This window comes from Shimia sediminis, from assembly GCF_003990645.1.
In the GTDB taxonomy this organism is placed as follows: Bacteria; Pseudomonadota; Alphaproteobacteria; order Rhodobacterales; family Rhodobacteraceae; genus Shimia; species Shimia sediminis.
Genome location: NZ_RYZK01000007.1, coordinates 56393 through 111711, shown reverse-complemented (window position 1 = coordinate 111711; position 55319 = coordinate 56393). Strand labels below are relative to the sequence as shown.

The 55319-nt window shown below is 61.3% G+C and carries 58 protein-coding genes and 1 tRNA gene (1 of these 59 cut by a window edge); 18 read left to right on the top strand and 41 right to left on the bottom strand.

What is annotated here, in order from left to right; genetic code table 11:
* The first annotated feature begins 64 nt into the window (after positions 1–64).
* Positions 65–1687, top strand: coding sequence for a thiamine pyrophosphate-binding protein (locus EK369_RS15135; RefSeq protein WP_127115111.1), 1623 nt, complete (start codon positions 65–67; stop codon positions 1685–1687).
* A 223-nt stretch (positions 1688–1910) separates the two neighbouring features.
* On the opposite strand, the gene EK369_RS15130 is transcribed toward EK369_RS15135, so the two are convergent.
* Complete coding sequence (locus tag EK369_RS15130; RefSeq protein ID WP_127115110.1) at positions 1911–2702, bottom strand: inositol monophosphatase family protein; 792 nt, start codon at positions 2700–2702, stop codon at positions 1911–1913.
* Positions 2703–2852: 150 nt separating this feature from the next.
* On the opposite strand from EK369_RS15130, the gene curA reads away from it, so the two are divergent.
* Positions 2853–3893, top strand: a complete 1041-nt coding sequence (gene curA / locus EK369_RS15125; protein ID WP_127115109.1) for an NADPH-dependent curcumin/dihydrocurcumin reductase — start codon at positions 2853–2855, stop codon at positions 3891–3893.
* Here the strand turns inward: curA and EK369_RS15120 are convergent.
* Positions 3890–4795 carry a LysR family transcriptional regulator gene (locus EK369_RS15120; protein ID WP_127115172.1) on the bottom strand — a complete coding sequence of 302 codons (906 nt, stop codon included), beginning with the start codon at positions 4793–4795 and terminating at the stop codon, positions 3890–3892. The two genes, curA and EK369_RS15120, sit on opposite strands and share 4 nt — an antisense overlap.
* 97 nt (positions 4796–4892) lie before the next feature.
* Here EK369_RS15120 and metF point away from each other — a divergent pair, with 97 nt between their 5' ends.
* Both metF and EK369_RS15110 read left to right on the top strand, forming a co-directional pair.
* The gene (metF, locus tag EK369_RS15115; protein WP_127115108.1) at positions 4893–5759 is read left to right on the top strand and encodes a methylenetetrahydrofolate reductase [NAD(P)H]; all 867 of its coding nucleotides are present in this window, start codon (positions 4893–4895) and stop codon (positions 5757–5759) included.
* Positions 5760–5832: 73 nt separating this feature from the next.
* Positions 5833–6330, top strand: a complete 498-nt coding sequence (locus tag EK369_RS15110) for a PaaI family thioesterase (protein ID WP_127115107.1) — start codon at positions 5833–5835, stop codon at positions 6328–6330.
* 124 nt (positions 6331–6454) lie between these two features.
* On the opposite strand, the gene EK369_RS15105 is transcribed toward EK369_RS15110, so the two are convergent.
* Positions 6455–6871, bottom strand: coding sequence for an Hsp20/alpha crystallin family protein (locus EK369_RS15105; protein ID WP_127115106.1), 417 nt, complete (start codon positions 6869–6871; stop codon positions 6455–6457).
* A 76-nt stretch (positions 6872–6947) separates the two neighbouring features.
* On the opposite strand from EK369_RS15105, the gene EK369_RS15100 reads away from it, so the two are divergent.
* The 3 genes from EK369_RS15100 (at position 6948) to EK369_RS15090 (ending at position 9497) form a co-directional block, all read left to right on the top strand.
* Positions 6948–7883, top strand: a complete 936-nt coding sequence (locus EK369_RS15100; RefSeq protein ID WP_235871437.1) for a carbohydrate kinase family protein — start codon at positions 6948–6950, stop codon at positions 7881–7883.
* Positions 7871–8308 carry a D-aminoacyl-tRNA deacylase gene (gene dtd, locus EK369_RS15095; RefSeq protein ID WP_127115105.1) on the top strand — a complete coding sequence of 146 codons (438 nt, stop codon included), beginning with the start codon at positions 7871–7873 and terminating at the stop codon, positions 8306–8308. Before EK369_RS15100 ends, dtd begins: the two co-directional genes overlap by 13 nt.
* Before the next feature lie 70 nt (positions 8309–8378).
* On the top strand, positions 8379–9497 hold the full coding sequence (locus EK369_RS15090) for a glycerate kinase type-2 family protein (RefSeq protein WP_127115104.1): 1119 nt from the start codon (positions 8379–8381) through the stop codon (positions 9495–9497).
* Here the strand turns inward: EK369_RS15090 and glpK are convergent.
* The 4 genes from glpK to lysM form a co-directional block, all read right to left on the bottom strand.
* Entirely contained in the window at positions 9494–10978 is a 1485-nt protein-coding gene (gene glpK, locus EK369_RS15085; protein ID WP_127115103.1) for a glycerol kinase GlpK, read from the bottom strand. The genes EK369_RS15090 and glpK overlap by 4 nt on opposite strands.
* Positions 10979–11030: 52 nt before the next feature.
* Positions 11031–12581: a glycerol-3-phosphate dehydrogenase gene (gene glpD, locus EK369_RS15080; protein WP_127115102.1), complete on the bottom strand. Its 1551-nt coding sequence runs from the start codon at positions 12579–12581 to the stop codon at positions 11031–11033.
* Positions 12582–12751: 170 nt separating this feature from the next.
* Positions 12752–14635: an acyl-CoA synthetase gene (locus EK369_RS15075; RefSeq protein WP_127115101.1), complete on the bottom strand. Its 1884-nt coding sequence runs from the start codon at positions 14633–14635 to the stop codon at positions 12752–12754.
* Between the two features lie 292 nt (positions 14636–14927).
* On the bottom strand, positions 14928–15341 hold the full coding sequence (gene lysM, locus EK369_RS15070; RefSeq protein WP_127115100.1) for a peptidoglycan-binding protein LysM: 414 nt from the start codon (positions 15339–15341) through the stop codon (positions 14928–14930).
* A gap of 223 nt (positions 15342–15564) precedes the next feature.
* Between lysM and EK369_RS15065 the strand changes: the two genes are divergently transcribed.
* Positions 15565–15882: an HPF/RaiA family ribosome-associated protein gene (locus EK369_RS15065; RefSeq protein WP_127115099.1), complete on the top strand. Its 318-nt coding sequence runs from the start codon at positions 15565–15567 to the stop codon at positions 15880–15882.
* Positions 15883–15979: 97 nt separating this feature from the next.
* Here the strand turns inward: EK369_RS15065 and EK369_RS15060 are convergent, their stop codons facing one another.
* Both EK369_RS15060 and EK369_RS15055 read right to left on the bottom strand, forming a co-directional pair.
* Entirely contained in the window at positions 15980–17779 is a 1800-nt protein-coding gene (locus EK369_RS15060) for an ABC transporter transmembrane domain-containing protein (protein ID WP_127115098.1), read from the bottom strand.
* A 206-nt stretch (positions 17780–17985) separates the two neighbouring features.
* Positions 17986–18059 (bottom strand) — tRNA-Gly (locus EK369_RS15055).
* Positions 18060–18279: 220 nt separating this feature from the next.
* Between EK369_RS15055 and EK369_RS15050 the strand changes: the two genes are divergently transcribed.
* Both EK369_RS15050 and EK369_RS15045 read left to right on the top strand, forming a co-directional pair.
* On the top strand, positions 18280–19551 hold the full coding sequence (locus EK369_RS15050; protein WP_127115097.1) for a D-arabinono-1,4-lactone oxidase: 1272 nt from the start codon (positions 18280–18282) through the stop codon (positions 19549–19551).
* Positions 19548–20678 carry an alanine racemase gene (locus tag EK369_RS15045; RefSeq protein WP_127115096.1) on the top strand — a complete coding sequence of 377 codons (1131 nt, stop codon included), beginning with the start codon at positions 19548–19550 and terminating at the stop codon, positions 20676–20678. Before EK369_RS15050 ends, EK369_RS15045 begins: the two co-directional genes overlap by 4 nt.
* A gap of 11 nt (positions 20679–20689) precedes the next feature.
* Here the strand turns inward: EK369_RS15045 and EK369_RS15040 are convergent, their stop codons facing one another.
* From EK369_RS15040 to EK369_RS15015, 6 genes are all read right to left on the bottom strand, one after another.
* Positions 20690–21538, bottom strand: a complete 849-nt coding sequence (locus tag EK369_RS15040) for an alpha/beta fold hydrolase (protein ID WP_127115095.1) — start codon at positions 21536–21538, stop codon at positions 20690–20692.
* Positions 21535–22608, bottom strand: a complete 1074-nt coding sequence (locus EK369_RS15035; RefSeq protein ID WP_127115094.1) for a branched-chain amino acid ABC transporter permease — start codon at positions 22606–22608, stop codon at positions 21535–21537. The genes EK369_RS15040 and EK369_RS15035 overlap by 4 nt, the downstream gene beginning before the upstream one ends.
* A gap of 10 nt (positions 22609–22618) precedes the next feature.
* A complete protein-coding gene (locus tag EK369_RS15030) occupies positions 22619–23611 on the bottom strand; it encodes a branched-chain amino acid ABC transporter permease (RefSeq protein ID WP_127115093.1) in 993 nt (330 codons plus the stop codon).
* 7 nt (positions 23612–23618) lie between these two features.
* The gene (locus EK369_RS15025; RefSeq protein WP_127115092.1) at positions 23619–24323 is read right to left on the bottom strand and encodes an ABC transporter ATP-binding protein; all 705 of its coding nucleotides are present in this window, start codon (positions 24321–24323) and stop codon (positions 23619–23621) included.
* Positions 24320–25084 carry an ABC transporter ATP-binding protein gene (locus EK369_RS15020; protein ID WP_127115091.1) on the bottom strand — a complete coding sequence of 255 codons (765 nt, stop codon included), beginning with the start codon at positions 25082–25084 and terminating at the stop codon, positions 24320–24322. The genes EK369_RS15025 and EK369_RS15020 overlap by 4 nt, the downstream gene beginning before the upstream one ends.
* A 63-nt stretch (positions 25085–25147) precedes the next feature.
* On the bottom strand, positions 25148–26344 hold the full coding sequence (locus EK369_RS15015; RefSeq protein ID WP_127115090.1) for a substrate-binding domain-containing protein: 1197 nt from the start codon (positions 26342–26344) through the stop codon (positions 25148–25150).
* Positions 26345–26454: 110 nt separating this feature from the next.
* Between EK369_RS15015 and EK369_RS15010 the strand changes: the two genes are divergently transcribed.
* Positions 26455–27057: a LuxR C-terminal-related transcriptional regulator gene (locus tag EK369_RS15010; protein ID WP_235871436.1), complete on the top strand. Its 603-nt coding sequence runs from the start codon at positions 26455–26457 to the stop codon at positions 27055–27057.
* A 27-nt stretch (positions 27058–27084) separates the two neighbouring features.
* Here EK369_RS15010 and EK369_RS15005 read toward each other — a convergent pair whose 3' ends face one another.
* The 6 genes from EK369_RS15005 to EK369_RS14980 form a co-directional block, all read right to left on the bottom strand.
* Positions 27085–28125: a GGDEF domain-containing protein gene (locus EK369_RS15005; RefSeq protein WP_127115088.1), complete on the bottom strand. Its 1041-nt coding sequence runs from the start codon at positions 28123–28125 to the stop codon at positions 27085–27087.
* Positions 28126–28129: 4 nt separating this feature from the next.
* Positions 28130–28717 carry a heme NO-binding domain-containing protein gene (locus EK369_RS15000; protein ID WP_127115087.1) on the bottom strand — a complete coding sequence of 196 codons (588 nt, stop codon included), beginning with the start codon at positions 28715–28717 and terminating at the stop codon, positions 28130–28132.
* Positions 28718–28779: 62 nt separating this feature from the next.
* Positions 28780–30543: a DUF4153 domain-containing protein gene (locus EK369_RS14995; RefSeq protein WP_127115086.1), complete on the bottom strand. Its 1764-nt coding sequence runs from the start codon at positions 30541–30543 to the stop codon at positions 28780–28782.
* A gap of 425 nt (positions 30544–30968) precedes the next feature.
* Positions 30969–32531, bottom strand: a complete 1563-nt coding sequence (locus tag EK369_RS14990; RefSeq protein WP_127115085.1) for a trimethylamine methyltransferase family protein — start codon at positions 32529–32531, stop codon at positions 30969–30971.
* 191 nt (positions 32532–32722) lie between these two features.
* Positions 32723–33412 carry an HAD family hydrolase gene (locus EK369_RS14985; RefSeq protein WP_206198102.1) on the bottom strand — a complete coding sequence of 230 codons (690 nt, stop codon included), beginning with the start codon at positions 33410–33412 and terminating at the stop codon, positions 32723–32725.
* Between the two features lie 86 nt (positions 33413–33498).
* Positions 33499–33783 (bottom strand): DUF3572 domain-containing protein, encoded by a 285-nt coding sequence (locus EK369_RS14980; protein WP_206198100.1) that lies wholly within the window; start codon positions 33781–33783, stop codon positions 33499–33501.
* Between the two features lie 79 nt (positions 33784–33862).
* On the opposite strand from EK369_RS14980, the gene EK369_RS14975 reads away from it, so the two are divergent.
* Positions 33863–35284 (top strand): diguanylate cyclase, encoded by a 1422-nt coding sequence (locus EK369_RS14975; protein ID WP_164727009.1) that lies wholly within the window; start codon positions 33863–33865, stop codon positions 35282–35284.
* Positions 35285–35300: 16 nt separating this feature from the next.
* Here EK369_RS14975 and EK369_RS14970 read toward each other — a convergent pair whose 3' ends face one another.
* The 4 genes from EK369_RS14970 to EK369_RS14955 all read right to left on the bottom strand — a co-directional run bounded on the left by EK369_RS14970 (position 35301) and on the right by EK369_RS14955 (position 37367).
* Positions 35301–35813, bottom strand: a complete 513-nt coding sequence (locus EK369_RS14970) for a periplasmic heavy metal sensor (RefSeq protein ID WP_127115083.1) — start codon at positions 35811–35813, stop codon at positions 35301–35303.
* A 3-nt stretch (positions 35814–35816) separates the two neighbouring features.
* Complete coding sequence (locus EK369_RS14965; protein ID WP_127115082.1) at positions 35817–36191, bottom strand: hypothetical protein; 375 nt, start codon at positions 36189–36191, stop codon at positions 35817–35819.
* The gene (locus tag EK369_RS14960) at positions 36184–36768 is read right to left on the bottom strand and encodes an RNA polymerase sigma factor (protein ID WP_127115081.1); all 585 of its coding nucleotides are present in this window, start codon (positions 36766–36768) and stop codon (positions 36184–36186) included. The genes EK369_RS14965 and EK369_RS14960 overlap by 8 nt, the downstream gene beginning before the upstream one ends.
* A gap of 95 nt (positions 36769–36863) precedes the next feature.
* Positions 36864–37367 carry an EF-hand domain-containing protein gene (locus EK369_RS14955; protein ID WP_127115080.1) on the bottom strand — a complete coding sequence of 168 codons (504 nt, stop codon included), beginning with the start codon at positions 37365–37367 and terminating at the stop codon, positions 36864–36866.
* A 215-nt stretch (positions 37368–37582) separates the two neighbouring features.
* On the opposite strand from EK369_RS14955, the gene EK369_RS14950 reads away from it, so the two are divergent.
* Together EK369_RS14950 and EK369_RS14945 are read left to right on the top strand one after the other, a co-directional pair.
* Entirely contained in the window at positions 37583–37984 is a 402-nt protein-coding gene (locus EK369_RS14950) for a DUF983 domain-containing protein (RefSeq protein ID WP_127115079.1), read from the top strand.
* 27 nt (positions 37985–38011) lie between these two features.
* Positions 38012–38716 (top strand): NUDIX hydrolase, encoded by a 705-nt coding sequence (locus tag EK369_RS14945; protein ID WP_127115078.1) that lies wholly within the window; start codon positions 38012–38014, stop codon positions 38714–38716.
* Between the two features lie 155 nt (positions 38717–38871).
* Here EK369_RS14945 and EK369_RS14940 read toward each other — a convergent pair whose 3' ends face one another.
* The 3 genes from EK369_RS14940 to EK369_RS14930 are packed head-to-tail and all read right to left on the bottom strand — an operon-like array spanning position 38872 to position 40896.
* Positions 38872–39771, bottom strand: coding sequence for an EamA family transporter (locus EK369_RS14940; protein WP_127115077.1), 900 nt, complete (start codon positions 39769–39771; stop codon positions 38872–38874).
* Positions 39772–39791: 20 nt separating this feature from the next.
* A complete protein-coding gene (locus tag EK369_RS14935) occupies positions 39792–40700 on the bottom strand; it encodes a fatty acid desaturase (RefSeq protein ID WP_127115076.1) in 909 nt (302 codons plus the stop codon).
* On the bottom strand, positions 40693–40896 hold the full coding sequence (locus EK369_RS14930; RefSeq protein WP_127115075.1) for a DUF2061 domain-containing protein: 204 nt from the start codon (positions 40894–40896) through the stop codon (positions 40693–40695). Before EK369_RS14930 ends, EK369_RS14935 begins: the two co-directional genes overlap by 8 nt.
* 107 nt (positions 40897–41003) lie before the next feature.
* Here EK369_RS14930 and EK369_RS14925 point away from each other — a divergent pair, with 107 nt between their 5' ends.
* A complete protein-coding gene (locus tag EK369_RS14925; protein WP_127115074.1) occupies positions 41004–41861 on the top strand; it encodes a helix-turn-helix domain-containing protein in 858 nt (285 codons plus the stop codon).
* Here the strand turns inward: EK369_RS14925 and EK369_RS14920 are convergent.
* The 3 genes from EK369_RS14920 to bcoG all read right to left on the bottom strand — a co-directional run bounded on the left by EK369_RS14920 (position 41858) and on the right by bcoG (position 45144).
* On the bottom strand, positions 41858–42619 hold the full coding sequence (locus tag EK369_RS14920; RefSeq protein WP_127115073.1) for an SDR family oxidoreductase: 762 nt from the start codon (positions 42617–42619) through the stop codon (positions 41858–41860). The two genes, EK369_RS14925 and EK369_RS14920, sit on opposite strands and share 4 nt — an antisense overlap.
* Entirely contained in the window at positions 42616–44091 is a 1476-nt protein-coding gene (locus tag EK369_RS14915; protein ID WP_127115072.1) for a carnitine 3-dehydrogenase, read from the bottom strand. Before EK369_RS14915 ends, EK369_RS14920 begins: the two co-directional genes overlap by 4 nt.
* Positions 44092–44229: 138 nt before the next feature.
* The gene (gene bcoG, locus EK369_RS14910; RefSeq protein WP_127115071.1) at positions 44230–45144 is read right to left on the bottom strand and encodes a 3-dehydrocarnitine:acetyl-CoA trimethylamine transferase BcoG; all 915 of its coding nucleotides are present in this window, start codon (positions 45142–45144) and stop codon (positions 44230–44232) included.
* A 78-nt stretch (positions 45145–45222) separates the two neighbouring features.
* On the opposite strand from bcoG, the gene EK369_RS14905 reads away from it, so the two are divergent.
* Together EK369_RS14905 and EK369_RS14900 are read left to right on the top strand one after the other, a co-directional pair.
* A complete protein-coding gene (locus EK369_RS14905; RefSeq protein ID WP_127115070.1) occupies positions 45223–46203 on the top strand; it encodes a GlxA family transcriptional regulator in 981 nt (326 codons plus the stop codon).
* Between the two features lie 129 nt (positions 46204–46332).
* Positions 46333–46857, top strand: a complete 525-nt coding sequence (locus EK369_RS14900) for a phage tail protein (protein ID WP_127115168.1) — start codon at positions 46333–46335, stop codon at positions 46855–46857.
* Between the two features lie 68 nt (positions 46858–46925).
* On the opposite strand, the gene scpA is transcribed toward EK369_RS14900, so the two are convergent.
* A complete protein-coding gene (gene scpA / locus EK369_RS14895) occupies positions 46926–49052 on the bottom strand; it encodes a methylmalonyl-CoA mutase (protein ID WP_127115069.1) in 2127 nt (708 codons plus the stop codon).
* A 104-nt stretch (positions 49053–49156) separates the two neighbouring features.
* Between scpA and EK369_RS14890 the strand changes: the two genes are divergently transcribed.
* Complete coding sequence (locus EK369_RS14890; protein ID WP_127115068.1) at positions 49157–49606, top strand: DUF4174 domain-containing protein; 450 nt, start codon at positions 49157–49159, stop codon at positions 49604–49606.
* 7 nt (positions 49607–49613) lie between these two features.
* On the opposite strand, the gene EK369_RS14885 is transcribed toward EK369_RS14890, so the two are convergent.
* From EK369_RS14885 to EK369_RS14850, 9 genes are all read right to left on the bottom strand, one after another.
* Positions 49614–50132 (bottom strand): hypothetical protein, encoded by a 519-nt coding sequence (locus EK369_RS14885; RefSeq protein ID WP_164727008.1) that lies wholly within the window; start codon positions 50130–50132, stop codon positions 49614–49616.
* A 5-nt stretch (positions 50133–50137) separates the two neighbouring features.
* Positions 50138–52186 carry an acetyl-CoA carboxylase biotin carboxylase subunit gene (locus EK369_RS14880; RefSeq protein ID WP_127115066.1) on the bottom strand — a complete coding sequence of 683 codons (2049 nt, stop codon included), beginning with the start codon at positions 52184–52186 and terminating at the stop codon, positions 50138–50140.
* 137 nt (positions 52187–52323) lie between these two features.
* Entirely contained in the window at positions 52324–52530 is a 207-nt protein-coding gene (locus EK369_RS14875; protein WP_127115065.1) for a hypothetical protein, read from the bottom strand.
* Positions 52531–52870: 340 nt separating this feature from the next.
* Entirely contained in the window at positions 52871–53230 is a 360-nt protein-coding gene (locus tag EK369_RS14870) for a hypothetical protein (protein WP_127115064.1), read from the bottom strand.
* A gap of 75 nt (positions 53231–53305) precedes the next feature.
* Positions 53306–53452 carry a hypothetical protein gene (locus tag EK369_RS21830; RefSeq protein WP_164727007.1) on the bottom strand — a complete coding sequence of 49 codons (147 nt, stop codon included), beginning with the start codon at positions 53450–53452 and terminating at the stop codon, positions 53306–53308.
* A 214-nt stretch (positions 53453–53666) separates the two neighbouring features.
* A complete protein-coding gene (locus EK369_RS14865; protein ID WP_127115063.1) occupies positions 53667–54017 on the bottom strand; it encodes a DUF6497 family protein in 351 nt (116 codons plus the stop codon).
* A gap of 127 nt (positions 54018–54144) precedes the next feature.
* Positions 54145–54501 carry a hypothetical protein gene (locus EK369_RS14860; RefSeq protein ID WP_127115062.1) on the bottom strand — a complete coding sequence of 119 codons (357 nt, stop codon included), beginning with the start codon at positions 54499–54501 and terminating at the stop codon, positions 54145–54147.
* Positions 54498–54899 carry a cupin domain-containing protein gene (locus EK369_RS14855; RefSeq protein ID WP_127115061.1) on the bottom strand — a complete coding sequence of 134 codons (402 nt, stop codon included), beginning with the start codon at positions 54897–54899 and terminating at the stop codon, positions 54498–54500. The genes EK369_RS14860 and EK369_RS14855 overlap by 4 nt, the downstream gene beginning before the upstream one ends.
* Before the next feature lie 85 nt (positions 54900–54984).
* A protein-coding gene (locus EK369_RS14850; protein WP_127115060.1) for an acyl-CoA carboxylase subunit beta crosses the window boundary here: on the bottom strand, positions 54985–55319 show its end. Its footprint extends 1198 nt past the window's final position; only the last 335 of its 1533 coding nucleotides appear in the window; its start codon lies beyond the right edge, outside the window; its stop codon occupies positions 54985–54987.

Below are 55319 nucleotides of genomic sequence, written 5' to 3'. Positions count from 1 at the left end.
TTCGCGCATTCTCCGCGTCAAGCCTCGGCTATCAGGAGGTCTGACCCCTTCTGGAGACACGCCCATGAGCACCGAAATGCACGTCTATCAATCCATCGCCCGCGCCACGGCAGATCACGGGGTCGAGACCCTGTTCGGTCTGATGGGGGACGCCAACCTGTTCATGGTCGACAGCTTTGTGCGCGAATGTGGCGGGCGGTTTGTGCCTGCGGCCCACGAGGGCAGCTCGGTCCTGATGGCGCTGGCCTATGCGCATGTGGCGGGCAAGGTGGGCGTGGCCACGGTGACTCACGGCCCGGCGCTGACAAACTGCATCACGGCCCTCACCGAAGGCGCGCGCGGCCATATCCCCATGGTGCTGCTGGCAGGGGATACGCCGGTGGCCAACCCGCGCCATTTGCAGGGCATTGATCAGCGCGAGCTGGTCAAGACCACGGGCGCCGGGTTCGTGCAACTGCGCACGCCTGAAACCGTCTGCACCGACATCGAGCGCGCCTTTTACCGGGCGCAGGTTGAACGGCGTCCGATCGTGGTGAACATGCCTTCGGATTTCATGTGGCAGACGACGCAGCACGAGGTTCAGGTGATGGACGTCTTCACCACCCCCGGCGGCGTGGCCGAGGGCGACACGCTGGACAATGCCATCGGCATGATTGCCTCGGCGCGGCGGCCGCTGATCCTGGCGGGCGGTGGCGCCGTGGCGGCACGTGACCAGATCATCAGGCTGGCGGACCGGTTGGAGGCACCACTGGCCACCACGTTGAAAGCAAAGGATCTTTTTGCAGGGCACCCCTATAACATCGGCATCTTCGGCACGCTTTCGACCCCTGCCGCCTACGAGTTGATCGCGCAGTCGGATTGCATCGTCTGCTTTGGCACCGGCCTGCAGGATTTCACCACGGACAAGGGCAAGCTGATGCAGGACAAGCGCATCGTGCAGGTGGATGTTTATCCGCGCGCAATCGGGCGCAGCCTGCATCCACATGCGGGGCTGATTGCGGACGCGGGCCTGACGGCGGAAACCATGCTGTACTGGCTTGACGAAGCGGAAATTCCGGCCAGCGGTTTCACGCGGGATCTGGATATCGAGACCCTGACCGCCCACCCGGTTGGGGCGGACAAGACGGCCGCGGGCTGCATCAACTATGTGGGCGCGCTTGAGCGGCTGGAAGAGGCGCTGCCCAGGGATCGCGTGCTGGTCACCGATGGGGGGCGCTTCATGACCGAGGTCTGGTGCCGGATCTCGGCCCCTGACCCGCAAAGCTTTGTGGTGACAGCAAATTTCGGATCCATCGGGCTGGGCATTCAAGAGGCGATTGGCGCTGGTCTCGCGGCGCCGGATCGCCCGGTCGTGGTGTTCTCGGGCGACGGCGGCTTCATGATGGGCGGCATCAACGAGTTCAACACGGCGGTGCGGCTGGGGCTGGACCTGATCGTGATTGTCGCCAATGACTCGGCCTATGGCGCGGAGCATATCCAGTTCCTGGACCGCAAGATGGACCCGAGCCTGACCGAATTCCACTGGCCATCCTTTGCCGAGGTCGCCACATCGCTGGGCGGCACCGGGTTTCAGGTCACCTCAGAGGCGGAACTGGACGCGGCCTTGGCCTCACTCGAAGGGCGCAAAGGTCCGGTTCTGATCGAGCTGCGTTTGGACCCGCATGACGTGCCGCGCATGCGGTTGTGATCGCAAGGGTTACGAGACTCTGAACCGGGCGGACGCGGTTCTGAACAAGGCCCGGGGCAACTCGTGCAGGTTTGCCTTGGGTTAAAGGCCAAAACCCACATCTGTAACGTGTCGGTATCACGTCGGTATTGCGTCGGTGTTCTGCACCGGCGGTGCGCCCCGTTAACGGACCGTGCGCCGCCATGTAGGTCGGACAAATTTGTCCGACCTACGAGGTCGTGGATCAGCTGTTGCGGATGACCTTGGCGAATTGGTCAAAGATCGGCTCGTTGGCACAGATCACTTCGCCGTCGTCCAGAATGTGGCCCTTGGGGTCCAGCGGTTGCACAAAGCCGCCTGCCTCTTTCACGATGATGATGCCTGCGGCCATATCCCAGGGGTTCAGCTTGCGTTCCCAGAAGCCCTCGTAACGGCCCGCGGCAACATAAGCCATGTCGAGCGCCGCAGAGCCCCAGCGGCGCACACCGGCAGTGGCGGGCAGAAGGCGCGCGAGGTCTTTCAGGGTCGCGGGCAGATCGGCACGGCCGCCAAAGGGCAGACCGGTTGCAAAGATCGATTCAATCATCCGATTGCGGTTTGACACCCGCAGGCGATTGCTGTCGTTCAGCCAGGCGCCCTCGCCTTTTTCGGCATAGAACATCTCTTCCTTGGCGGCGTCAAAAATCACCCCGGCCACGATTTCGCCTTTGTGCTCCAAGGCAATCGAGATCGCCCAATGGGGCAGCCCGTGCAGAAAGTTGGTGGTGCCGTCCAGCGGGTCGACGATCCAGCGGCGCGTCGGGTCTGTGCCCGCGATTTCGCCACCTTCCTCGGCCAGCCAGCCATAGTGGGGCCGTGCTTCGAGCAGGGCCTCTTTCAGGATTTCCTCGGCGCGGATGTCGGCGCGGCTGACGAAATCGCCTGCGGCCTTCATCGAGACCTGAAGGTTCTCGACCTCGCGGAAGTCCTTGACCAGCGACCGACCGGCTTTGCGGGCGGCCTTCATCATGATGTTGATATTTGCGCTGCCCGGCATGGCAAAGCTCCCACTGAATGTTCAAGCCGCGCGTATACGCCCCGCAACCCCTTTTGCCAAGGCCGAACAGGGGCCGTGACGTCACATTCCGCATGTTCTTGCCAAACCCGGGGCCGCGCCCCACCCTCTGGTGTCAGAGGAGACCACATCATGACCGAAGAAATGCAGAGAATCGTGCTTGCCAGCCGCCCGGACGGCGCCCCCGCAGCAGAGAATTTCCGGCTGGAAACCGCGCCGGTCCCCACGCCGAAAGAGGGCGAAATCCTGGTGCGCGTGCACTATATGTCGCTGGACCCTTACATGCGCGGTCGGATGGATGATGCCAAGTCTTATGCCGCACCGGTGCCCGTCGGGGGCACGATGGAAGGCGGCGCGGTTGGTGAGGTCATCGCCTCGGGCAGCGCGGCGTTCAAACCGGGCGATTTTGCCTTTGGGATGTTCGGTTGGGCCAGCCATGCGGTGGCCCCGGCCAATATGGTGCGCAAGCTGGACCCGCAACAGGCGCCTTTGACCGCCGCACTGGGCGTTCTGGGCATGCCCGGCTTTACCGGCTGGTTCGGCCTGAGCGAATACGGAAAGCCAAAGGCGGGTGAAACGCTTGTGGTGGCGGCGGCAACTGGCCCGGTGGGATCGATGGTCGGACAGATCGCTAAACTGCGGGGCCTGCGCGTGGTCGGGATCGCAGGTGGCTCTGAGAAATGCGCCATGGCCAAAGAGACATTCGGCTTTGACGAGTGCCTGGACCACCGCGCCCATGACAGCGCGTCGGACCTGCGCAAGGCGCTGGCCGGGGCCTGCCCGGACGGCATCGACATCTACTTTGAAAACGTCGGTGGCAAGGTGCTTGAAGCGGTGCTGCCGCTGATGAACCCGCACGGGCGCATCCCCGTGTGCGGCATGATCAGCTGGTATAACGCTGGCGGGTTGGGTGCCGGCGCGGCCTCGGATGGCCTGAGCGCCCCAGCCCTGTGGCGCAATATCCTGGTTAAGTTCCTGTCGGTGAACGGCTTTATCATCTCCAACCATTTCGACCGCTATCCGGAGTTCCTGAAAGAGGTCGCGCCGCGTGTTATCGGCGGTGATGTGGCCTATGTCGAGGACATCGCAGAAGGGCTGGAAAATGCCCCGGCTGCCTTTATGTCCATGCTAAGGGGCGGCAACAGGGGCAAGCAGATCGTCAAACTGATCTAGGTCTCTTGCAGGCGGCGGGCCTCTTCGCCCGCCATGCGGATCAGGTCCTGCATATACGGTTTTTCCAGGTCCTCGTTGCGGGTCGCGGCAAAGAGCTGCCGGGTGATGCCGGTTTCGGTAAGCGGACGGGTCACGTAGTCGGACGAATACTTGACCTCGCGCACCACCCAGTCGGGCAGCACGGAGATGCCGCGGTTGGAGGCAACCAGCAACAGGATCACCGCCGTCAGTTCTGCCTGGCGGATAGCGGCGGGTTCGACCTTGGCCGGGGTCAGGAGCTGGGAAAAGATGTCGAGCCGCGCGCGGTCCACCGGATAGGTGATCAGGGTCTCGCCGCGAAAATCCTGCGCCTCGATCCAGTCTTTCTGCGCCAGGGGATGTGCCGAGGCCGCGACAAAAACCGGATTGTAATCAAAGAGATGCGAGAAAGAGACGTTTGGCATCTCTTCGGGGTCAGAGGACACGACCAGGTCGACCTCTTCTTTTTGCAGGGCGGGCATGGCGTCAAAGGCGAGGCCCGGGCGGATGTCGACATCGACGTCGGGCCAGAGCTTGCGGAACTTTTCGAGCACAGGAAACAGCCATTCAAAACAGGCGTGGCATTCGATGGCGATGTGCAGGCGGCCCGAGCTGCCGTCCCGCAGCCCGTTGAATTCGTTTTCCAGCGCTTCGATCTCGGGCAGGATCTTGTTGGCCAGCCGCAAAAGACGCATCCCCGCCGCCGACAGTTTCATCGGCTTTGAGCGCCGCACAAAGAGTTCAACCCCGGCCTGCTCTTCCAACCCCTTGATTTGGTGAGACAAAGCGGACTGGGTGATATGCAGCTGCTCTGCCGCCCGCGCCAGCCCCCCGGCCTCGTGAATCGCCCGTACCGTGCGCAAGTGGCGGAATTCGATGTGCATCTTCATGTGAAACTCATGATGTTCTTTAGGATTATGAATTGGACTACATGTTTCATATCCGTATGTTGAGCGCAACCTCAAGTTAGGACCCGAGATTATGACTGCACCTGAAATTTCCCTGGAATTCTTCCCGCCGCAAAACCTCGAGGCATCGTTTCGCCTGTGGGATACCGTGCAGACGCTTGCGCCGCTTGATCCGCGGTTTGTCTCGGTCACCTATGGCGCGGGCGGCACAACCCGTGACCTGACGCGCGATGCGGTGGCCACCTTGCACAAGTCCAGCGGGCTGAATGTGGCCGCACACCTGACCTGTGTGAATGCCACCCGCGAAGAGACTCTGCGGATTGCCGATGAGTTTGCTGCAGCAGGCGTCCGCGAAATTGTTGCGCTGCGCGGCGATCCCCCCAAAGGCTGCGCCAATTTTGAGGCCCACCCCGAGGGGTTTGCCAATTCCGTCGAGTTGATCGAAGCCCTTGCAAACACAGGGAAATTCAACATTCGCGTGGGCGCCTATCCGGACAAGCACCCCGAAGCGGCAAACGCGCAGGCGGATATCGACTGGCTCAAGCGCAAGATCGATGCCGGGGCGTCCGAGGCGATCACTCAGTTTTTCTTTGAGGCCGAGACCTTTCTGCGGTTCCGGGACGCCTGTGCCAAGGCGGGCATCGACGCGCCGATCATTCCGGGCATCCTGCCGATCGAGAACTGGAAGGGCACGCGCAGCTTTGCCAAGCGCTGCGGCACCGATGTTCCGGCCTGGCTGGACGATGCCTTTGCCAAGGCCGAGCGGGACGGACGCCAAGACCTTCTGGCCACGGTGCTGTGCACGGAACTGTGCACGGAACTGATGGAAGAAGGCGTGAATTCGCTGCATTTCTATACACTTAACCGCCCCGAGCTGACCCGTGATGTGTGCCACGCCCTGGGCGTCACACCGCGGATCACGCTGGAGAACGTTGCGTAACAACCGCGACTGGCCGCTTGCCCGGCCTCGCGAAATGCGGCCTTCTGATCGGACATGATCAGGAGGCCGCACCATGCCAGAACGTTTCTTTGCCCGCGACGTCAGCGAACTGCCACAGATGAAGGACGTTGTTCAGATGTCCGGCCTGGAGTTCATGCAAGCCATTGTAAATGGTGACTTTTCCGGACCTCCCATCGCCCAGACTCTGGGGTTTGGCCCGATCCTTGCTGAAGACGGCAAGGTCATTTTCGAAGGCACGCCCGAGTTCAAGACGCTGAACCCCCTGGGCACCGTGCATGGCGGTTGGTACGGCGCGTTGCTGGACAGTTGCATGGCCTGCGCGGTGCAGACCAAATTGCGGACGGGACAAATCTATACCACCTTGGAATACAAGATAAATATCATCCGCCCGATCCCCACAGGCACCAAGGTGCACGCCATTGGAACGGTGCATCACGCGGGCCGGTCCACCGGCATCGCGGATGGCGAAATCAGGGGCGTCGAGGATGGCAGGTTGTACGCCACCGGGTCGACCACCTGCATCGTTTTGGATGGTCCAAAATCGGGGTAACCACCCTTTAACAACTTGCGATGGGACCGTCCGTCTGGCGAGGTTTGACCATGTTGTACAACTTTTTCGAGGCTGACTCTCCAAGTTGTACAACATTTTTGGCCAGCCAAACGCTAACGAGACCTTAACCGCGTGAGATTTTCACGGTTTTGGCGGTGCTGTCCTGGGGCGTCAGTTTCGACACGGTGATCGTCAGAACGCCGTCTTTGAGATCCGCGCGCACGGACCCCTCGTCGGCATCGGCAGGCAGGCGGAAGGACCGGCTGAACGCGCCGTATTGGCGTTCGGAAAAGAACCACGTGTCCCCCTGTTCTTCGCGTTCGACTTTCTTTTCGCCCTTGACCGCGACGACGCCGCCTTCGACGGTCAATTCAACGTCATCTTCGCTGACCCCTGGCAATTCCATGGCGATGCGATAGGTGCCTGAGTCTGCTGACGCCTCGGAGGCTGGGGACAGCCAATCGGCCAGGCGCGATCCCATATGCCGAAAGGGTTCGTAAAGGGATGGCCAAAGCCCGGCGGCATGCGATTTTTCAACCATCTGTGCTCTCCTTTGTCTGGTTGTCTTCACGCCCCCATTATCGCACAAAAGGACAAAGCCCGCCTTGAGGCGGCGCATGGACAGGGCTGAAAACATGATCCTCTGCTGCGGTGAAGCCGTGATCGACATGCTGCCGGAAACGTCCCCGGACGGTGCGCGCCTGTTTCGGCAGGTGCGTGGCGGTGCGGCGGTGAATTGCGCCGTGGCGCTGGCACGGCTGGGACAGGATGTGGGGTTCTTTGGCGGGCTATCGACGGACCCTTTTGGCCGGTTTCTCGAAGAGGAGATGCGCGCCGAAGGTATCGACCTGTCGCGGATCACGCCGGTGGTTGCGCCAAGCACCCTGGCCTTTATCCATCCGGGCGACGGCACGCAGGACTTCACCTTTCTTGACGAGGGCAGTGCAGGTCGCAGCCTGAGCGCGATGACATTGCCCGATCTTGAGGGCGTGCAGGCGGGGGTCTTTGGCGGCATCAGCCTGATCCACCCCCCCGGCGCAGGTGCGTTTGAGGCGCTGATGCAGGCGATGGGACCGGAGCGGCTGGTGCTGTTTGACCCCAATATCCGCCCTGCACTGATCGGCGATCAGGCCGAGACCTATCGGGCGCGGCTGGCGCGTGTCCTGCCGTTGGCGGATATCGTGAAACTGTCGGATGAGGACAGCGCCTGGCTGCACCCGGACCCGCCAGAACAGCTTTTGCAGGGGCGCGCGTCGCTTGTGATGCACAGTCACGGGGCCGATGGCGTGACGCTTTATTCCCGGCACGGGCAACAGCACCTGCCGGCAAGCCCGGTGGCGGTGGTGGATACCGTGGGGGCAGGAGACACCTTTAACGCAGGGGTTCTGGCCGGTCTGGCCGCAGAAAACCTGTTGTCCCCAGCCGCGTTGGCACGGGCCGATGCCGGGGCGTTGAACCGCGCTGCGGCCTTTGGCATCCGGGCGGCGACATTTTCGGTGACGCGCCCCGGCGCGAACCCTCCAACGAGAAAGGAACTGGCATGCGCGCCCTGATCCAACGTGTCAGCGAAGCTTCGGTCACGGTCGACGGCGAGGTGGTCGGGGAGATTGGCCCAGGTCTGTTGGTTTTGGTCTGCGCCATGCAGGGCGACGGCACGGCACAAGCCGAAAAACTGGCCGCAAAGATCGCAAAATGCCGGATATTTCAGGATGATGCGGGCAAAATGAACCGCTCGGTTCTGGATGTGGGCGGCGCGGTGCTGGTGGTGTCGCAATTCACGCTGGCCGCGGACACGCAGAGCGGCAACCGGCCGGGGTTTTCGACCGCCGCCGCCCCTGCCGAGGGGGAACGGCTGTATGAAGACTTTGCCGACCGGATGGCAGCCCAAGGCGTGCCGGTGCAACGGGGCCGGTTTGGGGCGGACATGAAGGTGCGCTTGTTGAACGACGGGCCGGTCACTATCTGGTTTGACATCTGACGCCTGTTTTTGCTGGCGCTAACATTTGTTTTGCGCCAGTGTGCGGCCACTTTTGCCAAGGGAGGGTGCCGTGGAAGACCAGGCCCGAGACGCTGTACAGGACATCTGGTGGCACGGCGTGCGCGCCGTACGCGGGCAAGCCGCCGTGGAAACCGCCATCCGCTCAGAACAGATTGCACGCCCTGATCAGATCATTGCCGTGGGCAAGGCTGCCTCGGCCATGGTGGCCGGGGCACAGGCGGTTTTTGGCCCGGACATCCCGGCGCTGGTGGTCACGAAATACGGCCATGACCTGGGATTGCCGGGGCCGGTGCGGGTGATCGAAGCCGCCCATCCGGTGCCCGATGAAAACACGCTTGTGGCCGGGGTTGAGCTGTTGAAGACCGTTCAGCAACTGTCTGAAAACGCGCATCTTCTGATGCTGGTTTCGGGGGGCGCTTCGTCGCTTGCCGAGTTGCCGGAAAAGGGATTGTCGCTGGCGGCGTTGCAGGCCGAGAACACGCGGCTATTGGGCGAAGGGCTGGACATTCACGCCATGAACGCCCGCCGCAAAGAGCTGTCGCAGATCAAGGGTGGCAAGCTTTTGGCGCAGTTTGGCGGCGAGTTGGTCACCACGCTGGCCATCTCGGACGTCGAGGGCGACAGCCTGTCGGTGATCGGCTCGGGGTTGGGGGCGGCGCCCGAGTTTCATCGGTTTTCCTTTGATCCGCATATCGTGGCCTCGAACAGTATCGCCCGCGCGGCGGCGGCGGAACGGGCGCAGGCGCTGGGATATCCGGTGTTGACCAATCGCGAGAGCTTGTACGCGGATGTGTTTGAACTGGCGGCAGAAATCGGACCGATGTTGCGCGACGCCCCGGCGGGCATTCACATGTGGGGCGGCGAGCCAACCATCGTTTTGCCCCCCGATCCCGGCGAAGGCGGGCGCAATCAGGCGCTCGCGCTGGCTTTGGCGCGCGAAATCTCGGGTGTTTATGGCCTGACGGTGTTGGTCGCAGGGACCGATGGCACCGACGGCCCGACCCAGGCAGCGGGCGGCATTGTCACCGGCGCGACCTGGACCGAGGACGGAAAAAGAGCATTGCGGCTTGCAGATTCCGGACATTTCCTGGGGCAAAGGTCAGGATTGTTCAAGTCCGGGCCAACAGGCACCAATGTGATGGATCTGTTGGTGGCGCTGAAGGATTAGACCGACAGCGTCGCCTGAACCGCCTTTTGCCAGCGGTCATAGCGTTCATCGGCCGTTTGGCGATCCAACTTCGAGTCAAACCTGCGCTCCAGCGCCCAAGCGTTTGAGAATCCGTCCATATCCGGGTAAATCCCGGCGCACATTCCCGCAAGCCACGCCGCGCCCATGGCCGTGCTTTCCAGCACCTCAGGTCGATCTACGGGCGCGCCAAGAATGTCGGAGAGAAACTGCATGGTCCAGTCGCTGGCGGTCATGCCGCCATCAACGCGCAGCACGGTGTCGCCAGAGCTGCCCCAATCGGCCTGCATCGCCTCGATCAGATCGCGGGTCTGAAAGCCGACACTTTCCAGCGCGGCGCGGGCAAATTCGGCGGGCCCCGAGTTGCGGGTCAGGCCATAGACCGCGCCCCGGCAATCAGGTGCCCAATAGGGTGCGCCGAGGCCGGTGAAGGCGGGTACAAGGATCAGCTCTTGCCCCGGATCGGCGGTTTCGGCAAGCGGTTGGGTGTCGGCGGCACTGTCGATGATCTGCAATCCGTCACGCAGCCATTGCACCACCGCGCCTGCAATAAAGATAGCCCCTTCAAGGGCATAGGTGGGTTTACCGTCCAACTGATAGGCGATGGTGGTAAGCAGGCGGTTCCGGGATGGCACCGCCGTGTCCCCGGTGTTGAGAAGCGCGAAACAGCCGGTGCCATAGGTGGACTTCATCATGCCGGGCGCGAAACAGGCCTGGCCGATGGTGGCGGCCTGCTGGTCCCCGGCGACGCCAAGGATGGGAATGTCGCCGCCCAGAAGGCCGGGGGTCGTGGTGCCATAGTCGGCGGCGCAATCGCGCACGTCGGGCAGCATCGACATGGGCACATTCAAGAGATCACACATCTCGGTGCTCCAGTCTCCGGTGTGGATGTCATAGAGCAAAGTGCGCGAGGCGTTGGTGGCATCGGTAGCGTGCACCGCGCCGCCAGTGAGTTTCCAGATCAGGTAGCAATCGACGGTGCCGAACAGAAGATCTCCGGCCTCGGCACGGGCACGAGCGCCGTCGACGTTGTCGAGAATCCAGTTGACCTTGGTGCCCGAGAAATAGGGATCGAGCAGCAGGCCGGTGCGCGCGGTTACATCAGCTTCGTGGCCGTGGCCTTTGAGTCCACGGCAGAAATCGGCGGTGCGGCGGTCCTGCCAGACAATCGCATTGTGCACCGGTTCACCGGTGTGGCGGTCCCAGACAAGCGTGGTTTCGCGCTGGTTGGTGATGCCGATCCCGGCGATGTCCGCTGCGGTGGCGTCAGCCTTTTTCATCGCGGCGCGGCAGGTGGAGAGGACCGTAGTCCAGATGTCAGCGGGATCATGTTCGACCCAGCCAGAGGCCGGGAAATGCTGCGGAAACTCTTCCTGCGCGCTTGCGACGGGCTTCATGGCAGCGTCAAACAGGATCGCGCGGGACGAGGTGGTGCCCTGATCGATGGCGAGGATAAAGGTCATGTGGTCTCTCCCGTCTTTGGGTCAGAGTGCCGTGAAACGCCGCCCGCGCCAATCACTTTTGTGCCGTGAACCAGTCGCTTACCGCCTGACGTTGATCTGCACAGAGACGCAGGCCCAGCTTTGAGCGCCGCCAAAGCGCGTCATCACCGGTGCGGGCGAATTCCTGGGTGTACATCCAGTGCAGCTCGGCCTCGGTCAGGGTCGCGCCAAAATCTGCGCCGAGATCATCCGCGCTTTGCGCCGTGCCGAGCCAGACACGCGATTCGGTGCCGTAGAGACGGATCAAGCGCGCGGCCCAAGCTGTTGTCAGAAAGGGATAATCGCGGGTGAGGTCGGTGACCAGCGCGTCGCGCTGGGACACGGCGAAATCCCCGCCGGGCAGAGCAACTCCGGCGGTCCAGGGCGCGGTGGCTTGGGGAAAAAATGCGGAGAGCTTGGCCAGCGCGGCCTCGGACAGGCGGCGGTAGGTGGTGATCTTGCCGCCAAAGACATTGAGGAGGGGCGCGCCAGCGTCGTCGAGCGACAGGACATAATCGCGGGTGGCGGCGGTGGCCGAGCTGGCGCCATCGTCATAGAGCGGGCGCACGCCGGAATAGGTCCAGACGATGTCTTTGGCGGTGAGCGGCGTGGCGAGGTATTGGTTGGCGAAACTCAGCAGATAGTCACGCTCGGCCTCGGTGCAGGTGGGGGCCAAGTCAGGGGTGTCGTGCACCTCGTCCGTGGTGCCGATCAGGGTGAAATCATCCTCGTAAGGAATGGCAAAGATGATGCGCCCGTCCGCGCCTTGCAGGAAATAGGCGCGGTCATGGGTGGTGAGGCGCGGCACGATGATGTGGCTGCCGCGCACGAGGGTGATGCCCTCGCGGCTGTTCTGGCCGATGACATTGGCCACCACGTCGCCGACCCAGGGGCCTGCGGCGTTGACAAGGGCGCGGGCGCGGACCTGTTCGCCTGTGGACAGGGTGATGTCCCATAGGTCCCCTGCCCGTTTGGCGCTGGTGACGGTGGTTTGCACGCGAATGGTGGCGCCGCGTTGGGCAGCATCGCGGGCGTTCAGAACCACGAGACGTGCATCATCAACCCAGCAGTCGGAGTATTCAAACGCGCGGGTCATTTCGGGGCGCAGGGCGCGGCCCGCGGCATCGGATCTGAGGTCCAGCGTGCGGGTCGCGGGCAGGATTTTACGCCCGCCCATGTGGTCATAGAGCAAGAGGCCAAGCCGGATCAGCCAGGCAGGACGGCGTCCCCGTGCCCAGGGCATGACCCAGCGCAGGAGGCGCGAGGTGGGGGTGTCGCCCTCGAACCGCATTTCGGGGTGGAGCGGCAGGACAAAGCGCATGGGCCAACTGATGTGCGGCATGGCACGCAGCAGGACCTCGCGTTCGATCAGGCTCTCGCGGACGAGGCGGAATTTGAAGTACTCAAGATAGCGCAGGCCACCGTGGAACAGCTTGGTCGAGCCGGAAGAGGTCGCCGACGCCAGATCGCCCTTTTCCGCCAGCATGACCGTCAGGCCCCTGCCCGCCGCGTCACGCGCAATGCCGGTGCCGTTCACGCCGCCACCGATCACGAAGAGATCAAAGATGTCTGACTGGTCCGCCATGGGCCCGTCCTTTGCCGAGGGTTTATTGGCCTGTTAGCGATAACCCGCGGGTTTGAAAAGGGGGACGTTCGGGCAGCAGGTTCACAAATGATTGCGCCCGACCAATATGGCCGGGCGCGACATGTGCCGGTAGGTCGGACAAGATTGTCCGACCTACGCGTTGGTCTGGCTCACTCGGCCCATTCCCAGGGGCGGACAAAGGCGCCAAGCACTTTGCCGACTTCTTCCTCGCTGGCGTCACCATTGTTGGTCAGCTGCGCGACAAGCCCGCGTTTCTTGTCGTCCAGCACGCTGGTGACGCGCGCAGGCACGCCCTCTTTCTCGAGCGCCGCGTTATAGATGCGGGTGATGGCCGATTTCCGCAGGTCGGGCTTGAAGATCTTGCCCACGGCGGTTTTTGGCAATTCGGGCATGATCTCAACATGTTTGGGGTGCGCGGCACGTTCGTGCACATGCACCTTGGCGTGCTCCATCAGTTCGGCTTCTGAGACGCTGGCGCCTTCGATCAGTTCGACATAGACGCAAGGCACCTCGCCCGCGTGGGCATCGGGTTGGCCGATGGCACCTGCAAAGGCGACGTCGTGATGCGCCAGCAGCGCCTCTTCGATCTCGGCGGGGTCGATGTTGTGGCCGCCTCGGATGATCAGGTCCTTGGCGCGGCCTGTGATCCAGAGGTACCCATCAGCGTCGATGCGGCCCAGATCGCCGGTGCGCAGGTATTTGTCGTGGTGGTAGAGGTCCTTGTTCTTGTCCACCTCGGTATAGGTGTTGCCCGCGTAAACGCCGGGGTTTGAGACGCAGATCTCGCCCACCTCATCAGCGGCGCATTCAACCGGACCGTCGGCTGTGTCGGTGTAGATGCGCACGTCCGTATAGGGGAACGGCAGGCCAACCGAGCCGACCTTTTTGGCACCAGTAGGCGGGTTGCAGGACACAAGGCAGGTGGCTTCGGTCAGCCCGTAGCCTTCGACCACATCGACGCCGCAGGTGCTTTCAAAGCGCTTGAACAGCTCCATCGGCATCGGCGCCGAGCCGGAAAAGGCGGTTTTCACGGTAGAGATATCGGCGTCCACCTCGCGCTGCATCAGGGCTGATACAGCGGTGGGCACGGTGATGATAAAGGTGGTTTTCCAGCGTTCGATCAGCTTCCAGAAGTTGTCGAATACCCCATCGCCGCGATAGCCTGCCGGGGTCGGGAAAACCACATGCGCGCCGGACGAAATCGCCGCCTGCATGATGACATGCACGGCAAAGACATGGAACAGCGGCAGCGGGCACATGATGCTGTCGGTTTCGTCAAACAACAGCGTATCACCCAGCCAGCCGTTGTAGATCATGCCGGAATAGAGGTGCTGCGCCACCTTGGGCATGCCGGTGGTGCCGCCGGTGTGGAAATAGGCCGCGACGCGATCCCCGGCGCTGTCTTCGAATTGCAGCGTGGTGGGGTATTTCGACATTTCCTTGTTGAAACTTTTCACATCTGCGTGGTGCCCGGTGGGGTTCTTAGGGCGGATCAGCGGCACGATCCAGCTTTTGGGTGGGGTGAGGTAGCGGTTCAGGTCCACTTCCAGAACCGTGTGCACATGAGGTGCGTGGCGCACGGCCTCGGCCACCTTTTGGGCGACATCGGTTTTCACGAAGGACTTGATGGTCACCACGACCTTGGCGTCGGTTTCGCGCAGGATGGCGCCGATCTGTTCCGGCTCCAACAGCGGGTTGATCGGGTTGGCGATGCCGGCGACCATGCCACCAAGAAGCGTGATCAGCGTCTCGTTACAGTTGGGCATGACATAAGCGACGGTGTCATTCTCGCCAACGCCAAGGTCACGGAACATGTTGGCGGCCTGCACGGTCTTGGCGTGCAACTGGGCCCATGAGAGAGTCTCGGCCTTGTCGGTCGGGCCAGAGAGCAGCTGATAGCTCGATGCCGGGCGATCTGGAAAGCGGTCCTTGGTGCGTGTCAGGAACTGATACAGCGTGGTCGAGACATCGCGGTCCTCCCACGGCATTTCCGCTTCGATTTTCTTAAGGTCTTCGACTGTTGAAAACGTCATGTATATTCTCCTCCCCTACACCGCCCTGTTTCTTGGGCTGGCCCTTAGCTGTGAGCGCATACACGTGCCCACAAGGCTTTGACGAGCGGTGACGCCGGGTCAGTCCAACCCGGAACGTTGCGTTAGTTTTGCGGGGGTTTGGGGGAATTTCCAGCGAAAACCGAGGACACGCGCGGATTTGGCCGGAAAAGTCGCAAGTTTCGGGGACAAGCCGCCCTGCCCCCGAAGGGTCGTTCCGGTGTCTCGCATCAAACCCCGATGCGGGTGTGATGCACGACACCTTCGCGAGTGGTTACGCAGGGATGCGCAGAACCTGACCCGGGTAAATCTTGTCCGGGTGGCTGAGCAGTGGCCGATTGGCCTCGAAAATCTCGGTGTAGCGATTGCCGTCGCCCAACGCCTTTTTGGCAACCGCCCAAAGGGTGTCGCCCTTTTCCACGGTGTGGAACTTGGGCTCGGGGCCAGAGGTGTCATCTTCGACCGCGGCCACGCCTTCGACGTTGCCAACGGCGAGGATCACCTTTTCGCGCATCTCCTGGCTGACTGCATCGCCGGTCACCTTGACGGTGTCGCCCTCGACCGAGATGTCGAGACCTTCGGCATCCAGCCCCAGCTCGGCCACTTCAGCCTTGAGCGCCTCGGCGTCCGGCGTGTCACTGCCGACCAGCGACTTGCCCGACCCCTTTAGAAAACTCCAAAAACCCATGATTGTCTCTCCCAGTGTAAGATGGGGCCAACCTGATCGCCGAGAGCCCGGAGTTTAAGGGGAAAACTGCACCATTTGGCCCCGTCGCGGCAGGCGGACAGAACAGGCTGAGACCTTTTGTCCAAAGCGCTGAAAATCGGTCGGATCGGCACCTCGCAACCCTTGTCGCGAGACCGGGAGTGCTTAGATTTACAGTGAGCAAAGCCAATAAAAGGAGCCTCAGATGCAGATCCAGGTCAACACCGACAACTTCATCCACGGAGACGAACGTGTCATCGAAATCGCCGAAGCGGCTGTACAGACCGATCTGGGCCATTTGGCGGATCGGCTGACGCGGGTTGAAGTCCACCTGAAGGATCAGAACGCCGACAAGCATGGCCCGGATCACATCCGCTGCACCGTCGAGGCGCGCCCAAGGGGTCTGGACCCCATGGCGGCAAGCCATGATGCGGCGGATATTCCCGCGGCGCTGAAAGGGGCCGCCAAAAAGCTGCGCGGCCGTCTGACCAGCGAATTCCAGAAGCTGGACCCGCATCGCTGACGAAGTGCATCGTGAAAGACAACAAAGGGCGCGGCCAGATCAGGCGGCGCCCTTTTTGGTAGAGAGGTAGGTCGGACAAATTTGTCCGACCTACGGGTCAGAGACCGTTGGTTCCATCGGTGAACTGCAGTTTGGCCAGCTTGGCATATAGCCCGCCCTCGGCCACGAGGTCTTCGTGTGTGCCCTGGGCGACAATCCTGCCCTCTTCGAGCACCACGATGCGGTCGGCCTGTTTCACGGTGGCCAGACGGTGCGCCACGACCAGTGTGGTGCGGTCTCGCGACAACTCTTCCACGGCGGCCTGTACCAGACGTTCGCTTTCGGCATCCAGCGCGCTGGTGGCTTCGTCCAACAGCAGAACCGGCGCGTCGCGCAGGATGGCGCGGGCAATGGCGATGCGTTGTTTCTGTCCGCCCGAGAGCATAACACCGCGTTCGCCGACAAAGGCGTCATAGCCCTCGGGCAGCGCGGAGATGAAATCATGGGCGGCAGCGGCCCTGGCGGCCTCTTCAACCTCGGCATCCGTCGCCTCGGGGCGGCCAAAGCGGATGTTTTCGCGGGCGGTATCGGCAAAGATCACCGCGTCCTGTGGCACCAGCGCCAGCTCGTGGCGAAAGGCATCGCGCGCCATGTCCGTCAGGGCGACGCCATCAAGCGTGATTTGTCCCTGATCGGGGTCATAAAACCGCTGCAGCAGCTGGATCACGGTGGTCTTGCCCGCGCCCGAGGGGCCGACAAAGGCCACGGTCTCGCCGGGTTTGATGGTCAGGGTGACACCATCCAGCGCCGACACATTGGGGCGCGACGGGTAGGCAAAGGACACATCGTCAAAGACAATCTCGCCCTTGACCGGGCTGGGCACGGGCAGCGGATTGGGTTTGTCGTTGACGCTGTCTTCGGCCTGCAACAGTTCAACCAGCCGTTCGGTGGCCCCGGCGGCGCGCTGCAACTCGCCCCAGATCTCGGAGAGGGCCCCAACGGCCCCGGCCACCATGACGGAATAGATCACGAACTGCACCAGCGCGCCCACGCTCATACCGCCAGCCCGCACGTCGCGCGCGCCCATCCACAGGACCCCCACCACGCCCGAGAAGATCAGGAAGATCACGATCATGGTCATCAGGGCGCGGGTGTTGATGCGCCGCTTGGCCGCGATCAGCGAGAGGTTGGTGACCTCGGCAAATGAGGCGCGCGAGGGCTCTTCGTGGGTAAAGGCCTGGACGGTCTGGACCGAGGTCAGCGCCTCGGAGGCATTGCCCGAGCTGGCGGCGATCCAGTCCTGGTTTTCGCGGCTGAGCACCCTCAGGCGGCGCCCCAGAACCAGGATCGGCACGATCACGGCTGGCACGATCAGCAGCACCAGACCGGTCAGCTTGGCCGAAGTGATCAGCATCAGGACAAGCCCGCCAAGGAACAACAGCACATTGCGCAGCGCCACGGACACGGACGAGCCGATCACCGACTGGATGACCGTGGTGTCGGTGGTGATGCGGCTGAGCACCTCGCCGGTCATGATCTTTTCAAAGAAATGCGGGCTCATCGACAGGACACGGTTGAACACGGCCTTGCGGATATCGGCCACGACAATTTCGCCAAGCCGTGTCACCAACAGATACCGCAGCGCGGTGCCCACCGCGAGCAATGCGGCAAAACCCAGCGCCACGAGAAAGTATTTGTCCAGAAGCGCATCGCTTTCGGTGCCAAAGTTGTCGACCACGCGGCGCACGGCAATGGGCAGGACCAGCGAGATCGTCGCAGTGAGCGTCAGCGCACAGCCCGCCAGAAGAACCAGCAGCCGATACGGGGCCAGAAACGGTGCAAGACCGCGCAACGCGCCGACGCGTTTGGACTTTTCGCGCTCTGCCTCGGTGACGGGCGGCTTGGGTTGTCTGGCCATGAGTGTTGTATCCCCGGTTTATCGTGACGCCGTTAGTGGCGATGCTTGAGCGGAGGGTCAAGCCACGAGTTGCCGCATGGGGCCATGACGGAGATCAGGTAATTTAGGGGACGCCGGTCTTTGGACAGGGTCGGCCGGGCAAAAGTCGCTTGGATTCAGAGAGATACCCAAGAGGCTCGGCGTCGAAGGGATGCGGTGGGACATCTTGGAGCGGGTAGCGGGAATCGAACCCGCACCTTAAGCTTGGAAGGCTCTTATGATACCATTTCACCATACCCGCTCGAAGTTCGGCCTACCTAAATCAGCGGCATTTCAACGTCAACACCGAAGCGGAAAAAAGCTGTGTTGGTGGTGTGGTCTCTGGCAGGTTTACGTAACGCCAGCGCTGACTCTGAGGGGTAAGGACCGTAATCTTGCCTGAAAAGCGGGCCCAGCGGCGCAATCTCAGAGGGGTTGGAGCCTGCCGCAACCACAAGGCTGCATCACCAAAGGGAGAAGTCATGAAGGAATGGTCCAACTGGTCGGGCAGTGCAATTGCGCACCCCGAACGTCATGTGGCTGTCAGGTCCGAAGAGGACCTGAGCACCCTGATCAAGGACAGTGCCGGTGTTTTGCGCATGGTGGGGTCCGGACATTCGTTTTCCCCCATTGCAGCGATCGATCAGGGCACGCTGGTATCGCTTGGCGGATTTGATTCCGTAAACGAAGCCGCCCCGGGCCATGCCCGAATCGGAGCGGGCGGGCAGCTTGGGGCGATTTCGACCCGGTTGCATGGCATGGGGCATGCCTTTGCCAATATGGGCGACATCAATGACCAGACGCTGGGCGGTGCGCTGGCAACCGCGACCCATGGCACGGGGCTGCAATTTGGCTGTTATTCGTCGATGCTGACCGAGCTGACGTTGATGGATGGGCGCGGTGAGAAACGCGTGCTGTCCCGCAACGCCGAGGCGGACCTGTTCCGCGCTCTGGCCGTGGGCATCGGCACAGGCGGCGTTGTGACAGAGGCGGTGATGCAGACCGCAAAACCCTACCGGCTGGACCGGGCGCGCTATGCCATTGCGCTGGAGGACATGCTGGATGACTTCACAGCCCGCATGAGCGCGCGGCGCAATGTCGAGTTCTACTACATCACCGGGTCGGGTCAGGCGGTGGTGATGGAAAGCGATGCCAGTGATGCCGCCCCCATCGCCCGCCCCGAAGACCGCGATCAGGAAGGGCTGGCGCAGCTGCGGCTGGCCGGTCGGCTTTTGGGTTGGGCGCCCTGGCTGCATCGTTTTGTGCTGAGCCGGATCATCCGATCACACAGCCACGAGCATTTCATCGAGGACTGGCACCGTGCCTTTCCCACCGACCGCGAGGGCATTCGCTTTAACGAGACCGAGTATCATCTGCCGCTGGAGGTGGGGCCGCAGGCCCTGCGCGAGGTCGTGGCGCTGGTCGAAAAACAGTTCCCCCATGTCTACTTTCCGATGGAGGTGCGCACGGTGGCGGCGGATGATCTAAGCCTCAGCCCGTTCTACCAGCGTGACAGCCTGTCGATTGCGGTACATCACGAGGCCGGCCAACCCTTTCAGGCGTTGATGCAGGCGGTGGAGACCGTGTTTCACAAATACGAGGGGCGTCCGCATTGGGGCAAGATGCATTCGCTGACCGCAACCGAGCTGCGCGGGCTCTACCCCGCGTGGGACATGGCGATTGAGGCCCGGCGCGAGATGGACCCGGACAATCGCTTTGTCACGCCCTACATGGCAAGGCTTCTGGGGCTGTGAGCGGGTACTTCGAAGCGCTGATCCATGCGGTTGACTCGGCAGGCCTGCACCGTCCGGTGCTGGTGCTGGATCAGGCACGGCTGACCGCGAACCTCGCCTATTTACGTGCAAACCTGCCCGGCGGCATGGCCGTGCGGCTGGCGGACAAATCGCTGCCGGTGCCGGATCTTCTGGCGCAGGGTTTCAAGGCGCTTGGCAGCGATCGGGTGATGTCTTTTCATCTGCCGCTGACGGCAAGGGTGCTCGACCATTTCCCAAAGGTGTCCGCGCTGATGGGCAAGCCGATGCCGGTGGCGGGCGCGGCGCAGTTCCTGAAAACCTGCCCCCACGCGGCGCGCGTCACCTGGCTGATCGACAGTGACGACCGGTTGATGGCGTATCGCAGGCTGGCCGAAGAGACCGGGACAAATCTGCGGATCGCCTTTGAGGTCAATATCGGGTTGGGGCGCGGCGGGCTGGAGACACCGGATGCCTTGCGGGCCTGTCTGACCCAGAGCGGGCCGCTGCATGTCGAGGGCGTGATGGGGTATGAGGCGCATGTGAACGCGCTGCCCCGGCTGTTGGGGGGCGGTGCGCCGGCGCAGGGCCGCGCACTAGAGCGGCTCGCGGCTTTTGTCGCCTGTCTCGGGCCGGCGCAGCGCAGTATCCTGAACACTGGGGGCAGCAGCACGGCGCTGGGGCTGCCGCAGGATGGCCCCGCCAATGATCTGACGCTGGGCTCGCTGATGGTGAAGCCCAGTGATTTTGACCAACATCTGAATGCCGCCATAGACCCGGCACTGTTCATCGTGACCCCGGCGCTCAAGACCTATGCCCATGGGCTACCGGGGCATCCGCGCCTGTCACGCGTGTTACAGGCCACGCGTCTCATCAGGGACCGCATCGTGTTCTTTTACGGCGGCAAATGGATGGCCAGGCCGGTCTTTCCCGAGGGGCTGACCCCCAGCCCGTTCTTTGACGCGTCATCCAATCAGCACGGGATGTGTCTGCCCCGCGGGGCCGCGGCACCCGGACATATCGTGCTGCGCCCGACGCAATCCGAGGCGGTGCTGCAGCAGTTCGGGGACATTCAGGTGTTTGACGGCACCGCGATCACCGGGCAGATGACGCCCTTTCCCATTCTCTGACGCTGACGCGATCAGGCGGTCAGCTGCGCAATGATGCCACGGATCAGCTCGGCGTCTTCGGGGCGCGACAGGCTTGGCGCATGCCCACAATCGTCAAACACGGTTTCCGAAGGGCATGGTCCCACCGCCAGAAGCCGCGCCGCGATATCGGCGGGCAGAACGTCCGAGGTCACGCCACGGATCAGGTGCATTGGCACTGAGATGCGTTCGAAACGGTCCCATGTTGTCAACTCCGAGGCCGAGGCCGTGAACATCACGGTTATCCGGGGATCGTAGTGAATGGTAAAATGCCCGTTGTCCCCCCGGCGCACCGAGCTGCGCGCCATGCGGGTCCAGAAGGCATCCGGGGCCGGACCAAAGGGCACATAGACTGTTCTGAGCCACTGCTCTGCCTCGGACAGCGTGGCAAAGTCCGGCTCGGTCCCGGCGTATTCGAGAATGCGGTCGACGGCCTCTTGCGGAAGCTCGGGACCAATATCGTTCACAATCAGAAAGTTCAGCCGCGCCGCCAAGGGCCCCGAGGCCATGCGCATACCAATCAGCCCCCCCATTGAGGTGCCGATCCACCCGGCCCTATCGATCTCGAAGTGATCCAGCAGGTCGGCGGCAATACCGGAATAATACTCGATAGAGTATTCCGCTTCCGGATTGCTGGACCAGCTGGACAGGCCACGCCCGATGGTGTCGGGACACAGGACAAAGAACCGATCCGATAGCGCTGCTGCCAACTCGTCAAAGTCCCGCCCCGTGCGCGCCAGCCCGTGCCACATGACAAGGGCCGGATTGGCCGGATCTCCCCAAAGTGTCACGTGCAGTTCATGATCCATGACGGGGACAAAGACAAACCGGGGTGAACTCATGTGCGTGCGCCTTTCTGGGCCAGAGTGCCTGCGATGCCTTTGGGGAAGAAATAGACAAGCAGGATAAAGATCACGCCAAGCCAGAACAGCCAGCGGTCAGGATCAAGGATAAACGGCAGGAGCGGCATGTCGGCGACGGCTTCGGCGGCAGTGCCCATGAGGTCGCGCAGGTAGTATTGCGCCAACACCAGCAGCACCGCGCCAATCACCGCGCCATACATGGTGCCCATGCCCCCGATCACCACCATCAGCAGGATGTCGATCATGATGGAAAAGCTCAGCGCCGTATCGGGGCCGGTGTATTTCAGCCAGATGGCATAGACCGTGCCCGCCAGCGAGGCGATGATCGCGGCGATGCAGAACACAAAGGTGCGATAGGCGACGACGCGATAACCGATGGCCTCGGCGCGGGCCTCGTTCTCGCGAATGGCCTTGAGCACGGTTCCGACGGGCGAACCGACCAGCCGCAACATGACAAGGAACAACACGAGGCTCGAGGCAAAGACAAAGTAATAGGCTGCAAGCTTGCCGTTCAGCTTGACGCCAAAGACGCGCATGACCTTGCCTTCGTCGTTGAGCATCAGCTTGGTCGCGGTTTTGAACAGTTGCGGCGCCTTATAGGTGATACCGTCTTCACCCCCGGTGAAATGCGACAGCTGGCTGGCCAGCACCATGGCAACACTGGCGGCGGCAAGGGTGATCATGGCAAAAAAGATCGCCTTGACCCGCAGCGACAAGAGGCCAATCGCAATGGCCATCACCAGAGAGACCAGCGCACCTGCGATGGCGCCAACGATCACGGCGTCCCAACCGGGGCCCATCTGTTTCAGGGAAATGGCCGCGCCATAAGCGCCAAAGCCAAAGAACATGGTGTGGGCAAAGCTGACGATGCCGGTGTAGCCGATCAAGAGATCATAGCTCGCCACCAGCACGATAAAGACGCAGATGCGGGCCGCCACTTCGAGCGAGCGGATATCCTGAAACAGAAAGGGCGCGAACAGCAGAAGTCCTGCGATAACAAGGACGGTAAGCTTGACGGCGCGATCGCCGAGGGTGGGTGTGGTGGTCATCTCTTTGCCCTCACTTCACGGCGGGCCGCAGCCCGTTTGGCCGCCACAACAGGATGGCCATCATCAAAAGCATGTTGGAGGCAAGCGCCAGTTTCGGGGCGAGAAAGCCAACATAGTTCGCCACCAGCCCCACCATGATCGCGCCCAAAAGGGTGCCTTCGATGGAGCCGAGCCCGCCGATGATGACGACAATAAAGACAACGATCATCAACTCTCCGCCCAGAGCCGGGGTGATCAGCGTCTCGTACCCGGCCCACATCGCCCCTCCAAGGGCCGCAAGGGCCGAGCCGACCATGAAGACCGCGACAAACAGCCGGTCGATGCGAAAGCCCAGTGCCTCGACCATCTCGCGGTTCTCCACGCCCGCCCGGATCAACAGGCCGATGCGGGTGCGGTTCAGCGTGAGGTAGAGCGCGATATAGACGATCAGGCCCAGGATAAAGGCGAAGGCACGGTAAATCTCGATCGCCACATCGCCGATCAGGATCGACCCTTCGAGAAAATTGGGGCGCGGGACCGTCATGGGTGTGCCGCCCCAGACCGCCAGAATGATCTGTTCAGCCACGATCAGCGCGCCCATGGTGATCAGGATCTGGCGCAGGTGGTCGTGGTAGACCGGCTTGATGATGATGGTTTCAAAAAACCACCCCGCCGCGAGACCAAAGAGGATCGCCGCGACAAAGGCCGCAAAGAGCGCTGCCACATTGAGCAGAATACTGTCCGCCCCCAGCCAGCCCCCGAGCCATGCCAGCACGCTTGCGGCGACAAAGGCGCCAAAGCTGACAAAGGCCGAGTGACCAAAGTTCAAAACATCCATCAGGCCGAACACCAGCGACAGCCCCGAGGCCATCAGAAAGATCATCATCCCCATGGCCAGGCCCGCCACAGTCAGCGTCACCCAGGACGAAGGCGCGCCGATCAGCACAAGCGCCACCAGCGCGACGGCCACAGGCAGCAGATTGACGCCCCCAAACCGTTCGATTGTCATACGCAGTTGGTCCATCATTTCCTCATGCAGACAGGCTGAGCAGGTTTTCCTGCAGCTCTTTGTTTTCGGCGAATTCCGCCATGGTTCCGGCGTGGACGATACGGCCATCATCAATCACCGCCATGTCGCGCCCCAGTGAACGGGCAAACTCAAAATTCTGTTCGACCAGCAGGATTGTCGTGGTCTCCGAAATCTCGCGAAAGGCCTCGGCCATGGCGTCGATGATCGACGGCGCAAGGCCCTTGGTCGGCTCATCGATCAGGATCAGATCACGCGGCTCGATAATGGCGCGCGCCACCGAGAGCATCTGTTTCTGCCCGCCGGACAGCGACCAGGCGGCCTTGGTCCAGAAGGTTTCCAGCGCCGGAAACAGCCGCCAGATATGGGCCAGCCGGTCCTTGTCAAAGGTGCCGTTCTTGGTGGCGAGGATCAGGTTTTCCTCAACCGTCAGGCCCCCAAAGATGCCCATGTTTTCGGGCACAAAGGCGATGCCCAACCGGGCAATATCGGCAGTATGCATCGCGGTGATGTCCTGCCCGCGGAAAGTGACCGATCCGGGCGACGGCTCCCAAAGCCCCATGATCGAACGCAGGGTCGTGGTCTTGCCCGCGCCGTTGCGGCCCAAGAGAACAAACACCCCGCCTTCGGGAACGTCGAGGGTCACGTCATGCAGCACGGCGTACTGACCGATGTTGGTCTGCATGGATTTGAGGGAAAGCAGGGTCATGCCGCCTCCGTCGATTTGCCAAGGTAAACGTCGCGCACGATCTGGCTGGACATCACTTCGTCCGGGGCGCCATCGGCAATGAGTTCGCCGTTGTGCAGCACGATGATGCGATCGGCGAGCGCGCGCACCACGTCCATCTTGTGCTCGACCAGCAGGATGGTCTTGGACTTGTCGTGCTTGATCTCGGCAATGAGATCCAGAACGTCCGGCGCGTGATCCAGCGACATGCCCGCGGTGGGCTCATCAAACATGTAGATATCAGGCTCCATCGCCATCAACAGCGCCACTTCCAGCTTGCGCTGATCGCCGTGCGACAGGGTTGACGCAGGCACATCGGCAACGGCGCTGAGCTTGGTTGCCTCAAGATAGCGTTCGGCGCGGGCGGACAATTCCGTCAGGCTGCTGGTGCGGGTCAGAAAGCGCCAGCCGTCACCGGAACGCGCCTGAACGGCAAGGCGAATGTTCTCCAGCACAGACAGCTGGGGGAAAAGGTTGGTCAGCTGAAAGGCACGCCCTACCCCGTGACGGGCACGGGTTGAGGGCGGCATGGCGGTCATATCAACGCCATCCTTGATGACGGTGCCCGCGCTGGGCATCAGCTGACCGGAAATCAGATTGAAATAGGTGGTTTTGCCGGCACCATTCGGCCCGACAATGACCGTCAGCTCGCCGGGGCGAAATTCGCAGGACACCGCGTTCACGGCGACATGCCCCCCGAAGCGGATCGTCAGATCCTGGGTGATGAGCGATGGGTGTGACATTTGGAAAACCTGTTCTAGGGTTCCTGGCCCACATATGCAGGCCAGGAACTGTGTCGTGTCAGATCAGTTGGTCCGACCGACGGGGATGTTCATTTCCTCGGCAGTGATCTCGCGCACCAGCTCGGGGATCGCCCAGTCAACGTTGTCGTCGACGCGGATCTTGAAGTGATACATCGACTGCAACGCCTGGTGATCTTCGGCACGGAACATCATTTTACCCTTGGGGGTGTTCCATTCCATGCCTTCCATGGCGGTGATCAGCGCTTCGGTTTCCCACTCATCCGCGGTTTCCAGAGCTTTCACCACGGCAAGTGCTGCGGCCATACCACCGGCGGTGAAGAAATCAGGCGGACCATCGAAACGTTCCTGGTGGGTGGCAACGAGCCAGTCGTTGATCTCATTCTTGGGGATCTCGTAGTAGTAGTAGATCGCGCCTTCCATGCCGGGGACCCGTTTATAGGTCGGCAGGACGGGCAGAATGTGACCACCGGTCGAGATTTCGATGCCGAAACGCTCGGGCTGCATGGCCTGGATCTTGCCCATGGGATCGCCGCCGCCAGCGACATAGATCAGGATAACCTTGCGGCCTTCCTTGTCTTTCAGCGCGTTGAACATGCGTTCGGTTGCGGCGGTGAAATCGGTGGTGCCCTGGGGGATGTACTCTTCGGTCACAACCGTGGCGCCCGAGCCGTCCAGCGCGGCTTTGAACGCCGAGATACCGTCACGACCAAAGGCGTAATCCTCGGCCAGTGTGGCAACAAAGAGGTTCTCATCCGGCGACAGGGCCAGCGCCTGGGCCTGCATGTCCATCGACGAGTTGCGCGAGGTCTTAAAGACGTAGCGGTTGCTGTCAGGACCCGTCAGGCTGTCAGCCACAGCCGGTTCCACGATCAGGATTTTCTCGTATTCTTCGGCGATGGGCAGCAGCCCCTTGGTCACGCCGGACGAAGTGGCGCCAACGGCCAGCAGCACGTCGTCATCACCGTAAGCTTCGGCCAGAACGGCGCGGGCGACGTCGGGTTTGAACTGAGTGTCCTTGTGAATGATTTCAATTGGCACGCCTTTGACCATGCCGGTGCCTCCGGTGGCGTATTCGATGCCCAGCTCAAAGCCGGTTTGCGCCTGTTTCGAGAACACCTCGAAACTGTGGCCGGAAATGCCGTGCACAAGCGCGATCTTGACCGGATCCTGCGCCAGCGCGGCGGTTGCCATGCTAAGGCCAAGCGCCGCGACGCCCGCCAATTTTGCGAGTGATTTCATTCTATCCTCCCTCTGTGTTCAGGGGGGCCTACACACGCATTGCGCAGGCCAATTCCCTTGCGTATATTTCCGACGAAATGGTCTCAGACGACGCTTGGGCGTGCAATACTGTGGAAACACGTATCAATGATTGCTACCGGGAAGAACGCTTTGCGGAGCTGGCTTTTGCCTATGCGCCGGTCGGGTTGGTTGTGACCGAAAACCGGGTGATCCGCGACTGCAATATCGCCTTTGCGGCGATGTTCGGCTATGCGCCAGAAGAGCTGAAAGACAAAGTCTTTTCAATCCTTTACCCGACGGACGAAGAGTTCACCACCATCCGGGATCGCGGCATTCGCAAGCTGCGCGAAACCAACACCTATTGGGACGAGCGCATCATGGCGCGCAAGGATGGCACCCTGTTCTGGTGCCGGGTGCGGGGCCATTCTTTTACCCCTGATCAACCGCTGCAACGCGCGGTCTGGAGCTTTGCGGACCTGTCCGAGGTCCGCCCCTATCGCGATCTGACGCGACGGGAACGCGAGATTGTTTCCTATCTGGCGGACGGTTTGACCAGCAAGGAAATCGCGCTGAAGCTGGATTTGTCCTATCGCACGGTGGAAGTCTATCGCGCCAAACTGCTGAAAAAGTTTGGCGTCGCCAACTCAAGTGCTCTGTTTCATGCGCTGGGCGAAATTGACGGCGAGCATGTCGTCACAAAGGACAGCAAATAACCTTTGCATAGAGCGCGGCGCGGCGGCCTAATCGGCGTGTGCACCGGGCCCGTCAGGATCGGCGACAGGGGGCACCGGGGCCGAGGGCGTCTGGGTGGGATCAAAAAATCGGAACTGCGCACGCCCGTGATCCTTGCACAGATAGAGCGCCGCGTCGGCATTGGCGAGGATCTGTTCTTCGCTCAAAGGGGAAGACTCCGAAGACAGGGCAATGCCGATCGAGCATGATATCCTGCATTGCGCGTCCTTGTAGTTGACCGGTTCTTCAATGCGGTGAATCAGACGTTGCGCGATGTCGGACAGAAGATCGCGCCGGGTCAGACCCTCGAAGATCAGCACAAATTCATCCCCCCCGATCCGCGCCACGCAATCGCGGTCGCGGGTTTCTTCCACCAGCGCGCGTGCCACCTGTTGCAGCACCAGATCGCCGGCCGCGTGGCCATAGGTGTCATTCACCGCCTTGAAGTAATCGAGGTCCATCTGCATCAGCGCGAATCCGCTGCCCCGCTCGATCAGACGTGGCAGGATGTGATCCACCGCCCGACGATTCTTGAGCCCGGTCAGCGTGTCGGTAAAGGCCTGCTCCTCGGCGGCAATCATGGCCCCCTGCAGGCGCAGGTTCAGCTTGCGCGACGCCTCCATCGCGGCGGATTTCGCCTCGATCAGGTAGAGCATCTCGATGGTCAGATCAGTGGCGGCAAAGTCGGTTGACGCCAGGGCATAGTCACGCACCCCATCCATGATGGAAATACCGAAAGACAGGTTCACCACAGCGCCGTTGATCGCGCCATAGGGCATCAGTACCCCCTTGATGGAGGACCGCGGCTCGGCCCGTTTGCGCAGGTGCAGTTTCTCACCATGCGCCGCGAGAAGCTTCCTCATGTCGGCCACGTCGCGCGGTCGCAGCACCTCGAACATCTCGAGAAACCGCGCGCCGTCCAAATCTTCCTTGTGCCAAAGCTTGCCAAGGGTCGGGCCCGCGTGGATCACATGACCTGTGTCATTCAGAATCATGTGCATCGGACATATCACGTCCAGCACATCGGTTATGTCCTTGGAAACCTGCATCGCCCTACCCTGCCCGTGCCCCAAGATCAAAACTGCGCCCCTCGGCAAAGGCGGTCTCGATCAAGGTGATTTCGATCACCTCGCGCCCGTTCGTGATGCCCTGATGCTCCAGAAACACCAGCGCGCCGTAGTCGTCCGCGAGAGTGCGCAGGATGCCCATCATCACATGGCCAAACCCCTCGTGCCCGGACTCGCAAGTCAGAGAAAAGGCGTTCAGACCGTATTCGCGCAACTCCATGCGCGGCAGGTCCAGATCATCCACTGCCAAACGCGCGCGATCCGGCAACTCATCCAGAGAATGCAGGAACTCCACAAAGCTGACCCCGCCAAATCGCAGCAATCGTCGCAGCGCTTCGACATTCGGGTGAGACACCAGATAGGTGCCAATATCTTCCAGAACGGTTTCGCGCGGCACCGCCAGAGACCGCGCCGCGGCATCCAGAACCGTCCAGGTCAGGGCGTCGTCGTAGTGCAGCATGGCCTCAAAATCGGTGAACCCCATTTCGGCAATCTGAGTCACTTCAATCCAGCGATCACGGCCATAGCTGTCGCGAATGAAACATTGGATGGCCCTGTTGATCAGCCCATGCATGGTCTTGGTCCCTTCTGTCTCGGCAGTATGGGACCAGAGGGCTTAACAAAGCCCCAACATGATCAATTTTCAGGATTGAGTTCGCGCTCCCCCAACCACAGCGCATTGCGACTGCTGGGGCCAATGCGGAAATCTCCGTCAAGCACCCTCTGGACATCTTCGGGCTGCAGCCGCACAGAGCCGCCATAGGCCGGATCACGCAGGTAACCGCCCACCACCAGATCACCGTCGGCGTCGATCCAAACTGACAGGGCCTCGTATTCGCCACCGGTGGCCGGCAGGAACATCACGCCCTCCTGGGTTTCGTTTCGGGTGTCAAAATCCCCTTGCAACAGAACACATCCCGGCTGGTGGTCGCGCTCACAGGTCTGCACCCAGTCCTTGAGCCGAAAATCGGCCAGCGTTGTCACCGCGTCCAGCGGCAGGACAGACCCCTGTGGCACCATGTGCACCGCCGCAATCAACCGCTTGGGCAGATCCTCCCATTCCGGGTTGCCCAGACGTTCGCCAAAGGCATAAGGACTGTCTGTCGTGACAACGAGGGCAAGCGCCCGGTGCAGGTCCGGGTGATCGGCCTCGGGCAGGTCCGCAAGACGGTCGAGCGCCTGCTGCCCGGCCTTGCCCCACTCATGCGCCATTTCCCAGAGTGCCGCCTCGTGCGCGTCAACCTGACCGTTGACGTAGCGGGCAGCCTGGCTGCGGGCCGAAATCGTCTCGGCGCTGACAATGGGAATGAGCCAGAGGACACAGACCCCAAGCACAACGCTGGCAAGGATCATGTTGCCCTGGCGAATGCGGGCCATCCAGTCGCCACCACGCAGAACCGAAAGAAAGTACAACAGCGCATAAGCCATGACGATCACCGCCGCACTCATCGCGGCGAGCCTGTCCGGGGTCCAGCCGTATTGCGCCACTCGCAACCAAACCCCCCAGATCGCCAGCCCGGCAAGCACCGGTAACAACAGGGCCACGCCCCGCACCGCCCACTGCATCCAGGCCGCATGCACCGCATCGGCGTCGGATTTGTCCAGGGCCACGCTGACAAGGCTGATCGCGCCAATCGCCACCGCCATCATGGTGCCTGCGGGCGAGAGCCCGGCAAACAGCGTTTCGGGATCACTGAACGGCAAGGCCAGCACAAAGATCACCATCACCACCAGAAGCACCGGCAAGAGCAGGCGCAAGAGGTGCAGGAGCATGTAGGGCGAAAGATATTCGCGCATCTCCCAGACCACCCGCAGGGCAAGCCCAAAGACCGCCCCGATCAGGATATAGGGCATCGGCTCCAGCTCGATCAGCCATTCGATCCAATGGATCGAGACCAGCGACAACAGAGCGTCCGACAGGAACAAGACCAGCCAGAACACCCCAACGAACAGCCAGGCCGCAGTAAAGCGCACAACGATGGACCAGGAGAAATCAAACAGGTCGAGATAAGAATTCCAATACTGGCGATCCCAGACCCAGACGGCCACAAACGGCGTGCCAAGGCATAGGAACAGGATCCAGGCGATCACCGGAAAACCGGAGTTCAGGAAATCTTCGCTGCTGTGAAACCCCGTACTGGCCAATCCCAACAGCACGGCACCGGCCGCTGCCAGAACGGCAGCCCCCACCGCAGAACGCCCCAAAGGGGTCGGTCCCGATATCGCCAGCAGGATGGTAAAAAACCCGCCAACCGCCGCAACAAGCGTGATAAAAAGGTGCGGGTTTTGCACGAGGTCCGGCAGAACTTCGACCATGGCCCATGCGGCGACCCCGGCGATGGTGCCGGTGATTGTCATGGCCCCACGGCCCGCAAGAATAGCATTGTCCTGGGATGTCATGACGCCCTCCAGCCAAAGATCAGCGCCAGTCTAGGAGGCTTTGGCGCAAGGGGGTAGTCCTCACGTTGCGACGTCTGCGAGACTATTTGGGTTGCCCCCCTACACTCAGGGGGCAAAAGCTGCCCAGACTGCGCGCTCGCCGGAGGGCCAAGAAATTTCGAAATTTCTTGCCAAAACTCTTCCAAGAGTTTTGCACCGAACGCACGGTTAACGCAGCGCCCGTCTGTGCAGAACACCGACGCAGTACCGACGTGATACCGACGTCATACAGACCCCGGTTTTGGCCTTTAACCCCAGGTTTATTTGGGTGAGTCGCGCCGCGCATCACCACAGAGGTCGCGCGCGTCGTTTACGAACGATTTACCACTTCGCCAGCCGCACAGGCTTCCCGTTCCCGCCCCGGACAGGTCCTGAGGATCGTGGCCTCAGAAATCCGTGGGCGCGCCGCCTTCTTCCTTGCGTTTGGCAACAAAGGCCGCAAGCTCTTCACGGATGGCTTCGTCCATCGGCGGAGCCTCGAAGGTGTCGATGATCTGCTGATAGATGTTATGCGCGCGCTCGGGGGTCCAGACGCTGCCCGCATCCTCCCAGGCCTCGTAGTTGCGCCAGTCCGAGACAAAGGGCTGATAAAAGGCGGTGGTATAGCGATCCTGTGTGTGCTGAATGCCAAAGAAGTGCCCGGCATTGCCCACGGATTTGATCGCATCCAGTGCAATTTCATCCGGGCCGGTAGCCCAGACTTCGGGCTCCATGTAGCGCTGGATCATCTGCAGCACTTCGCAGTCCATGATGAATTTCTCAGGGCTTGCGATCAGACCACCCTCTAGCCAGCCTGCCGCGTGATAGACCATGTTGGCCCCCGACTGCACGGCGGACCAGAGGCTGTTCGAAGTCTCCCACATGGCCTGTCCGTCGGGCACATTGGCGGCACAGACGCCGCTGGCGCGCATCGGCAGATCATAGAACCGCGCCATCTGACCAGTCATCTGCGTGGCGCGCATGTACTCCGGCGTGCCAAAGGCGGGTGCCCCCGACTTCATATCGACGTTCGAGGTAAAGGTGCCGATGGCACAGGCCGCACCGGGGCGGATGTATTGCGCCAGCGCCACGGCACAAAGCCCTTCGGCCAGCGATTGCGCCACGGCGCCTGACATGGTGACCGGCGCCATGGCGCCTGCCAGCGTAAAGGGGGTCACCACAAGGCCTTGGTTGCGCCGCGCAAGGCGCATCCAGCCATCCATCATCGGCTCGTCATGCTTGAGCGGCGAGGTCGAGTTGATGTTGGTGTACATCTTGGGGCTGGCCTCGAACTCTTCATGTGTCCAGCCGCCCGAAATGCGCACCATTTCCATGGCGTCTTCGACACGCTCTTTGCCCAATGCGTAGGTATGCGCCACCTTGTCCGTCAGAGTCAGCTTGTCATACATCACGTCGAGGTGGCGGATACTGGCGTGGATGTCCTGTGGCTCCACCGGATAGCCGCCAACAAAGTGGATACAGTTGAAGTATTGGCTCAGCTTGAACAGGTTGGCACACATGTCGCGCGTGCCCGGTACCTTGCGGCCCAGGTTCATGTCCCAGTAGTTGGGCGGTGACGAGACGTTGCCGAACAGGATGTGGTTGTCGCCCATCGTGATCTGCCGCTCGGGGTTGCGTGGTGTCAGTGTCCACGAGGACGGCGCCTTGGCCACCATCTCCATGACAAAGTCACGCCCCATGCGCACGTTGTCCCCGGTGACGGTACAGCCGGCTTCTTTCAGCAGATCGCGCGCTTCGGTGTTGTAGAATTCGATGCCGACCTCTTCGAGAATACGCATCGCGCCGTCATGCACCGCCTGGACACCTTCCGCGCTCAGCGGCTCGGTCGGGCGGTCCATATTGACCGGTTGGCGCCAAGGCATCTGTTCGATGACACCTGAACTGCCCCGCCGCGCTGCATTGCCTGCGCGCCCGCCGCCGCGCCGTTTGCGTCCCGCCTGATCACTCATGACACTCTCCCTGAGCCCTGGTTTCCTCCAAGAAACACCACTCTCTCATGTGCAAATTGCGCCTTTGCGACAGAAGCTGTCGTTTTCGGCGACCGAATGGGGTCATCTTTTCGAAAAACGCCAAAGGGCCGCCAGAAGCCTGCTGCTTTTGGCGTCGGGGCTGTGCCCCGGTCCTGACGTTTTGAGTGTCTTCAGGTGGCGAGCCAGCCGGGGATGTGACCGATGTTCGGGAACACCACGTCCGCATAGGGCGCCAGTTCCGCCTCGGTCGCCATGCCTGTCAGCACGGCAATCGTCTGCATGCCCGCCCGATGGCCAGCGATCAGATCGTGGGTGCTGTCGCCCACCATGGCCACCCGCTCAGGCGCCAGACCAAAGCGGTCGGAAAACGCCAACAAAGGTCCGGGATCAGGCTTGGCCCCAAAGCCGCTGTCAAACCCAAGAATTAGATCGAAGTGCCCGTCCACGCCAACACTGCCAAGATGCGCGCGAGCCGCAAATTCGGTGTCGTTGGTCATCACCCCCAGCCGCAACCCGTGCTGCGATAGCCCGTCGAGAAAGGGCGCGAGCGGCACCGCCTCCATCAGCGGCGCCGTTGAAGCAGCGTGCATCAGAGTGGTTTCCAGTTCCGCGACCTCGCGGTGAGGCATGGCGCGCGCCACGGCCTCGGCGGCATCCCGATTTGTACCAGCAATGATGGCGCTGTGCGGCAGAAAGGTCTGGCGCGCCAGATCATAGTCCAGCTCTTGCGCAATGCGCTCTGCCAGATCGCTGTCCCCTTCGGCCATTTCCGGGATCATGCGCGCAGCCCATGTATTCCACGTGGCCCCGAAATCAAACAGGGTGCCGTCCTTGTCAAACAATAGTCCGTCTACGCGCATCAGGTTGGGTCCGCTTGTTGTTTCGGCTTCACCCTGCCCGCCTCTGCCGCCCGAGACAAGAGCCATTCTTGGGCATTTGATGCCGTTCAGGTCCAGTGCCGCCCGGCTTCCCCGGCCAGAACGTTGCGTGCCATCAACGGCGCGTCATAGGCATGACCGCTGGTGTCGCAAAAGGACATGACCCAGGCGTCGTCCATGGTCAGGAATTCGAGCACCGAGATCTGGAAAGCGCGATCCCCGGCCTGCGCCCTGAGATCGTCTGCGGCGGCCCCGGTGGCACCCAGAAACACCCCCACGAGGTCGTCATTGCCCACCAGCCAGGCCAGTGCCTGAAGCGCAAGAACCTGCGCGGCCTCTTCATTCATTGCCATTTTCATCACTTTCGAAATCATTTCTTAACCAATGCGAATACAAACTGAATCAACTTCTATGCAAGCACCAGGTTGCTCCATGCCAGGCAAGATTCTGATCCTCGACAGCGTTCCAACGAACCGCATTGTGCTCAAGGTCAAACTGTCTGCCGCCTTTTACCAGGTGGTTCAGGCAAACACCCTGAAAGACGCACAGCTATTGATCCGCCGGGGTTTGCCGGACCTGATCCTGATCGGCACGGCGGCCGCGGGGGACGACGATGGGCTGGCGGCCTGCAAGGCGCTGAAAAAGGCCGCTCCGAGCGCGGGGATCCCCCTGTTGATGATGTCGGATGATTCCTCGCGTGCCTTTCGTAAACAGGCCCTCGAGGCTGGTGCGGATCATGTCTTTGCCAAACCGGTCGACGAATCCGCATTGCTGGCGCGTATCCGCGCTCTGCTTAGGCTGCGCGAGGGTGAAGAAGACGTCGCCCTGCCGCATCGCACTTCGCAGGCTCTCGGATTTGCCGAGGCACAGGCCGGGTTTGACGGCCCGGCGCAGGTGTTGTTTGCCACGCCGGACAGCCGTACGGCGCTGACATGGCGCAATCGGTTGAAACCCTTGGTCCCCTATCACATGGCTCACAAACCGGTCAGCGAAGCGCTGCGGGGGATCGGGCGCCTGTCTTCGCCCGACAGTTTCGTGATCGCGCTGGACGAAAAAGCACCCGAAGACGGTTTGCGCCTGTTGGCCGAGATTCGCGCCCGTGCGGCGACACGCCATTCGGGTGTTTTGATCATTCTGCCCCCCGGCTGTGACCGGGCCGAGGTGGACGCGCTGGATCTGGGCGCCAGCGATGTGATGGAGGATGGGTTCGACGCCGAGGAAATGGCCCTGCGTCTGGCCACGATCATCAAACGCAAGCGGTTTCGCGACGGGCTTCGCCAGAACCTGCGCGATGGGCTGGAGGCCGCGGTGACCGACCCGCTGACCGGTTTGTATAACCGTCGTTATGCGCTGCCCCATCTGGAACGCCTGGCCGAATTCAGTGCCCACGGCAACCGCAATTTTGCGGTAATGGTGGCGGACCTGGATCACTTCAAGGCGATCAATGACCGCTACGGGCATGCCGCCGGTGATGCTGTGCTGGTCAATGTGGCCCATCGTCTGCGCGACGGTCTGAGGCCGGTCGATCTCTTGGCGCGGATCGGAGGAGAAGAGTTTCTAATCGTGCTGCCTGCCACCTCTCGCGCAGTTGCCAGCGCAAAAGCCGCCGAGCTTTGCCGCTTGATCGGCGAGACGCCGGTGACGCTCAAGAAAAAGGACCTGTGTATTCCTGTGACGGTCAGTATTGGCGTCGCTATGGCCCGCGACCACCTCAACGCAGTGGACGCAAGTGGCGCGGCGCTGTTGGAAGAGGCGGATCAGGCGCTCTACCGGGCCAAGTCAACGGGACGCAATCAGGTCTTGCTGACCGGTCCCGGTAATGCCGGTGGCAGCGCCGCAGCCGCCAGGCAGTGACAACACTGCTCAGGATCTAGTGATCCTTGCGCACCGATTTCTTGCGCCATTCTTTCGGGTTATCCAAAATATCACGCAGACGCGCTGCATAGGACTTGCGATCTTCCAGGTTCATGCCCGCGACCTTGTTGATCCAGGCATCCTGCGCAATCTGTCTGCGTTGTGACATACGATCATCCAAGGCAGCCCCCGCCGCGCGCAAAGCGTCGGTATCCACCGGATCGGCTTCGATCATATCCGCAATCCGTTGGTAGTGGGCCTTGTCTTTCTCGGCCCTGGCTGCGCGATCTCCGAGTGCGCGCGAGGCCTTGCGGATGGATTTGCCGATGTCACGGCGGTCAGCACGATCCAAAGCGCTGATAATCGGCAGGCCGTCAGGCCCTGACATATGTGGTGGACCGGACTTGCCAAAGCGCAGAGCTGCACCGCCAATCAGACCGATCACCACGAGGTTCATGGTCAGTGACAGGACCAGCACCACCCGGAGCCAGCGTTTCATACCCAGTTTTTTGGGGATTTCAGTGCTCATGGCTTACAAGTCCTCGTCGTCAATGAATTCACCGGTTTCAAGATAGGTGAGGTAAAGTTCGGCATCCCCGGTCACCAGATTACTGAGACCATAGGGCAGCATTGTCGTGGAAGCGCTGAAGCCGATCCAGACGCTTGCCATCGTGGCCGCAGCCAAACCTGTCAGCGACGGCCATCCGCCGATCACCGTCACGAATTGCTGCCAGCGACCGGGGCGCCGAACGCGCGTGGTGTCGAACGCCTCTGCGGTGGGCTGCTCGGCTTCAGCATCGGCCAGCACCCGCGCCAGCAGATCGGGTGGCGGCGCCTGGCGCGTGTCGCTCCGCGCCGCAGCAAAGAGGTCGTCCAGCATGGTGTTGTCGCGATCTTTCTCAGTCATCGTGATACCCCAGTTCTTCGCGCCGCCCAGCCAAAGCCGCAGCCAGCGCCCGTTTTCCCCGCGCCGTGAGGCTTTCCACCGCCTCGACGCTGATTTCCATTACCTCGGCAATCTCCGGGTTGGTAAACCCTTCGATGTGGCGCAGCACCACGGCCTGCCGCTGCCGGTCTGGCAGGCTGCCCAGGGCTTCCTGCAACGCATCAACCCGAGCACGTTCCTGCATCTGCTCGGCCGGCGAGGCCGCGCCATCCTCTGGTTCCGGCACCGCATCCAATGCCACCCCTCGCCGCTTGCGCAGACGATCAGTGCAAAGGTTGGCGACCACGCGATAAAGCCATGTGGTGACCTGTGCCTCGCCCTGCCGCCACTCAGGAGCGATCTTCCACAGTCGCAATAGCGCTTCCTGTGCGACATCCTCGGCCTCGGCCCGGTCCCCCAGCAGACGGTTGGCATGGCCAAAGACCCGCGGTGTCAGCCGCAGCGTCAATGCCCGCGCCGCCGCGGCATCCCCGTTGGCATAAAGCACCAGCAACGCCTCGTCGGGTATGTCTTTTTCTGCATCAAACGGCATCTGCATGGTTCCGTTGGCCTAGCCTCTTTCCGGCACCTTGGCAATTCTTGCGACCCCCGGGCACTGTTGGGGACATATGCGCCCGGGGATCAAGTTGGGGCTTAGTTCTCGGCCTGGCCTTGACGTTTGCCCCATTTGCCCTTGCCGCGATGCTCGGCCATTTTCTCCTTGGCGGCGTTGAATTCCGCCTCGGAAATCACGCCATCACCGTCGGTGTCAAAGCGGCCGAACATCTTGTCCTGACGCTTTTCGTTAGGACGCATTTCCTCAAGGCTCAGCTGGCCGTCACCGTCTGTGTCCTTGCGCTCCATCATGCGGGCGCCGAACTTGTCAAAGCGGGCTTCCATTTGCTTCAGCATCTGGGCCTTCATCTCGTCCTGAGACAGGAAGCCATCACCATTCGTATCGGCGTCGCTGAACCGCTTTTCGCCCTGGGCCTGCATCTCTTCGCGGGTCACCTGGCCGTCGCCATCGAGATCCAGCTCGGAAAACTCCATCGGCATCGGCATCGGCCCGCGCGGCCCCATGCCCTTGGCCTGAACTGAGATGGCCGTAACGCCAACGGCTGCGGCGACAACGCCGGAAATAATCAGTGCTCGTTTCATAGTCTTGCTCCTTTGCGTTTCCTTAGAAACCAGCTTCATCAACTGGCTTTCGAGAGGTAAAACGCAGCACCAATCGGTTTCCGTCGCATTTTTTTCGCGATCGTGTACAAAACTTTACAAGACAATTTGCGACATCGGGACGCGGGGCGGATTTGTCCCCTTTTATTGAGACAATCGCAGTCTCATGTTCTCCCCCTGGGACACGCGAGGACAAAATGACTGACATGACTGTCGATATAGATCAGCCCGAAGAGCGCACACTTCGGCCTGCCCTATTCAAGGGGTGGCGCCGAAAATGCCCGAACTGTGGCAACGGCCCCCTCCTGAAGGGGTACCTGAAAGTGCGCGAAAACTGCTCGGTTTGCCGTGAGGATTTCACTCCGCAGCGCGCCGATGATGGGCCAGCTTACCTGACCATCCTGATTGTGGGTCACCTGATGGCCCCACTGTTGCATATCGTGTTTGTGACCTGGCGGCCTGAACCGCTCATCATGTTCACGATTTTTGCGGTTGGATGCGTGGCGCTTTCCCTCTACCTTCTGCCAAGACTGAAGGGGGTTGTGGTTGCCTTTCAATGGGCCCGGCGCATGCATGGGTTCGACCGAAAAGCCCCCTGATCTCCACATAAGACGCCCGGGGGCAGAATGACCGTAGACAAGACAGCGATCCGCAATGCGGCAACCGTAATCGTGCTGCGTGATCGCGCCAGTGATCCGCATATCCTGATGGGACAACGTGGCGCCAAGGCGGCGTTCATGCCCAACAAGTTCGTCTTTCCGGGCGGGGCCGTGGACAAGGCCGACGCTGACATTCCCCTGGCGGGGCCGGTGCCTGGCTTGTGTCTTGAGCGTTTGCAGGAACAATCCGACCCTGGTATGGCGCATCCCCTGGCTGTCGCGGCGGTCAGAGAACTCTGGGAAGAAACCGGGCAGATCATCGGGCAAAAAGGGTCCTGGGACATCACACCGCCCGAGGATTGGGTGAGTTATGCGGAAACCGGCCATGTGCCTTCGGGCCACGCGCTGCAGTTTGTGTTCCGCGCCATCACGCCCCCCGGCCGTCCGCGCCGCTTTGACGCGCGGTTCTTCCTGCTGGATGCCGCGGAACTGGCCAGCGATCCGGATGACTTTGGGCAGGCCTGTGATGAGCTGTCCCACCTGCAGTGGATTCCGTTGCAGAAGGCGCGGGAGTTCGATCTGCCCTTTATCACCGAGGTCGTTCTGGCCGAGGTGGAGGCGCGGGTCGACAACCCAGGCCCGCCGGAAATCGTGCCATTCTTTCGCAACACCGACGAAGAAGCGCTGTTCATGCAGCTCAAAGGGCGCATGCCCGATTGGCGCGACGAATAAGCGAGGCTCCCGCCAGGTTGACTCTGCATCAGAGATGCAGTGCACCCTGTTGGGCATGGCTCAGCATAGCTGAGCCTGTGGAGGGGCGCTGCCCCTTTTGGCCTGCGGCCAATTCACCCCGGAGTATTTTTGGCGAAATGAAGGCCTGGATCGGCCTAGAGCCACAGGACCAGGGCAAAGATTGACCCTGACAGCAGTGCCATGCCAAGCCATTCGCGCAGAGTAATCTTTTCGCGGAAGAACAGCACCGAGGCCAGGATGGCAAAGATCAGTTCGACCTGCCCCACGGCTTTGACGTAAGCGGCGTTCTGCAGTGTGAAGGCCGTGAACCAGCTGAAAGAACCAGCCATGCTGGTCAGGCCGATCCATCCGGCGGTTCTCCAGGCGGCCATGACGCGGGCGATTTCCCGGGGTTCGCGTATCGAAAGCCACAAGGCCATCCCCAGAGTCTGCAGCGTTGTGACCGCCGCAAGAGTCACCAGCGCCCGGAGCAGTGGCGCATCCGCGGCCACCTCGAGCGACGCGCCGCGATAACAGACGGCGGACACGCCAAACAACGCCCCGGCAAACAGACCCAACGCAGCCGAGGGACTGAGCAAGCGTCGCCACAGGGCGCCTGTACGTTCGACCGGGCCGGAGAGTATCAGAACGCCCGTGACGCCGATCAGAATGGCAATCAGCCCGAGCTGGCTGAGCACATCCCCCAGAAGAACCAGCCCGACCAGAGCAGTCATCAGGACTTCGACCTTGATGAAGGTGATGCCCACCGCAAAGTTGCGCCGACCGAACAAGAGGACCGTACAAACGGTGGCGGTGATTTGCGCCGCCCCCCCAAAAGCACCATAGACCCAAAAGGACATGCCGGGGGCAGACAGCTGTGCCCCAGCCAGGAGACACAGGCCCAGCGCCAGAACTGCCAAGGGCGCAGAGTAAACAAACCGCGCGAACGTGGCCCCTGCCGCAGAGAGGGTGGCCTGGGCGAGGTGCTTTTGCAGCATGAAACGCACTGTCTGGAACAGCGCGGCAGCCAAAGAGGCGACAATCCAGAAATCCATGCCGCCCTTAGATCATGGGGTCAGTCGCGAGGCCAGAGCGGATGCGGCACCGGGTCTTTGGCCTTGAAGAAATAGCGGCTGAAAATCTCTGCGTAAGAGCGGTAGTAGTAGCTGTCGTTGCGGCTGAGATAGCGCTCGCGATGTTCACGAAAGAGCCTGGGCAGATTGTACCAGGCGACACGCGGGTGCATGTGATGCACCACGTGCAGCGAATTGTAGAGGAATATCCAGGCCAGCGGCCCATGGTCTTCGATGATGACCGTGCGTCCCCGTGCGCGCTCGTGCGCCTGATGCTCGAGGAAGGTGCGGATTTTCAGGATGGAGAGCGCCACATAGGCCGACAGCAGATAGGCCCAGATTGGCAGCGCTGACACAGCGACCATCCACCAGATGGCCACCCCCACAGCCGGAACGTGCCAGAGCCATCCACGCAGCGCGGCGCCATCTCCGCTGCGGATGGCTTTCCAGTCCCCTGCCATAAAACAGACCTGCCCCAGCGCCGGGCCAATCAGCAACCGCCCAAGAAGCGTGTTGTTGAACCGGCGCAACCCTTTCAACCAGCGTGGCATGTCCTGCCAGACCGCAGGGTCGAGATAGTTGGTCTCGGGGTCGTCATAGGGGTCGGTCAGGATCGAATCCTGATGATGCGCAAGATGCGTGTCGCGAAAGCGGTAATAGGGAATGGCCAACCCAATGGCCGGAAGCACCATCAGGTCGCTCAAACGCTGATTGCGGAAGGGATGGCCGTGCAAAACCTCATGGGTGAGGGACGAATGCAGCGCAATCGCGAGTGTCGTTAACAGGATGCCCAGTGGCAGAAACAGTGTGGTGGCCCAGGTCGTTCCAATGACGAATGTTCCGTAACACAGGATCAGCATGGCCAGTGTAGGCCATTCAACAGCGGGTCTTTTGTGGCGCGGATCAGACATGACGCCCCCACCGCACGTGGGACCAAACCCGTTCATAGACCAGATAGAGCGTGAACCCGATCGCAGTATTTATCAACGCCATCGCGCCGCCAACAGCCACCGAGCCGGTGGCCAGCAGCCCCACGAGGCTCATCATCAGCAACCCCATCAGGTTCCAGATCACTGCTTTGACCAATGACCGCTTTCGGGTTTCCATTTTTACTCTCATCCTCTTGCCTTCACAAACCTGTTATCAGCGGCAGATCATCTTCGGAATTCTGAAAGTAATTCACAAAATCCAGCTTTGGTGATAAAAATCATCTTATGGGCACAAACATCGACAAACGCCTGCGCGCCGACCGCTTTCGGCAGCGATTGGCCGCCGCCATGCGCACCAAGGACGTCAGTCAAAGCGCGCTGGCCCGCAACATTGGCGTGGATCGCTCGACGATCTCGCAACTTCTGAAGGATCAGGGTGCCCGCCTGCCAAATGCGCAGGTGGTGGGAGAATGCGCCTCGGCGCTTGGGGTCTCGGCGGACTGGTTGTTGTCACTGACCGACCGCCCCGAAAGTGCGGCTGATATCCTTGCCAACTCGCTGACACTCACTGCGGCACCGCGTGCGCTGGTGGATGAGCAAATCTTTGACTGGCACCTGGAAGCGGCGGGCTACAAGATTCGCCATGTGCCTGCGGGCCTGCCCGACATGCTCAAAACACGTGACGTTCTGGAATGGGAATACTCACCTCATCTGGGCCGCACCACAGAGCAGGCGATTGGCGCCTCCGAGGACCGGCTGAACTGGATGCGTGCAAGCCAGTCGGATTATGAAATTGCCCTGCCGCTTTATGAGCTTTCGAGCTTTGCCAAGGGCGTGGGTTATTACGAGGGCTTGCCTGCCGGATTGCGCCAAGCCCAGCTGGATCACCTGAGATCTCTGACCAAACAGCTCTATCCGCGCCTGCGCGTCTATCTGTTCGATGCACGACGACTGTTCTCGGCCCCGATCACGGTATTTGGTCCACTGTTGGCAGTGCTTTACCTAGGGCGCAATTACTTGGCTTTTCGTGATACCGAGCGGGTGCAGGGCTTTACCGAGCATTTTGACAATCTTGTGCGGCAGGCCTCGATCACGGCGCGCGCGCTGCCCGACCATATCGAGACCCTCAGGCGTGCGACCTAAACCTTTGGGTCCGGGTTCACGGTATGGCCATCAACGGCGATGACCTGCCCCGAGACAAACCGCGCCGCGTCTGATCCCAGAAACACCGCCATCTCACCAATGTCGCGGGCTTCAACAAAGCTGCCCATCGAGGTGCCCGAGGCATAGCCTGCATAGACCTGATCACGGGTCATGCCCTTGGCCGCAGCCTCGCGGGCCAGCACACCTTCCATGCGCTCGCCCTCAACAGACCCAGGGCAAATCACGTTGCAGCGCCCGCCATGGGGTCCCAACTCCATCGCCAGGGTCTTGGCCAGCCCGATCACCGCCCATTTGGCGGCACAATAGGGCGACCGGTTGGGATAGCCATATTGCCCTGCGGTCGAAGAGGTCACGATGATCGACCCGGATCCGGCCTCTTTCATCATCGGCACCGCATGTTTTGCCGCAAGGAATGCGCCGTCGAGATTGACCGAGACACAAGCCCGCCAATCCTCGAGCGCGATGTTTTCCACTTGCGCCGTGGGGCCCGCCACGCCTGCATTGGCACAAAGCACATCCAGCCCACCCCAGCTGGCGCGCACCTCGTCAAACATGGCCGCCATCTGCGCCTCGTCAACCACATCGACGTGAGATCTGCGCCAATGCCCCGGTGCCTCATCCAGAAGCCGCGCGTTCAGGTCGCTGATCCACACCTGATAGCCGGCCTGGTCAAAAGCCTCGGCCATGGCGCGACCGATCCCGGACGCGCCTGCGGTGATCAGAACCCGGCGGTTCATCGTGGCTGGCCGACGTAGCGGCCCACACCTTCGGGTGCGGGCAAAGCCGCCTGAGCCTTGGAAATCATGGCCAGATTTGCCACGATCTCATCCGAAGGCACCGACGGGCGACGCGTTTCTAGGCTGACGTGGATCAGGATATGCTCACCCGTCGCCAAGAGTGTGTCACCCGCATACATCTCGTGCCAAAGGTGCATCTTCTTGCCCTCGGCACTCAGTACCCGCGTGCGCACCTCGATCCGCGCCCCCAGATGGGTTTCGTCGATGTGGCGGATATGGGTTTCTGCGGTGAAGTAGCTGCCGCCGGTTGCAATGTACTCCTGATCGCAACCAATAATCTCCATCAAGCGATCCGAGGCATCGGCAAAAGCATTCAGATAGCGGCTCTCGGTCATATGGCCGTTATAGTCCAGCCAGTCGATCGGCACGGCGCGGGCCACGGTCACGATGGGCTGTGAAGGATCCTCGATGTCGGCGGAACGTCGCACCATGCCGGACTCGGCCGCCAGTTTGACGTCGTGGGTGTTCATCAGCGCACCGGCACCCCAGTTCTGCCCCTTTAGCGCGCGCATCATGGCAACCAGGTTGTTGTCGCGGATGCGCTCCATCTCGCGGATATCCATATGGCCGGATTGCGCGTCGGACTGGCCTGCAATCAGGTCGACCAACTCGTCATTGAACTCGGGCACATCCATCAGTTTGGTCCAGGGCCATTTCAACGCCGGGCCGAATTGCGCCATGAAGTGTTTCATGCCCGCTTCACCACCCGCCACACGGTAGGTGTCAAACAGGCCCATCTGCGCCCAGCGGATGCCGAACCCCATGCGGATCGACTCGTCGATTTCTTCGGTGGTGGCGACGCCATCCTTGACCAGCCACAGCGCTTCGCGCCAGACGGCTTCAAGGAACCGGTCGGCTATATGTGCGTCGATCTCTTTACGCACGTGCAAGGGGTACATGCCCAGACCCGAAATGATCCCCTTGGCCCGCTCCACGACCTCGGGCGAGGTCTGGTCGCTGGGGACAATCTCGATCAAGGGCATCAGGTAAACCGGGTTGAACGGGTGCGCGACAAGGATTTGCTCGGGCCGCGCGGCCCCTTCCTGCAATTCGGACGGCTTGAAGCCACTGGTCGATGAGCCAATGATCGCCCCCGGCGCGCAGTGTTCCTGCAGGGTTGCGTAGACCTTGTGCTTGATCTCGAGCCGCTCAGGCACGCTTTCCTGAATCCAGTCCGCGCTCTCTACGGTTTCCGCGATGGTCTCGTGAAGGCTGAGCGCGCCCTCGGCTGGCAATGCCGTGTCGGAAAGCCCCGGCATAGACCGACGCGCATTGTCCAGCACTTCGCCAATCTTGCGCTCAGCCTCGGGGTCAGGATCGAACACCCGCACGTCCCAGCCGTTCAAAAGAAAGCGCGCAGCCCAGCCGCCGCCAATTACTCCACCGCCAATAATAGCCGCTGTTTTGGTCATGTTCTGATACCTTTGAGCAGCTCGGGCGAGGCATACAGCGCCTGCCCCCTGCTTCATCTTGAAAGAGTTTCTTGGGGGCGCACACGTGTCGTGCCATTGGTCCGAAAAACAATGGCGACGGGCTGGCCCCCAATCCTGTTACTTTGCCACCGGCGCGCGTTTGGTCAGCTTCAGCTTTTCGCGCACCTCTGCCGGGCCAATCACCCGTGCGCCCATGTTCTCGATGATGGTCACAGCGCGTTCTACCAGCTGATAGTTCTCGGCCAACACGCCCTTGTCGAGCCACAGGTTGTCTTCCAGACCAACCCGTACGTTGCCACCGGCCAATACGGCGGCAGCGACATAGGCCATCTGATCGCGGCCCAGCGAAAAGGCCGACCAGTTCCACTCGGATGGTACGTTGTTCACCAACGCCATGAAGGTGTTCAGGTCGTTTGGCGCCCCCCACGGCACACCCATGCACAGCTGCACCAGCGCGTCGGGCTCCAAAACGCCGTCTGCAACCAGTTGCTTGGCATACCAGAGATGGCCGGTGTCAAAGGCCTCGATCTCGGGCTTTACGCCCAGATCAGTCATCATCTGGCCCATCGCGGTCAACATGCCCGGCGTGTTGGTCATGACATAATCAGCTTCGGCAAAGTTCATGGTGCCGCAGTCGAGCGTGCAAATTTCAGGCAGGCATTCGACCACATGGGCCATACGTTCGGTTGCGCCGACCATATCGGTGCCTGCAATTGGGGGCAGCGGGGTTTCCACGCCGCCAAAGACCATATCACCGCCCATACCTGCGGTGAGGTTCAGCACCGCGTCGACTTCGGCGTCACGGATACGATCCGTCACTTCGCGGTACAGCCCCAGGTCACGGCTGGGCGCGCCGGTTTCTGGGTCACGCACGTGGCAGTGCACCACGGCGGCACCCGCCTTGGCCGCAGCAATGGCACTGTCGGCAATCTGCTTGGGCGAACGCGGCACATGTGGGCTGCGATCCTGCGTGCCACCCGAGCCGGTCACGGCGCAGGTGATGAAGACCTCTTTGTTCATTTGCAAAGGCATGGTGATTCCTTTCGAAAGATTTGCCCAAGTATCAGGTCGCTTGCGTTGCGATATTTTCCCTTTTACGAATGATACTTGATGAAAGACGCAAAAACCTTACTTGTTGGACACGATACCCCGCTTTCCACTGCGGTTCTCACGCTGGATCAGTGCAACACGCTGAGTTTTGCCGCTGCTGTGGACCCGATGCGCGCGGCCAATCGGCGAGCCGGGCGCAGTTTGTTCAACTGGAGTTTCTACACCCCGGACGGGCAGCCCGCTAAGCTGACCAGCGGTCTTGAAATACACGGCGCACCCATTGCGTCGGCCGCAACCTGCGACCTTCTGGTGATTGTCGCCGGATTTGGCCTCGAGGCGCACGCCACGCCGCGCTTGATGGCGTCTTTGCGGCGGCTGCACGGCACAGGCACCGCCATTGCCGCCATCGACGGCGCGCCGTGGTTGCTGGCCCAGGCAGGGCTGCTCGACGGGCACAGCGCCACGACCCACTGGGAAGACCTCGAAGATTTTGCCACACGTTTTCCTGCCATCGACACGCGCCGCGACCGATTTGTGATCGACCCGCCCTTTGCCACATCGGGCGGGGCGGCGCCGGGGATCGACATGATGCTGCACCTGATCGAGGCACGGTTTGGTGCTTCACTGGCCACACGCATTGCCAGCGCCTTTGTCTATGACCCGGTGCCGCCTGATGGTCGCGGCACAGGACCCGGAGCCACGCCTCGGCCTGTGCGCCGGAATCCACAGATCGCCCGCGCGCTGGACCTGATGCAGCGCCACATTGACGAACCCTTGCCCATTCCGGCCATCGCCCGCGGGCTGAGCCTCTCGACGCGCAGCCTGGAACAGCGGTTTCGCACCCACCTCGGGCAATCGCCGCACCAGTTCTATCTGCACCTGCGCCTGAACGAGGCGCACCGTCTCGCCATCGATACCTCGATGAGCGCCGGTGAGATCGCGGCAGCCACCGGATTCGCGTCGCAAGCCAGCTTTGCCCGCGCCTTTCGCGCCCTGCACGGGCTGTCCCTGCGCGACTTGCGCAAACGCCTTGAACGTTAGGCCACCAAAAATCGGGATTTGACAGATCGCGCCCCGGCCCCGCACTCTGTCAGGACACTTCAGTCCAATCAGGAGCGCAACGTGTCATTCTTCAAATCCATTTTCAGTACGGCCACCCTGGCCGCAGCCCTGGGCGTTTCCACACTCACCGCAGGCACCCAGGCCCAGGCTTTTGAACCCCTGCTCGGGGAAATTCGCACTTTTGGGTTCAACTTCTGCCCACGCGGCTGGGCCGCTGCGGACGGTCAGCTTTTGCCGATCAATCAGAACACGGCGCTCTTCTCGCTCTTTGGCACGATTTACGGCGGCGATGGCCGCACCACCTTTGGATTGCCGGACCTGCGTGGGCGGTTTGTCATGCACCAAGGCACCGGACCCGGGCTGACGCCGCGCAACATGGGCCAAAAGCAGGGGCAGGAAACCGTGACCTTGACCACCAATCAGATCCCCAGTCACACCCACGACGTTCTCATCACGCAGACGGAAGACGCGGGCAACAATGGCGGCCTTGTGGTCAAGCAGGCCAGCTCGACCGGCATGGCCTCTGGCGGCACCGCCAATGTCGGAGGCGGGCAGGCCCATGAAAACATGCCACCGCTTTTGGTGATGAACACCTGCGTCGCACTTCAGGGCGTCTATCCGTCCCGCAGTTAGGGCATGATGCTCTTGCCAACAAAAAAGGGGCCGCCTGGCCCCTTTTCTTTTGGTCTTTATCTGATTTCTCAGCCGCGCGCGTCGCGGATCAGCCGCAGGATGTCCTGTGCTGCTTCGGGAATGTTGGTACCCGGGCCAAAGATCGCCTTGACCCCTGCGTTTTGCAGGAACTCATAGTCCTGCTGCGGGATCACGCCGCCACAGATCACGATGATGTCTTCGGCGTCTTTCTGCTTCAGCGCTTCGATCAGCTGGGGGGCAAGGGTCTTGTGACCAGCGGCCTGCGAAGAAATCCCCACCACGTGCACGTCGTTGTCCACAGCGTCCTGGGCCGCCTCGTCCGGGGTCTGGAACAGCGGACCGACGTCGACGTCAAAGCCGATGTCGGCAAAGGCGGTCGCAATGACCTTGGCGCCACGGTCGTGACCATCCTGGCCCATCTTCACCACCAACAGACGCGGGCGACGGCCCTCTTCCTCGGCAAAGTCCTCGATGGATTTCTGGATCGCGGCAAAGCCTTCGTCGCCTTCGTAGGCCGCGCCATAGACGCCAGCCAGCGTTTTGACTTCGGCGCGGTGGCGGCCGAATTCCTTTTCCATAGCCATGCTGATTTCTCCAACTGAGGCGCGCGCGCGGGCGGCCTCGACTGCGGCGGCCAACAGGTTGCCGCCTTCTTTTGCCACGCGGGTCAGTTCGTCCAGAGCGGCGGTGCAAGCGGCATCGTCACGCTCGGCGCGCAGTTTCTCAAGCCGCGCGACCTGGCTTTCGCGCACGGCAACGTTGTCCACATCAAGAATGTCGATCACGTCTTCTTTCTCTTTGCGGTACTTGTTGACGCCGACAATAACCTCGTCACCCTTGTCGATCATTGCCTGACGGGTCGCGGCGCTTTCTTCGATACGCAGCTTGGGCATCCCCGAGGCCACGGCCTTGGTCATGCCCCCCATCTCCTCGACCTCTTCCATCAGCGCCCAGGCTTTCTGGATCAGGTCATCGGTCAGGCTTTCAACGTAATACGAACCGGCCAGCGGATCGACCACATTGGTGACGCCGGTCTCTTCCTGCAGCACCAGCTGGGTGTTGCGTGCGATGCGAGCCGAGAAATCGGTCGGCAAGGCAATCGCCTCGTCCAGCGCGTTGGTATGCAGCGACTGCGTGCCACCCAGAACAGCCGACATCGCCTCGTAAGCGGTGCGGATCACGTTGTTGTAGGGGTCTTGTTCCTGCAGGCTGACCCCTGAGGTCTGGCAGTGGGTGCGCAGCATCTTGGAACGCTCGTTCTTGGCACCAAACTCGGTCATCACACGATGCCAGAGCGTCCGCGCCGCGCGCAGCTTGGCCGCTTCCATGAAGAAGTTCATGCCAATGGCAAAGAAGAACGACAGACGGCCGGCAAACTTGTCGACATCCATGCCCGCATTCATTGCCGCACGCACGTATTCACGTCCATCGGCCAGCGTATAGGCCAGCTCTTGCACAAGGTTCGCGCCAGCCTCTTGCATGTGGTAGCCCGAGATCGAGATCGAGTTGAATTTCGGCATCTCGTTCGACGTGTACTCGATGATGTCCGAGATGATCTTCATCGACGGCTCGGGCGGGTAGATATAGGTGTTGCGCACCATGAACTCTTTCAGAATGTCGTTCTGAATGGTGCCCGCAAGAACCGATTTGTCATGGCCTTGCTCTTCGCCTGCCACGATGAAGTTTGCCAAAATCGGAACCACCGCACCGTTCATGGTCATCGAGACCGAGACCTTGTCCAATGGGATGCCGTCGAACAGAACCTTCATGTCCTCGATCGAGTCGATGGCCACACCGGCCTTGCCCACGTCACCCACCACGCGCGGATGGTCGCTGTCATAGCCGCGGTGCGTGGCCAGGTCGAAGGCCACCGACACACCCTGTTGACCAGCCGCCAAATTGCGGCGGTAGAATGCGTTGGATTCCTCGGCAGTCGAGAAACCAGCGTACTGACGGATCGTCCACGGACGGCCCGCATACATCGTTGCCTTGACGCCACGTGTGAACGGGCCAAAGCCGGGCATTGAGCCCATGTGGTCCAGACCTTCGGTGTCTTCCGCCGTATAAAGCGGCTTCACATCGATGCCTTCCAGCGTGTTCCATGTCAGGTCGTCCAACGGGCGGCCACGCAGCTCTTTTTCCGCGAGCGCCGACCAGTCCTCTTTCTTGGTCATGTCCTTTTCCTCATCTCTGGGGCGATCCACATCAGGATCAGGCCCATTCACTCTTTGAATTGCTGACAGGCGGCATATATTGGTGAGGACAGGAGAGTCCGCCCATGCGCCGCTTGGCATTTGTTTTGATTACGTTTCTGGGAAGTTCCGCACTGGCCGCCGATGGCGCAGCCACGGACGAACCCGCATTGTTCATGGATGGCACCGAGGTGGCATTGTCCGATTTTGAGTGGTTGAAGCGCCCGGTGGTCGTCTTTGCCGACAGTCCGAACGACCCCCGGTTTCGCCAGCAGATCGACCTGTTGCAAGACAGCCCCGACCTTTTGGAAACTCGCGATGTCGTGGTGTTGACCGATACCAACCCTGCAGCCCAAAGCGCTCTGCGCACGGAACTGCGCCCACGCGGTTTCATGCTGGTGGTGATGGGCAAGGACGGCAAGATATACCTGCGCAAACCTTCGCCGCGCAATCTGCGCGAGATCACGCGCTCAATCGACGGCATGCCCCTGCGCCAGCAGGAAATCCGCGACCGCCGCGCTGATCCGATCAGATAACACGGCATCACACGTCCCCCCTGACGAAGAAGACTTCGTTTCGGGTTGGATCGAGCAGAGTTACGGCATTGGTGCGCGGCGAATAGATCATCATAACACGAGTGTCGTTCAAAGCCGCCACATAGCGCGCCTGTTCCGCGTCATCCATACAGTCCTTGCCCCCGACACCGGCAGACAAAAGCCCAAGACCATCCGGCAGATCGGCGCTCATCACCATTTCTGAAACGGCTGTCGGGCTTTGGTTTGCAAAGGCAAATGCCACACTGTGCCCGGCAGAGATATCCTGCAGTGCATCACGCAGGTCGCTGGCCACCCGTACCCCAACCAACAGGTGGGGAGAGAGGGTTTCGAACCGCGCCGCCGTGCAGGACAGGCGCGAGTCAAAATGCAACGTAGCCCCGATGGCCACCCATTGACCCAGCTCGTCGCGAACAGCCGCCTCGGAGTCCATGGCACAGCCCGCCAGACCGGCAGCGGCCAAGGCCCCTGCCAGCATCTGAGCATGATATGACTGTGCCAAGGTCATCGGCGTTATTCGAACTCCATGATGACATCATCCACGGCCAGGCTGTCGCCTGCGCTCGCGTTGATCTTGGTCACAACGGTGGTCTTTTCGGCGCGCAGGATGTTTTCCATTTTCATGGCTTCCACGGTGCAGAGCGCCTGACCTTCCTGAACCTCATCGCCAACTTCGACATCGACTTTGACGATCAGACCCGGCATCGGGCAGAGCAGCAGCTTGGAGGTGTCCGGTGCGACCTTTTCCGGCATCAGCTTGGCCAGTTCTGCCTGACGCGGGGTGCGCACGTGCACGCTCAGGTCCGCACCACGGCTGCGGATACGGAACCCGCCCGAGATCTTGCCAACCTTCAAAACCAACTTTTCTCCGCCCACTTTCAGGGTTGCCAGCTGGTCGCCCGGCGTCCAGTTGCTGGTCACGCGCAGCTTATCACCGTCGGCAAACTTGACGGTCGAGCCCTTCTTGTCGGCCTTGACCTTCACCGCGAATTCTTCGCCCTGCAGCGTCACAACCCATTTCTTGCCAACGCGGCGCTCGTGGTTGTCCATGCGTCCCGAAACCCGGGTCCGACGGATTTCGGCAACGCGGTGCATCGCCGCCGTTGCCGCCGCAATCCGGCGCAGCGTGTCCTTGGGCAAGGTCACGCCATCGAAGCCATCAGGATACTCTTCCTCGATAAAGGCCGTGGTCATGTCCCCCGAGATGAACTTGGGATGATCCATCACCGCGCTGACGAAGGGCAGGTTGTGGCCGATGCCTTCCAGCTCAAAGCCGTCCAGCGCGTTGCGCATGGCTTCGATCGCCTCACCCCGGGTCGGGGCCCAGGTACAAAGTTTGGCGATCATCGGGTCATAGTACATGCTGATCTCACCGCCCTCAAAGACGCCGGTGTCGTTGCGCACAGCGTAATCGTCACCCTCAATAGCAACGTCGGCCCACTTGCCGTTGTCCTGCATCGGACCGGCAGCAATCTCGGCCGGGGGGCGATACCGGGTCAGACGACCGATGGACGGCAGGAAGTTGCGATAGGGGTCTTCCGCATAGACACGGTTTTCAATGGCCCAGCCGTTGATGCCCACATCCTCCTGCGTGATGCTCAGAGGCTCACCATTGGCGACACGGATCATCTGCTCCACGAGGTCCACGCCGGTGATCAGCTCGGTCACAGGGTGTTCAACCTGCAGACGGGTGTTCATTTCGAGGAAATAGAAATTCCGGTCTCCATCGACAATGAATTCCACCGTACCAGCACTGGCATAGCCCACGGCCTTGGCCAACGCGACCGACTGTTCGCCCATCGCCTTGCGGGTGGCTTCATCCAGGAACGGCGACGGCGCCTCTTCGACGACCTTCTGGTTCCGGCGCTGGATCGAGCATTCGCGCTCGTTCAGGTAGATGCCGTTGCCATGCGCGTCGCAGAGCACCTGAATCTCGATGTGGCGCGGTTGGGTGACGAATTTCTCGATGAAAATCCGGTCATCGCCAAAGCTGTTTGCTGCTTCGTTCTTGGACGACTGAAAGCCTTCGCGCGCTTCCTGATCGTTCCAGGCGATCCGCATGCCTTTACCACCGCCACCGGCGCTGGCCTTGATCATCACCGGATAGCCGATCTGGTTCGAGATTTTCACGGCCTCGTCCGCGTCCTCGATCAACCCCATGTAACCGGGCACAGTCGACACGTTGGCCTCTTGCGCGATCTTTTTCGAGGTGATCTTGTCGCCCATCGCTTCGATGGCACCTACCGGCGGGCCGACAAACGCCACACCTTCTGCGGCCAGCGCTTCAGCGAACTTCGAATTCTCCGACAGGAATCCGTAGCCCGGATGCACGGCCTGCGCTCCGGACTGGCGGATCGCATCCATCACCTTGTCGATGACGATATAGGACTGGTTCGCGGGGGGCGGGCCGATGTGCACCGCTTCATCCGCCATCTTCACGTGCAGCGCCTGCTTGTCGGCATCCGAGTAGATGGCAACAGTCTTGATGCCCATCTTGCGGGCGGTCTTGATCACGCGGCAGGCGATCTCGCCACGGTTGGCAATCAGGATCTTATCGAACATTTGATGTCCCTTCTTGGTCTTGGCCCAACGCTGCGCGCGGGCTCATGGATACAAAAAAGCCACCGACTCCTGCTGAGGAGTCGATGGCTTTGTGATGGCTGTGGAGGCGCGGTTCCGCGCCCCGAAAAATCAGGGTGTTAACACTTGCTGGGGTTTTCCTTGCAGTAGACGACGTTGGCCGCACTGCCGACGGCCGCACCTGCCAGCCAGCTCCCGCCAACCACAGCTGCCGTGGCTGCCCCTGCACCGGCGCCGATAACGGCTTGCTCTTGCCACGTGTCACCGCAGGCCGCCAGCCCGAACACCATTGCCGCGCCCAAAAGCGCGAGTTTGAAGTTTTCCATGATGAACCGCCTTTTCTGTTCTCTGCCTCTGAGGCGCAGATTGCCTGTTTCAGCGCGCAAGAAAAGCGTATTCCACCGGCAGCGCCGGTTTTGGCAACGATCTGCCGATTACGCAAAGGTGTGAGGGCACCAAGGAAAAATGCGGGTGTTCCGAGAGGGACGCTTTCGGAACACCCGCTAGGGGAAGGGTAACGGAAAATACTGTTACAGGTGCGATCCCTGGTCTGACCGATCACCATGTCCCGACTATTCGCAAGGCCGTGGAGCCGCGCAATGCCCTTGGCTTGCGCAAGTGCACATTGGGCCGCTTCCCGCGCATTTTGGCATGAGATAGGCAAAATCACGCCCAATCCTCCTCGAATGCTTCGGGGAAGGAGACGCGCGCCACGTTGACGTCAATTACAAGAAGTGCTTCGTAATCCGCCGGATCAAAAGTTTCGGGGTCCGCTGGCACCACCTCGCGGCCAAACAGCCAACTCAGACGGCCCGCATCCAGATTGCCGCGTTCAAACGGCTGGTCACCGAAATTCTGCCAAAGCGCTTGCATAAAGCCCGCGTCGGCGCGGCGATCCGCTGGCCTGCGGTCGCGATAGCGCTCGCGCCGGGTGATCGGCGTGACCCCTTTGGGGTTCGGGCGGCGGATAACGAATTGGAAATCAGTGCCGGACAAACGTCCGGGGAAACCACGGTGCTTCAGCATGCCGCGTCCTCCCGTGGTGAAAGGTTGCGGTGGTCGGCGGGCCACATCGCGGCCCGCCAGCCCGTTAGGGCGGAATTACTTGTATTTACCGGTGTAGACCGGTTCTTCCGAGATCGGCGCGGGGTCAACCACGACGTATTCTTCGACCGGCGCGGTGTCAGCACAGGCCGCGACCAGCGCGACGAGACCGATGGCCAGCAAGGATTTGATACTGTTCGACATGTCTTTCTCCAGTTGTTTTTTACTCTTGCAACAGGGTCTGTTAACCCTGCCTGCCCCACTTTTTGGACAACACCCACAGGGATGCATCCGAGGGCAAGAGTACTGGATTCAGACGTAAAAATATATAGATAGCGGCCCTTGTTCATGTGCTGTGGCCGCAAAGCCGCAATTCCGGGGTGCTTGGCACGGGCGGGCGCAAGATGTAGTGGTGGCATCAGAAACCCTCCCAGATACAGGACCCGTTTTCGATGCGGTACGCCTCGAAAAACTGGGTGGCAACATGGGAAACGGCGCCAAACTCGGTTTCCCGGTCCGCGAGCGAAATGATGATCTGGTCCACCGATGTCTCGGCTTTTTCAAGGGCGCGGCGCGCGTGAACTTCGCAGAGATAGAGAAAGTCCGGCTCGACATCGTCAAAGGTGATGCCCTCTTGCCCGATGATCGGCATGACATAGCGGAACCGGGCCACGTCACTGTTGTCCTGCCGCGTTTCATAGATCACTTCATGCAGGCTCAGCTCAAAGCCCGAGGGCACAGCCAGGGACTCCTCCAAATCCCCGGCCATGGCCGCGCCACAAAGGGCCCCTCCAAACGCGGCAAATGCCGTCACGCGCCAGAATTTTCTAGAAAATTCTGCGCTGCAAAAACCTTCTAGAAGGTTTTTGCCCACCCGCAGCCTATTCGTGCAGCTTCTAGGCATGGGTGCCCTCCCGGTGCGCCGCAAAGACGCTCCAGCGGGCCCGCAAATCCGGATCGCTCAACATTTCGGCAATACGCGCGTCCACGCTGGCCTTGTCATGCGCGCCTTCGACGCGTCCTCCTGCGATGATCTCACAAGCATCCCCGCGCCGCGTCACACGCACCGCCGGTGCAAAGCCCCGCAAAGCCTGTAATGTCCGCCACAGATCCTGCCGCACCTGCTGCGCCAACCGCAGCCGCCCGCCATCGGGCAGCGTCGTCTCGGCAGCCACGTCAAACCGCACCGGCAAGGCCCGCGTCACAGTCAGGCTGTCGCCCTCCCGCAGGATATGCCAGCGATTGCGGCTCACTTGGGCGCCTCTTCGTCAAAGGTCGGGAAGTCAGCAGGCGAGATGATCTCGATCAGCTCCATATCGTCGGAGTGACGCACTTCGCGATGTTTGATGCCCGGCGGCTGCAAGACGCAAGACCCTTCGCGCAACAGATGCTCGCCCTGCCCTTCGTATTCAAACACCACCCAGCCCTTGGTCACATAAACCATCTGAAAATCCAGCTCATGAGAATGCCACGCACCGGGGCTTTCCATACCCGGCACAGCGCGGATCACATGCGCGCCGAACTTGCCCTGGGTCGCTTCCTTGATCCCGAGTTGCCGGTACTCAAAGAACGCCCGCAGCCCCGCGCCCTCAAACTTGCCGTCATCGGCGTGAGCGATGGAAAAGGCCTGATTTTTCCAGAGTTGGGTCATGGTGCCTCCCTAAAGTGGGTTCTCAACCCACCGCGGCGGTCAGGTGGGTTGAAACCCACCCTACCCTTTTCCACCAACACCCCGCTTAGAGCGGAATGTTGTCGTGCTTCTTCCACGGGTTCTCGAGTTTTTTGTTACGAAGCGACGCAAAGGCCCGCGCCACCCGCTTCCGCGTGCCGTGCGGCATGATCACTTCGTCGATGAAGCCGCGCTCAGCCGCCACAAACGGGTTGGCAAAGCGGCTTTCATAATCGGCAGTGTGCGCGGCAATCTTCTCGGCATCTCCCAGATCGGCACGATGGATGATCTCGGTCGCCCCTTTGGCACCCATCACGGCGATCTCGGCCGTTGGCCATGCGTAATTAAAGTCACCACGCAGGTGCTTGGAGGCCATCACGTCATAGGCGCCACCATATGCCT

Excerpts from the sequence above, each read along its gene's own strand:
- EK369_RS15100 (WP_235871437.1), top strand. The coding sequence starts at position 6,948 with ATGGACAGGGCTGAAAACATGATCCTCTGCTGCGGTGAAGCCGTGATC.
- metF (WP_127115108.1), top strand. The coding sequence starts at position 4,893 with ATGACTGCACCTGAAATTTCCCTGGAATTCTTCCCGCCGCAAAACCTC.
- curA (WP_127115109.1), top strand. The coding sequence starts at position 2,853 with ATGACCGAAGAAATGCAGAGAATCGTGCTTGCCAGCCGCCCGGACGGC.
- EK369_RS15040 (WP_127115095.1), bottom strand. The coding sequence starts at position 21,538 with ATGAGTTCACCCCGGTTTGTCTTTGTCCCCGTCATGGATCATGAACTG.
- EK369_RS14915 (WP_127115072.1), bottom strand. The coding sequence starts at position 44,091 with ATGACCAAAACAGCGGCTATTATTGGCGGTGGAGTAATTGGCGGCGGC.
- EK369_RS15105 (WP_127115106.1), bottom strand. The coding sequence starts at position 6,871 with ATGGTTGAAAAATCGCATGCCGCCGGGCTTTGGCCATCCCTTTACGAA.
- EK369_RS15030 (WP_127115093.1), bottom strand. The coding sequence starts at position 23,611 with ATGGACCAACTGCGTATGACAATCGAACGGTTTGGGGGCGTCAATCTG.
- EK369_RS14985 (WP_206198102.1), bottom strand. The coding sequence starts at position 33,412 with ATGCGCGTAGACGGACTATTGTTTGACAAGGACGGCACCCTGTTTGAT.
- EK369_RS14885 (WP_164727008.1), bottom strand. The coding sequence starts at position 50,132 with ATGACCTTGGCACAGTCATATCATGCTCAGATGCTGGCAGGGGCCTTG.
- EK369_RS14995 (WP_127115086.1), bottom strand. The coding sequence starts at position 30,543 with ATGACATCCCAGGACAATGCTATTCTTGCGGGCCGTGGGGCCATGACA.
- glpK (WP_127115103.1), bottom strand. The coding sequence starts at position 10,978 with ATGACCTTTATCCTCGCCATCGATCAGGGCACCACCTCGTCCCGCGCG.
- EK369_RS15135 (WP_127115111.1), top strand. The coding sequence starts at position 65 with ATGAGCACCGAAATGCACGTCTATCAATCCATCGCCCGCGCCACGGCA.
- EK369_RS14865 (WP_127115063.1), bottom strand. The coding sequence starts at position 54,017 with ATGGCCGGGGATTTGGAGGAGTCCCTGGCTGTGCCCTCGGGCTTTGAG.
- EK369_RS14935 (WP_127115076.1), bottom strand. The coding sequence starts at position 40,700 with ATGTCTGATCCGCGCCACAAAAGACCCGCTGTTGAATGGCCTACACTG.
- EK369_RS14965 (WP_127115082.1), bottom strand. The coding sequence starts at position 36,191 with ATGACTGAGAAAGATCGCGACAACACCATGCTGGACGACCTCTTTGCT.
- EK369_RS15015 (WP_127115090.1), bottom strand. The coding sequence starts at position 26,344 with ATGAAATCACTCGCAAAATTGGCGGGCGTCGCGGCGCTTGGCCTTAGC.
- EK369_RS14940 (WP_127115077.1), bottom strand. The coding sequence starts at position 39,771 with ATGGATTTCTGGATTGTCGCCTCTTTGGCTGCCGCGCTGTTCCAGACA.
- EK369_RS15075 (WP_127115101.1), bottom strand. The coding sequence starts at position 14,635 with ATGACGTTTTCAACAGTCGAAGACCTTAAGAAAATCGAAGCGGAAATG.
- EK369_RS14880 (WP_127115066.1), bottom strand. The coding sequence starts at position 52,186 with ATGTTCGATAAGATCCTGATTGCCAACCGTGGCGAGATCGCCTGCCGC.
- EK369_RS14905 (WP_127115070.1), top strand. The coding sequence starts at position 45,223 with ATGAAAGACGCAAAAACCTTACTTGTTGGACACGATACCCCGCTTTCC.
- EK369_RS14970 (WP_127115083.1), bottom strand. The coding sequence starts at position 35,813 with ATGAGCACTGAAATCCCCAAAAAACTGGGTATGAAACGCTGGCTCCGG.
- EK369_RS15060 (WP_127115098.1), bottom strand. The coding sequence starts at position 17,779 with ATGGCCAGACAACCCAAGCCGCCCGTCACCGAGGCAGAGCGCGAAAAG.
- EK369_RS14890 (WP_127115068.1), top strand. The coding sequence starts at position 49,157 with ATGCGCCGCTTGGCATTTGTTTTGATTACGTTTCTGGGAAGTTCCGCA.
- lysM (WP_127115100.1), bottom strand. The coding sequence starts at position 15,341 with ATGGGTTTTTGGAGTTTTCTAAAGGGGTCGGGCAAGTCGCTGGTCGGC.
- EK369_RS15120 (WP_127115172.1), bottom strand. The coding sequence starts at position 4,795 with ATGCACATCGAATTCCGCCACTTGCGCACGGTACGGGCGATTCACGAG.
- scpA (WP_127115069.1), bottom strand. The coding sequence starts at position 49,052 with ATGACCAAGAAAGAGGACTGGTCGGCGCTCGCGGAAAAAGAGCTGCGT.
- EK369_RS15065 (WP_127115099.1), top strand. The coding sequence starts at position 15,565 with ATGCAGATCCAGGTCAACACCGACAACTTCATCCACGGAGACGAACGT.
- EK369_RS15020 (WP_127115091.1), bottom strand. The coding sequence starts at position 25,084 with ATGTCACACCCATCGCTCATCACCCAGGATCTGACGATCCGCTTCGGG.
- EK369_RS14975 (WP_164727009.1), top strand. The coding sequence starts at position 33,863 with ATGCCAGGCAAGATTCTGATCCTCGACAGCGTTCCAACGAACCGCATT.
- EK369_RS14870 (WP_127115064.1), bottom strand. The coding sequence starts at position 53,230 with ATGCTGAAGCACCGTGGTTTCCCCGGACGTTTGTCCGGCACTGATTTC.
- EK369_RS14990 (WP_127115085.1), bottom strand. The coding sequence starts at position 32,531 with ATGAGTGATCAGGCGGGACGCAAACGGCGCGGCGGCGGGCGCGCAGGC.
- EK369_RS15035 (WP_127115094.1), bottom strand. The coding sequence starts at position 22,608 with ATGACCACCACACCCACCCTCGGCGATCGCGCCGTCAAGCTTACCGTC.
- EK369_RS14920 (WP_127115073.1), bottom strand. The coding sequence starts at position 42,619 with ATGAACCGCCGGGTTCTGATCACCGCAGGCGCGTCCGGGATCGGTCGC.
- EK369_RS14875 (WP_127115065.1), bottom strand. The coding sequence starts at position 52,530 with ATGGAAAACTTCAAACTCGCGCTTTTGGGCGCGGCAATGGTGTTCGGG.
- EK369_RS14945 (WP_127115078.1), top strand. The coding sequence starts at position 38,012 with ATGACCGTAGACAAGACAGCGATCCGCAATGCGGCAACCGTAATCGTG.
- EK369_RS14855 (WP_127115061.1), bottom strand. The coding sequence starts at position 54,899 with ATGACCCAACTCTGGAAAAATCAGGCCTTTTCCATCGCTCACGCCGAT.
- EK369_RS14950 (WP_127115079.1), top strand. The coding sequence starts at position 37,583 with ATGACTGACATGACTGTCGATATAGATCAGCCCGAAGAGCGCACACTT.
- EK369_RS14980 (WP_206198100.1), bottom strand. The coding sequence starts at position 33,783 with ATGGCAATGAATGAAGAGGCCGCGCAGGTTCTTGCGCTTCAGGCACTG.
- EK369_RS14930 (WP_127115075.1), bottom strand. The coding sequence starts at position 40,896 with ATGGAAACCCGAAAGCGGTCATTGGTCAAAGCAGTGATCTGGAACCTG.
- EK369_RS15025 (WP_127115092.1), bottom strand. The coding sequence starts at position 24,323 with ATGACCCTGCTTTCCCTCAAATCCATGCAGACCAACATCGGTCAGTAC.
- EK369_RS14960 (WP_127115081.1), bottom strand. The coding sequence starts at position 36,768 with ATGCAGATGCCGTTTGATGCAGAAAAAGACATACCCGACGAGGCGTTG.
- EK369_RS21830 (WP_164727007.1), bottom strand. The coding sequence starts at position 53,452 with ATGTCGAACAGTATCAAATCCTTGCTGGCCATCGGTCTCGTCGCGCTG.
- dtd (WP_127115105.1), top strand. The coding sequence starts at position 7,871 with ATGCGCGCCCTGATCCAACGTGTCAGCGAAGCTTCGGTCACGGTCGAC.
- glpD (WP_127115102.1), bottom strand. The coding sequence starts at position 12,581 with ATGGCGGACCAGTCAGACATCTTTGATCTCTTCGTGATCGGTGGCGGC.
- EK369_RS15130 (WP_127115110.1), bottom strand. The coding sequence starts at position 2,702 with ATGCCGGGCAGCGCAAATATCAACATCATGATGAAGGCCGCCCGCAAA.
- bcoG (WP_127115071.1), bottom strand. The coding sequence starts at position 45,144 with ATGCCTTTGCAAATGAACAAAGAGGTCTTCATCACCTGCGCCGTGACC.
- EK369_RS14955 (WP_127115080.1), bottom strand. The coding sequence starts at position 37,367 with ATGAAACGAGCACTGATTATTTCCGGCGTTGTCGCCGCAGCCGTTGGC.
- EK369_RS15005 (WP_127115088.1), bottom strand. The coding sequence starts at position 28,125 with ATGCAGGTTTCCAAGGACATAACCGATGTGCTGGACGTGATATGTCCG.
- EK369_RS15050 (WP_127115097.1), top strand. The coding sequence starts at position 18,280 with ATGAAGGAATGGTCCAACTGGTCGGGCAGTGCAATTGCGCACCCCGAA.
- EK369_RS14925 (WP_127115074.1), top strand. The coding sequence starts at position 41,004 with ATGGGCACAAACATCGACAAACGCCTGCGCGCCGACCGCTTTCGGCAG.
- EK369_RS15000 (WP_127115087.1), bottom strand. The coding sequence starts at position 28,717 with ATGCATGGGCTGATCAACAGGGCCATCCAATGTTTCATTCGCGACAGC.
- EK369_RS15110 (WP_127115107.1), top strand. The coding sequence starts at position 5,833 with ATGCCAGAACGTTTCTTTGCCCGCGACGTCAGCGAACTGCCACAGATG.